Below are 57254 nucleotides of genomic sequence, written 5' to 3'. Positions count from 1 at the left end.
TCAGATAATAGTGCTAAACTATTTGTTACAAATCCGCCAATAACTTCAGCAACCATAAAGCTTGTTGTTAGTAAGAATGCAAGTAGTAACGCCTTTTTATTTTTAGAATGCCCGTGATCATGTGAATGTCCCATACTTATACTCCTTTAAGTGCCATATCTGTATGTTAGTATGAAACAAACTCCCCATCTTTATCCCGAATTGACCGCCCGTAAACCCCGCTTCCTCTGTATACACACTTCGCTACTTTTTAAACAATCCCTTTTTCTCAAATAAAAACAAGACTACTTCTTTTTTATTTTCATATTGTTTACTATTGAAAGAAATTTTAAGGAGGTTACGAAAATGAAACGTTTATTTCTCTGTATGGAGCGTGAACTTGTTGTAGTGAAAGAACAAGATGGTAACTACGAAACGACTTGTCACTTGCAAAATATGCAACCTACCTGTATTGCCGTTGATCCGTTCCAACAAAATCGTATATATTGCGGAACATTTGGACGAGGTTTATGGTTAAGCGACGATGGCGGAGATTCGTGGAGACCAATTGGGGATTCCTATCGCTACTTTGATTTCCCTAAAGAAGATGGTATTTTACACTCCTCTATCACTTCTATAACGATAAGCCCTAATGAACAAGTTAACGAATATGGAGTCGTTTATGTAGGGACTGAACCGAGCGCTTTATTCCGTTCAGAAAACGGTGGTGAAACGTGGACGGAACTTAAAAATATGAAATCATTATTATCTTCTTATACGTGGGCTTTCCCGCCTAGACCTTTTACCCATCACGTACGCTGGATCACAGTTGATCCAAACAATCCAAATACAATTCACGTTTCAATCGAAGCTGGTGCTGTTATTCAAAGTAACGATAAAGGGCATACATGGATTGATAAAAAATTCGGTGCTCCTATCGACGCCCATCAATTACTCATGCACCCCGAAGCCCCCAATCGCCTTTATGCATCATGTGGTGACGGATTTATGGGCGGACCTGATCGTGCCTATCTTGAAAGTTATAACAGTGGAAACAGCTGGATCTCATGTAGTGAAGGACTTGAGCATCATTATTTATACAGCATGGCTATCGATCCAGCTGATTGCGATACTGTTCTCGTTTCTGCTGCGCCAAGTGCCGATCTCGCTCATCACCGTATTCCTTATGAATCTTATATATATCGAAAAACGAAAGATACTCCTTTTGAGCAAGTACAGCAAGGACTACCGTCTGCAATCGGTACAGTCATTTCGATGTTTGCGACAAATCCAGCAGAACCACATACGTTTTACACTTTAAATAACAATGGCGTCTTTCAATCCAATGATAGCGGCGAATCGTGGGAACAACTAAACATTCCGTGGAAAGATGAGTATAAAACGCAGCATCCGCATGCTTTACTCATAACTAGTTTTTAACGAAAAAGAGACTGCCTAATGTTTTTAGGCAGTCTCTCTTTTATTTCTTTAAATCAATTACAATATCATCTAACACAATACCCTTATTGCCTCCCAGTTTTCGAGACACGAAACTCTCCTTTACTTGTCCTCCAACTATTGTTACCGAACCATAATTTTCAGGAGTGTGAATTCTTAAATTAACGTGAGGCGTTATTATTAGCTTGGTTGCATTCTCATTGAGTTGTTGGAATGTTTTACTCCAATTAAAATTATAAGAATCCTCACCTGAGCCTCCATTTCCTTCCCCAGAATACTGATTACCTAAATCATCCCTCACTTCTAAATCGATATCCACTCCATCCCATACACCCCTTATTTCTTGAGATACTTCTTGATTGTAGTATAAAATAAACGACATTGGTGTTATTTCCATTCTCTCCATATTTACTTTTACACCATCTTTTTCTGTACTACCTCTAATCAATTGCTCTTTATTTTCTATTCCTCTTAGATTAATATTAAAATTCCAATCCCCTTTTATCGTTTCTTCTGTTTCTAAAATGTCTATACTTTTTATACTCCATTCAATGTTCACTGTAGTTTCTTTACTACTAACTAGATCGCTGCTTGTTTTTATTAAACCTGTATATTTTCTATCAGCGACTTTAGTAATTTCATTGCTTCCTGATTGGGCACCTGCTCCTTTAATAGTTAAAAAATCCAATGTACTTGGATTTTTGCCTAAATCTCTGTTACTTTCTATAGAGTAGTTTATTGATACTGTCTTCCCATCGAAAATCGCATCATTTACCGTTATCTTAATTCCATTGCTTTCTTTTATCATATTTAGTACTATAGCGTATTGTTTATAATTATTATGAAGCTCCGCCGTCTTCTCTACGTCAGCTTTATAATTTTCATATAACCCTGTTCTACCATTATCTAAAAATCGGAATATGTCCCCTACTATTGGTAGTCCTCCAGCGTATGTAGGAAATCCGATGCCAAGCATGGCAACCGATACGCCGACTAAAATAGATGCTGCAGCAACACCTTTTTTCCAACTTTTCATCTTTTTCTTCGTACGTATCGACTGTTTTAAGTTACGCTTCACTTTTTCTTTTTCAATTTCAGAAGTCCCAATTTCCTCAAGTTCTTTTTCATCTATATCAATATCATTTAATAGTTCATAAATATCTTTCATATTGCACTACCTCCAAAACTAATATTCGTAGCATTTTGTTGTAGTTTCTTTTTCCCACGGTACACGCGATTATCGATCGCTGCCCGAGTTAACCCTAACTTGTCTCCTATTTCTTCTGTCTTCATACCGAGAAGATATTTCATAATGAATACTTTTTGATCTAACGGTTCCAATTGATTAATAAGATTCAATAATTCTTCCCTATCTTCCATAACGATTAATTCGTCTTCTGCCGATTTTTTGGTACTAATATGAAACTCATCTGAAATGATTTCTACTTTTTTATTCGCTTTTCGGTAATAATCAATTGCTTTAAACTTTGCAATTGCCGCAATCCATTTTTTAAAGTCACTCGGCTCTCCATGAAATTTATTTGCGTTATTCCAAATGGAAAGAAATATATCATTTATGCATTCCTCCATCAATCCATCATTTTGAACTGGAAGAAGAACTTTATGCGTGATCCCCTTTATGAGTGGTAAGTATGTATCAACAACAAATTCTAAGGCATCTTCTTTTTGCCGCTGTAATCTTTTTATAAAATTTTTCTCATTTGATTTCATGTAGCGATTCCCCTTATTTTTTTGTAAAAGCTTTTACACCCTATATAACGTCCTGAAAAATGTTTTCTCTCATCTTTTTTATTATTTTTTTATGTAATGGAATACTTTTCCTCAGCCATTGTCTCATATAACTTTGCATTTGAAGAAAATTTTCTCAAGTCTACAGTTTAATTCATGTAGTACACTATTTATGTAGTCATTCTTTAACTTAGTGTACATTTTATTTTGTTAATCTACTTTTAATTATTTTAAATTAGGAGATGAGATGTGTATGTGTGGAATTACAGGCTGGGTAGATTGGAAGAAGGACCTTTCCAATGAACATGTTGTTTTAGAAAAGATGGCGAATAGCATTGAGCATCGTGGTCCGGATGCTGAAGGATTTTGGTTTTCACCTAGAGCGGCTTTTGCACACCGGCGATTAATTGTAATTGATCCAGAAGGCGGGACACAACCAAAAACATTCCGTGCTGGTGATTATACGTATGCTCTTACTTATAATGGAGAAATTTATAATTTCCGTGAGCTGAGAGAGCAACTTCAAAAATGTGGACATGCATTTGAAACTCATTCAGATACAGAAGTGTTACTACATGCTTATTTAGAATGGAAAGAAGACTGCGTACAACATTTAAATGGAATTTTCGCTTTCGCCTTATGGGATGATCAGAAACAACAATTATTTTTAGCACGCGATCATTTAGGTGTAAAACCACTTTTTTATACAGAAAGAAATGACAGTATTATTTTCGGTTCTGAAATTAAAGCATTATTAGCGCATCCATCTGTCCCTGCTGAAATTGATGCGGATGGAATAAATGAAATATTTGGATTAGGGTTATTTCGAACTCCAGGATGTGGTGTGTTTAAGCATATTCAAGAAGTACGTGCTGGACATTCTATAACATTTACACGTGATAAAAAAGTAGTTACGAAGTATTGGAACTTAGAAAGTAAGATCCATACAGACTCTATAGAAGATACATCTTCTCATATTTTATCTATTTTACAAGATACAGTAAAAAGACAATTAATTGCCGATGTTCCACTCGTTTGTATGTTATCAGGCGGATTAGATTCTAGTGGTATTACTGCACTTGCGGGGAAAGAATTTGCAGAGGAACACAAAACACTTCACACATATTCAATCGACTTTTTAAATAGCGCGAAAGATTTCGAACTGACATTTGCTCGAACTGGTCTAGATGCTCCTTGGGTAAAACGTGTTTCTGAACATGTAGGGACGTCGCATCATGACATTATTGTGAATGCTGAAGAATTAGCAAATCACTTATTCGTTCCCCTTCATGCGAAAGACTTACCAAGTGCAGGCGAAATGGAAACTTCACTATATTTACTATTTTGCGAAATGAAAAAAGATGCAACTGTAGCTTTATCCGGGGAATCTGCCGATGAAGTATTCGGTGGGTATCCTTGGTTTCATCAAGAAGAACTATTATATGTAGATAAGTTTCCATGGTTAACAAACTGGAAAAACACATCTTCTCTATTATTAAACGACGTATCAAAGCAATGTAATCCTGAGCATTATATTCATACACGATTCCATGAAGCTGTTCTTGAAGTACCTACTCTTAAAGGGGAAAGTAAAAAATCCGCGAAACAACGCCAAATGTTTTATTTATTTTTAACGAGATTTCTCCCGTTCTTACTTGATCGTAAAGACCGTATGAGTATGGCTGTAGGATTTGAAGTTCGTGTACCGTTTTGCGATTATAGATTAGTTGAATATTTATGGAACGTTCCTTTCAACATAAAAAGTATTGATAATATTGAAAAAGGCATTTTACGTAGAGCACTAAAACCAGCTTTACCTGACGATATACGAAATAGAAGAAAAAGCGCTTATCCAACTTCACAAGACCCACACTACTTACAAACAATTCGTAATTTAACACTTGATATGTGTAGTAATAAAAACAATCCTATTTTCTCACTCATTAACCATTCCATTCTACTTTCAATTGCTGATCAAAGTAATAAAGAGATTAACACTTTTGAAGCGAGGAGTGCTATGGAGTATATGCTACAAGTAAATGAATGGTTGAAAACGTATCATATTCATATTGCTTAACAAAAAGGAGTTCAAGGACAACAAACCTTGAACTCCTTTTTGTTATTAATTAGCGCATTGTTTATTTTCAGTATCGATAGACCATCCGATAATCGTGGCACAATCTCTACCTTTCCACTGCAGTACATTTGTTAATACCGGCTCAATTTGTAAGCTATTTCCGTCGTGTAATATTTCTACTAAAGATTGATCATCATCAAACCTTCGTTTATCACACTCTAAAATACCGTCCGTTGCCATTACAATGTGATTCGTACCTTTTTCTAATCCCCTCACACCTGAAGTAAAACAAGGTGTATTTGCTGCGAAAATATTTTTCCTGCCAATATATTCGTAATTCTTCCGTTTATTTAATCGTCCTTTTCCATTCTTCGTTTGCTCAGAATGGAATAAGTATGCGAAACAATCACCAACTGATAGCCAATATAAGAACTCGCCTTTTCGCAAACAAATTAAACATGCAAGTTCTTCATCATTTTGATCACATTTTTCAATAAATAACTCATCTGTGAATAACGCTAATAAGTACATATGTGTATGATGAAAAGCTAAATGTATTGGGTATGAAAATAATTCTTTTAGTTTCTCTTTTCTTTCTGAAATTGCTTCTATTATATAATGGATATTTTTCGTTTTATGATGTGTATCAAAAATCATAACAAATTCAAATTGTAATTCAGGATCCCACCAAGCAAGCACCGCATCTCCTCTTTCATATGCATCACTTTCTTGGTTTCCACCGTATACGCCGACTGAAAGAGGACCACATTTTTCAACATGTATTTCATCTACATACATCTGTTCATGACTAATCCATTTAAATGTATTCACAGCTATCATCCTCTCTCTTGCTAAATGTATACCTTTACACATAGATTACCTTATATTTCAATAAAAATAAACTTTTTCAATATTTTTTATCCAAATAAAAGGATTTTATTTCTGCATTAACGAATATATCTTATTATACGATATAAAAATAGGGGGATTTATTATTATGAAAGACATCAATCAACATTGGGAGAGCATTTATTATCACTTACGATGTGAATATGAGGACAACCTTTCCCACCAGGCAATTCGTATTTTACAAATCGTTTCCCGTGAGAAAAATATAACAATTGGAAAAGTTGCTTCTGAGCTTAGTCTCTCTCATAACACAGCATCTGAACACGTAAAGCGCCTTATTCAAAAGGATTTCCTCCTTAAAGAGAGAAATAAACAAGATGAAAGGGTCGTAAATCTTACATTAACAACCGAAGGAATGGAAGTATTAGAAAAGCATACTTTACTAGATAAAGAAAAGATAAAAATATTAGAATCACAGTTATCAAAAGAAGAACAACAATTAATTGAAAAAGCCTTTTCTTTATTAGCGAAGGAGGCAAAATATGCATTTCCTCGTTAAAGTTATCGTTTCGGCACTTATTATCGGTATCATTACTGAAGTCGCTAAACATTATAGTACGATAGGCGGCTTTATCGCTGCCCTTCCTCTTGTAAGTTTACTTAGTCTATTTTGGATTTCTTTCGAAGGTGGTAACAAACAAGAATTGAGTCAATTTGCTTTAGGTGTATTATATGGATTTCCTGCATCAGCACTACTACTATTTATCGTCTATATTAGTTTAAAAAATTCATTTGCACTTAGTACATCTGTCCTACTCGGTATAGGTGCTTGGTGTATCGTTTTTGCTTGCCAAAAATTATTTCAAACTTAGGAGGAATTATTATTCATAAATTTGTAGAGATATTGGGACAAAATATAGAAGTATATATAAAAGGAAGTAGTAAACAAACTATAGTCATTCAAACTGGAATGACTTGCTCCTTTTATGATTGGCTTCCCATTATGAAAAAGCTTTCCGAGCACTTTACAGTCGTTTCATACCATCGCCCAGGTTACGGAAAAAGTGAGTTGGGAATGTATCCGCGTACTACGATACAAGTAGCAAAAGAACTACATATGTTACTAGACAAACTATATATTCATGAGCCAATCATTCTAATCGGTCATTCCTATGGAGGATTATGTGCACAACATTTTACGATGTTACATGAAGATAGGCTACAAGCACTTCTTTTAGTTGATTCTACTTCCATGAACTTACACCTATTAGACGAACTTCATTTACCGATTTCTGATCAAACTGATTCTGATGATATGTGGCTTCAAAAATATAATACGTACTCCAAAATGGATGTCGACACACTTTATAATGAACAAAAACCTATGCTCGTCAACAAACCAAAACATTATATAGAATTCTCCACATCACCCTCATTATATAAAGCGACGGTTTCTGAACTATCCAAGTGGAAAAACTGTGCTCGTTCAATAAAAGAGCTAGATATAATATTAGAAATACCATTAATCGTTATCGGTAGAGATCCTCATTATTCTATTACTCAAATGATTGAGGGCGGCATGCCAAAAGAGGAAGCAACACAACTTGAATCGACGTGGCAAAAACTAATTCGTGAACAATTTCACCTCTCTATAAACAGTCAATATATTCTAGCTGAACATGCTAGTCACGGAATAGAAAATGATCGACCAGATATTATCATTGAAGCTATTCACTCATTACACACAAAAAAAGGAAGCAACTAAAGCTGCTTCCTTACTTATCTATTCATAATCTTCTTCATCATCAATTTCTTCGTAATACGAATACCCATTGCTTACATATATAGGACCATTCGCAACATCAATACGTAGTACCCATGCCCATGGCACAGCTAAACGTTTATGTAATGCTCGCCAAAAGTTCATCGATTTTCTTTCATACTCCTGGAACTCCTGAAGTAACTCTTTATAGGAGGAACCGTCTAACTGAATATTTGCTTCTAACAAACGAGAATGGGCACAGTACTGTAACTCTAGCTCAGCAGCAATTTCCATTTCTTCTTCCGTTGCCATACCAATAATTGTTCCATCTGCTGGTGCAATTTCATATACGTTGTGAACTTCAATAAGCCCTTCTTTCTCTTTCTCAAACATGTAAACAGCCTCCTTTAACATATATTTTTTATGTTACAAAGTCATACTTCTACAATAACTTCTCTCTTTCCTCTTTTTTTGATAAACTTTTACAAAATATTTATCCGATGACCTGCTTCCTCTATTCTTTCAGCAGAAATGAAACGATTATTATCAAAAGTTAATTTGTACACGTCAGGCATTTGAATTGTTTTCCAAAACTGAAAATCATATTTCGAATCAAAATAATTCATAAGTAACACCATAATATTCCTATGAGTACCTATTACAATATTCTTCCCTTTATATTTTTCCAATATATTTTGCATGCATAATATAGCACGCTCTTGTGCTACATCATTTGATTCTCCGCCTTCATATGCAAAAGTCCAATCTTCCCACACATTCTCAATGGCATCATTAAAATCTTCTAGTGGCTCTGAACTTAATAACCTTTCCCGTAAATCTTCTTCTATTTGTATCGATACATTATATGTATTCGCAATTCCTTGTACAGTTTGAATTGCTCTTTTGTACGGGCTAGAGATCACAACATCAATATGTCCATCTTTTAAATAAGCGTGTTACATTTTCTGCATCACAGTGTCCCTTTTCAGATAAAGGCCGTTCACGTTCTTCTTTTGTATATGTTGAGTGGGCATGGCGAACGAAATATATTGTCGTCATTTTTCAACTTCCTTTCTTATTTTCAATCTATATTCAATGGCATAATTAGAAAATCCTGTATCATTTATAGAAAAGAGTGCTTTTTAAAAAGCACTCTTTTGTTTACATAATAAAATTATTTCATTATAATTTATTTCTAAATTCCTTACTTGTTATAAAATCTTGAATAAAATAATCTATGTTATTTCTAAGTTTTTGATATGCAACTTGATCATCTATATCGTTAAACATAATTACAACTTCCACCTTATTGCCGTTTTTATCCGTAGTATACAAACTTTTTGTCAATACGAATGCGGTAGAACCACCCTTTTGTCCAGCATATTCAAACTTACTATTTTTAACTGTTCCGTTAAAAACATTCTCAATTTCATCTTGCATTGATTTTGGAAAATAATTTCTACTATTTATTTTCCCCATTATACTCATATAATCTTTAGCGTTTGCACCCACTAATCGATCTGACCAAATTCGCTGAAATTCCATATCTACCTTTAATGGGATATCCCGTTTTTTCCATTCTTCTTCATCTTTCATCCATTCATGTATTTGTAACACATGTTTATTATACTCATCCTTTGACATGTTACGTATCGTTTCTAAAGATTGATTTTCTGGCTCATGAAGCTCTTTTTCTACATACCCTCTCATATATAGTGAAGCAGTATACGAAGAGAACTTGTCATGACTAGTAAGCTCTAACTCTTTTATACTTTCATTTACTCTTTCTATTCCAAGCTTTTCTAACAAATATGTTGTATTTGCATTCGAACTATAATGAATCATCCCTTTAGCGACTTCTTCCAAAGCGATTTGTCCATTTTTCACTAACTCTCTCGCTTTAGCATCTTCTAACCAGTTAGGATGCGCTCCACCATCAGTGTTTTTAACGTAATATTTTTCTAGCTCCTGCAATGAAATTTGTTCATCTCGACTTATTTTCCCTTCTGATACTTGCTTAGCAAATTCAACTGCTATTACGATTTTCGCCGTACTCGCCAATGGTAATTTTTTATTTGCATTTATAGAAGTTAATACTTCTCCATTTCTTTTAATAAATAATGAACATGTTTCATCGTCTTTATGTTCTTTTATGTACTTTAATACGTAATCAGGATCTTCTTTTGACAAATAGTACTTCATAATGACAAAGAAAGCTATAACAGCTACTAGAATCACTCCTGCAACAATTCCTATAATCTTAAATATGTTCACAATATACCCCCTCTAATAAAGTGAAACTATAATCAGTGGGGTTCTTCATCCCCCACTGATTATTAGTTAAACCAATCGGCGTTTACGGGCAGCCCGACTCTCACCTAACATCTTCGCTCCAGCCGACTTTTAAGGTGGGAGTTTTACTGCCCGTTAATGCCAGATACATTCCCTTCTATATAATTATTATAACGAATTTAATTACAAAATTATACAAAACAGAATAACTCTTCCTAAAAAAGAAAGAGTTACTCTATTTCACATGAAGTTATTTGTCCATTTAACGTAACGACTATATTTGAGTCGTCACTTTCTTTAACTTCTTTTAGCCGTTTGGAGTTAGGTGGACCAATTACAACCGACTCCTTAATTGGCGAAAGGTCCTTCTCTAATTTCTCTGCACTTACACCGTATGCAGCTTGAAATACTTCTGGTGGTGTTAATCTAAGTATGTCTGATCCTTCTGCTGTTTCAAACTGATCGTTATTGAAGAACAAATGTAATTGTACTTCTTCTGTTATGGCTGTGATCCAATGCCACCATCCCATTGGAATAAAGACTGTTTGCCCCGCTTTTACATGATAATTTTGCAATTGATTCGTTTCAGGATTTAAAATGGATGTAACTGCTTCTCCTGATACAACAACATCTAATTCCCATGCATTCGGATGCCAATGCGGTTCTCGCATATGTCCCTTCGTCATAAATAAATCAACAAATGCTCCTCCAATCATTGCTGGTAACTGCGTTGAAGTAACTTCATATGCAACGTTTTTCTCATCCCTTTTAAAAAAGACATTTTTTCTTGAATCAAAGAAAAGGTTTGGAGTTCCTGAGCTTTTCTTTAAATTTTTATTATCTGGAACATAACCTGACGTACTCATATCATCCCTCTTTTCCGCTCCTAACATTTTGTACTTAACGATGTATCGTATGGAAAAAATAGATGATATGTGCCTATTCAGCACATAATAAAAAAACATGCTTTCATTAGGAAAACATGTTTTGTGATATCCTTCACATTGTTTAGTTAAATAATAACTCTTTTACTTACCATGATGTAACATTAAATCACTAAGTTCTTCTTCAATGTGATTTAATTTCGCAACGCCTTCTTTCCATTTATGAATATACCGTGAAACTCCAACGAAAAATAAAACAATAATTGTAGAAAGAATAATACCATACACGATTGCTACAGTACTCATAGTTACACTTCCTTATAATTAGTAATGTGGTTATTAGTTATATTTTTATTATAAACCTTTTTCTTTTAAAATACTTCGATTTCAACTTTTTGTAACAAAATTGATTTTTCTAATATTTCGTTCGTAAAAATGGCATATTTTTCACAAATTATACAAAACTTCACCATATGTACTATTACCATATGAGTTATATTATTAAATAGAATAAAGGGGATGATATACTATGACGACTTGGTTTATTGTACTGTTAGTTGTATTTGGGGCATTTAAAATTATCGTTTCTAGCCTTCCTAACTCTGTTATTGAATCCATTATTAGCAAGTACGAAACACATCCACAACTTGAAGAAGAGAATGTGACTGTTACTATTAATGGGAAGAGCGTAGAAGACGAAAAAAAGTCTCAAATCATTCATGATTTTAATGAAGGTTTATTTTTAGATCGCTATTATGCACCACCACAAAATGAGAGCACTCCTTTAATTATTAATGCAAAACGTGGCAAAAAAGATTTTACATTTTATATTTATAGTCATGAAGAGCATGTTGATGTTGTAAAACAACATAAAAAGAAGGTAGTTGCTTATAGTTTACGCTCTAAAAATCTTCAAAATAGTGATATGTTCGTGTCAGCTGACTTAGCTTAATACTCATATATTAGAAAAAGGAATCCACGAAATATGGATTCCTTTTTTCTCATTTACTGAAAAATAAGCTCTGTCTTCAAACTATCTTTCGGTAACAACCATCCTTTTTTCTCTATACTCGCCATTAATAATTCTCTTTGTTTTGTCGCAATACTTTCCTCATTTGTTTTAAACGACACTTCTATTACGAAGTCATCTTCTATCTTCCCAGTATTACTTAATGGCCAAATTTCAATATTCGTTTTTATATTTTCAAATTCACCTGTATATCGTTTCATTAATACAGGACCGTAAATGTGAGAATCCCTTAACATTTCTTCTCCCCAATTCGTATACAACCATTTGTTCATTTTCCCTGGTAACTTTTCTATTAACATATTTTGAGAAGCTTGTTCATTTGGTAAATCAAGTACCCCATATCCTTTCGCACTGTAACTTTTCTTATTTGAAATACTTAACGTTTTCTTCCCAAATCCCCAATCTATTTCCGCCTCATAACTATCAGTTTTACTATCAAATCCTTCTTTTTTAGCTACTTCTAGTGCATCTTGAATTACACCATTTTGAATAGGATATCTTTTTTTATATGTTAGCTCAAAATCTTTACTAAATTCTTTCTTTCGAATTCTCGCAAACCAACCTTCGTTACTTAAACTTTTATTCGCCGTATCTAAAAATTGCACTTGTATTCTTTCATCATTTGTACCAGCTTGGAAATGTTCTAGTACCTCTTGCTTCATCTCTTTGTTATAACCTAATACTTGTTCTGGCTTTAATAATAACTTCACTTCAAAACTAGGTTTCATTGGACTAGCAGCAAACCCTTCCATCACGTTATAAAGGAAACAACAAAAGAAAATGCTTACGAATACAAATACTTTTTTCATATACCTATCCCCTTTACATTTTAAATGACTTCTATACGTTCCATTGCAAGTGAATATATATTTTCATATCCTGCTGTACTTAGCTTTTGTTGTAATCGATCCGTATCCTCTTTATGAGCGTGCACTAACAAAGTATGTTCCGGTAATAATATATTTAACATTGCCTTAACATCACCCATACTTTGATGAACTTTATACGGAACTCGATTCACCCTACATGTATTCCTTACATGCTCTTTCATAACTTTTTCTGCAAAACTCTCTTTCGCAATATGTCCTGTAAAAATAATGGTATTCCGTTCTTCATGCCGAAGTTGTTCATAGTATAACTGTGCGCGTTTCGTTTGCATATTCGCATCACTCATTACAACTATTCCGTAACTATTTTGTATACTAATGTCATGATCCATAACGATTATGTTTCTTTTTAAACTCTCCATAACCCATCGAAGTTCTTCATTATTTTTTATCCAATCTTTATATAGGAACATCTCTTCAAATCCAGCCAAAATTTCTTTATCTACTATAAGCGGAAATTCTTTATATCGTTCATATAAATACAATACTATATCTTGCGCCCTACCAAGTTGCGGCAGCGGTAGTAATGCTACTCCTTTATTTTTCATAACTCGTTCAATTTCTGCACATAGATCGTCTAATCTTTCATTTTGCGAAACATCATCAGTGTGGTAAGCGGCATCTACAATTGCAATTTTTATATTGCTTCGCAACTTCTCAGGTAAATTAGCTCGTAGTATATTAGATTCTGCGGAATAATCACCAGAATAAAATACGTATGTATTACACATATCCACTAAAAACCAAACCGCTCCTAATACATGCCCACTATACCCCCATTGAAACCGCAATGTAGGAGTAATCTGTATCCATTCATTTGGATTACTAATCTCATCAATACATACATAGTTTAAATCTTTTACATTTTGATCGTTATAAGGTACATTCCACCCTTGCGAAAGATTGTAGTTTCTCCATTTTTCAAAATAAGCTGGAAGTTGTTCCTTTGTATAACGAGTTGTCCAAATTTTTTTCTTATATCCATACTTCGCTAATAAAGGTAAACCCATCGTATGATCTTCATGAATATGCGATAAAAATACCGCCTCTAAAAATGGAACGACTTCTCTTTCTATTTTTGGATAACTATCTTCATACGATCGATTAATACCACAATCAAATACGATTTTTGTCTCTTTATTTTTTACAAAATAGCAGGAACGACCGTACTCTCCTGCTCCTCCCCATACTTCTACCCTCATCATGCGACCCCTTTTCTTTTTTGCTCCATATGTTGCAGAAGTAATAAGCATAGTGTTGTAAGTCCAACAGAAACAACTGCCATCGCCATTCCTATAGATACTTCCCCCTGTTCAAATTGAGCAAAAATAAACGTTGCTGACGTTTCTACTGATGGAGGTAATACGAGAAGCGATGCTACTAACTCTCGTATTGAAATCGTAAATGTCATCGCCCATCCAGCGAGAATGCCAGGAATAATAAGAGGCAATATTATTTTCCTAAAAATATAAATATAATTCCCGGAAAAAATACTTCCTGCCTGCACAAGAGAGTCATCAATTTGTCCGAGCGATGATTTTACATACTGCACTGTATAAGGTAAAAAAAGAACAACATACGTTACGATAACCATAACAGGTGTATTGTAAATGGACATAGGCATATATGGTGAATTCCAAAATAAAATAAGACCTACAACCATCACTATTCCTGGTACCATATTCGGTAACATACCGCACATATCAAGCCATTTTTCAGAAGACTTCTTCCCCTTTCGAATCATAAGTGCTAAAAAGACTCCAATCATTACAGCAACAACCGCTGTTACGAGCGAAAAAAGAAAACTGTTCCATAAAGCTTCTAATCCTGGAGAACCCATTGTAAACAATGCTTCATAATGACTTATTGTAAAGTTATTTACATGTAATCCACCGCCTCTTAATTTCGACAATGAAGCAATTAGTATAGAAAAGTATGGGATACCAATTGATACGATTAGCAAACTAATCACATAAACCCATGCTACAACGCGCGCAAATATAGACAAAGTATACCTTTTAGATTTCACACCTTTTCCACTAACCATTGCATATGAATACTTTCGATTCAATACATTTTGCATATACCAAATGAGCATACATGCACTAAGTAATAAAGAAGATAATGCTGTTGCACTACTAAAATCAATCGGCCAACTCGAAATAAATTTATGGATTTCTGATGTTAACACGTGGAATCCTATTCTACGCCCAAATGTAGCTGGTGTTCCAAATTCAGCAATCGTCTTTACGAAAATGAGTAAAGCACCCATGACATAGCTTGATACTAATAACGGCAATATTATTTTTCGTAAACGATAGAAAAAGCTCCCACCATGAACTGCTGCCGCTTCTTCTTTACTACTCCCAATCTGAAGTAACGTGTTTTTCAACATGAAATAAAGGAATGGGAATAAATGCAGACTCATAATTAAGACCATACCTCCTAAACTAAAAAACGATGATGAAATCGTCTTTAGCATCGGAAAAAATTGTTCAAAATAGCCCTTAGGTTGCATGAACAAAATCCATCCCATCGATCCGATATAAGGCGGGGTCATAAATGGAATCATAAAAACAATATCTAACTTACTATACTTTCCTACATCTGTTTTACTCATAATGAACGCCAATGGAAATGCAAACATTGTAGCTCCTATTACAACGAGTACACCTAGCAGCATCGAATTCAGAAAAATCCCAGCTAATCCGCCACTCTGCATGACTTCAAAAGGCTTTAAAAAATTCCAACTGCTATTTTCATATACACTAGAAAATAAAATGAGAAAAAGCGGAATGACGATTAACATCGCCACAAGTAACAACGCTACTGTCATTCCAACTTGTCTTACTGACACGAATCGATTTACCATGTAATCACCATCTTATTGAAATACTTTCTTAAATTGTTTTCCTATTGCATCTTGTTCTTTCTCAACTGTTTTCCAGTCAATATGTAATACTGGAATCTCTTCTACATTCGGTCTATTTTCAGCTTTTATATCTTTTCTACCTGGCAATAAATACGCTTTAGAAACTTGTTTTTGTACATCATCTGATAATAAATAATCAATAAACTCTTTTGCACCTTCTACATTTTTACTACCCTTCATAATGCCTGCTGCACGTGGACTAATAACTGTTCCGCTTTTTGGATATACGATATCAACCGGTTCACCCTTAGCTTTTGCACTGTACGTCATATAATCAACACCCGCAATTACCATATCTTTCGCACCTGTTACAACTGGGTCTAACGCTTCTTGGTTTGCCCCCGCTACTGTACCTTCATTTTTCTTAAGTTGTTCAAATAATTTCCATCCATCTTGTCCATTCTTTTTCACATATCCTGTTACAAAGTCTAAAGCTGAACCTGAAAGTGCTGGATCTGGAAGATTCACTTTTCCTTTCCATTCTCCTTTCGTTATATCGCTCCAATCTTCAGGTGCTGTTTTCACATTTTTTGTGTTGTACACAATTCCTAATGCGGAAGCACTATATCCGAAATAATGTCCTTTATCATCTGACCATTCAGAACGTAGCTTATCAGCTTGTTTCGCTTCTTTATAAGGTAACGTTTGACCATCTTTCTTTAGTCCTTCCATCGCTGGTAAAGAAGCGAGTACGACAACGTCAACGACTGGATTTTTCTTTTCAGCTTCCATTCTCGCTAAAATCTTACCTGTTGTTCCTTGAAACATTTCCACTTTTATACCGGTTTTCTTTTCAAAGTCCTTTTGAATTTTTTCTGCTAATCCTTTCGGTCCTGCACTATATACAACAATTTTCTTTTCATTAGAATTTTTATTTTTTGCATCTGCACTACCTGTCTTTGAACTACAACCTGTTACTACAGCTGAAAATAGTAAAGTACATACAAATAAAGACTTAAGCGAACTGAATTTCTTCATACGACTCTCCCCCTATATGATGAATACATTTTTTTGGTACATATAACGATACCGGTTTACCGACGCTTAGCTTACTATTGTGATAAGCTGTCCATACACCGAGTGTCCCCATGTTTACTTTCACTTCATAACGTTCTCCTACATATGTAACGTGCTGAATTTCACCTGTATACGTATCGCACACTTCATTTTTTGCCCAGTTCACGTGCTCTGGACGAACCATTTGTTTATTCTCTACAAGCCAATTTGCCTTACCAACAAACTTTGCAACAAATTCATGAGACGGCTTCACATAAATATCTTCTGGCGTTCCTTTTTGTAATACTTCTCCTTGTTTCATGACAATAATTTGATCTGACATTGACATAGCTTCCGTTTGATCATGCGTTACATACAATGCCGTTAAGCCAATAGAATGAACGATATCCATAAGCTCTAAGCGCATTTCTTCACGCAAAATTGCATCGAGTGCACTAAGCGGTTCATCAAACAAAATAAAATGAGGTTTTGTTACAATTGCTCTAGCAAATGCAACACGTTGCTGCTGTCCACCAGAAAGTTCGTGTGGATATCTTTTCTCCATACCTTGTAAACGAACTCGTTTTATCGCATCTTCTACCTTTTCTCGTAAATGATTCGTTTGCTTTGTAGCCCTTAATCCAAATGCAACATTTTCAAACACAGTCATATGCGGCCATAAAGCAAAATCTTGAAATACCATACCGATATTCCGTTCATGAGGAGATGTTTTTATTTTTTTCGCACCAGAATACATACACTTATCTCCAAAATATATTTCACCTTTATCCGGCTCTTCAAGCCCTGCAATCATTCTAAGTAAAGTCGTTTTTCCGCATCCAGAAGGTCCTAAAAGTGTGGTAAATTCCCCTTGTTTCATGACAATTTGCAGTGGTTTTAACGCCTGTGTTTGTCCAAATGTCTTTTCTAATCCGTGAATTTTAATATCCATTGTTTCACCTCTCTCCCCTCATTCTTAACCTGCTTTCATTCTATATGGAGGATTTATACTGAATGTTAATGTACTGTAAAGATTAAATTAAAAAACTTCTAATAAACTATTTATTTCTATAGATTTTTTCTATAGTTAAAATAAAAAAGGCGGGCAATTCATAATGAATATCTTAAAATTAGAAATTGTAGTGCTTATTAAGAAATACAAAAAGCTTACGATTGTTGCAGAAAAACTTGGCGTGAAACAACCTACTATTACATTTCATATAAAAAGCTTAGAAGAGGAACTCGGTGTGTCTTTATTTGAATTACGTTCCGGAAGGTATTTCTTAACAGAGGCTGGCGAGGCATTGCATCATTATGCTTGTAAAATAGATGCACTTATGAAAGAAGCTAGGCGGGTCACACAAGAGTTTAAAGATTTTCATAAAGGTGCTATAACAATCGGTGCTAGTTATGTACCAGCGACTTATCTTTTACCAGAAGTTGTTCACCAATTTCAATGCGAATTTCCTAATATAAAAATAACACTCATGGTAAAACCAGCTCCTGAAATTCGAATCATGCTACAAAATCATGAAATTGATCTCGGAGTAATTTCTGCTGCACCATTTGATGAACCACTTTTAAAACAAACGAATGTAATGCCTGATACACTTGTTCTCGCTTTTTCCAAAGAACATCATTTTGCTAAAAAGACAAATGTATCATTACAAGATATCGAAAAAGAACGTATATTATTGCATCGTAATCCATCTACAACGAGAGATTTACTTACACAATGGACACTAGCACATAACATCACATTCCAATCTGAAATTGAACTAGATTCATTAGAAACGATGAAACAAATTTTAAAATACGGGAATGGCGTCGCTTTTATTTCTAAACTTGCTATTGAACAAGAAATACAGCGAAATGAGCTATGCTATATACCAATTCCAAGATTTGAATTTCAGCGTAACATTTATACGATTCATCATGAGGACAGATGGAATTCTAAAATCATTTCTTTTTTACTACATAGCATCCTTTCTTTCGCAGCCAAAAATTAAAAGGCTGTCGTTATACACGACAGCCTCTTAAACTAAAACTCTATTTATTTTTCTTCGCCTCAATTTTTGCTTGTGCCTCTTCAGCCTTATCTAATGCTTCTGAAACTTTTTTCTCTTTTTCTTTCACTTCATCTATACTATCGACAGCTTTAATAAGTTTATCGATTCCTTCTTCTTCTACTTTTCTCCGCTTTGCCACTCTTTCATTTACTTTCTCTTCCACATCTTTTGCTTTTTGAAGCATATTCTCTGCATTTGATTTTACAGATTTTTCAAGTTCATCATCTTTTTTCTTTTGTAACACTTCATTTGCAATATCTTTCGCTTCTAAATACTTACCGTCTTTTAATGCTGTTGCTCCGTGATCCATTATCTCGGCAATTTCTTTATATGATTTCGCTTCATTTCCTGATTTCTCTTTTTCTGCTTTTTCGAACCACATTGTTGCATCACTATATTTTTCATCTTTCAATGATTGCATACCTGTTTCAATATACGTGTCATAATTGCTACATCCAGCCATTACAACTAACAGAAAAAGCATAACAAAACTTATTTTTTTCATGATGTTTTCTCCTTTTCTTTGTCTGCTCACTTTACTGTAACATACATGAAAAAGAGTTTCAAAAACTAAAATACTAATTTGGTCATTTTTTATCATTAAGTCAAATTTTCTTTTAGGCTGACACATCCACTTGCTTTTTTGCTACATGCTTCTTCACTCCAACTAAAACAACTAACAATAATCCTCCGCCTATTGTCATCATAACAATGCTAGTCGGTAACATATCTAATAATAATCCATATACAATCATACCAAGCGGTGCAATGGCAGTAGCAATTGTTTCAAGCAAACCGAAAACGCGGCCTAAATAACTTGGATCTGTCGTCTTTTGCAAATGTACTTGCATCGGGATATTTACAGCCATCATTGATATACCCGTTAAAATCATAAAAGCAATATAGTACATAAAACTTACTACTTTCGGAATGGTAACTAACAATGGGAAGACTGTACATAAACTTAAACCCGCAAATAAAAACAGCCCAATATAAACAGAGCGAAACGGATTATTCACTTCTTTACGTACTGATAATGCAATCGCACCAATTAGCATCCCGACTGCTAACATTCCCTCTACAACACCGAGTTGCTTCGAGGATAAATGCAGGTTTTGAATAATAATAAATGGTAGTGAAACGAACAGTGCACTTGCAAAAAAGTTTACCCATAGCCCTATTTTCATTAAACCATATATTTCATGCTGTCTTTTTATATATGAAAAACCTTCTTTTATACTCATCAAGAAATGCTCTTTACTTTCAACCATTTCTTTTTTATATAAATCAAATACGATAAATAATTGTACAATTACCGCTAAAAAGAATGTAATACTATTTAACAGAAAGAACGACTTAATTGAAAAGAAACCAAATACAACTCCGCCAATAATTGGTGCTAAAATATTCGATAATGATGCTGCAGTCTGGTTCAAAGCACTCGCTTTTTGAATACGCTCCTCATCTACTAAATTAGGAATAGACGAAGTTAATGCTACAGAATAAAAACTTGCACAAATTGATAATAATGCCGCTGATACATAAATAAACAGTAGTGATGGCCCAAAAGTAGTTGCAAGAATAAACATAATAAGCATCGTTAAACTACTTAATAAATCTGTGCCAATGACAAGCCATTTTCGATTGACGCGGTCAGCTACAGCACCTGCAATTGGGCCACAGATCATTCTTGGTATTGATCCGCAAATAAGAGTAGTTGCAAACCCCATTCCTGAACCAGTTGTCTTTAATACGTATAACCCCATTGCAAACGTATAAATACCCGCCCCTAACAAGGACGTCATTTTTCCAATCATCATTAAAATAATATTTCTCGTTGCAATCTTCATTTTCCAATCATGTTGACCTATACTTACATCCCCCATTATGACACTCTCCCCTTAAAAGTTAAATTGTGTTAAACTTATTATATAATCAACTTTCCAATTTTTACAATAAAAAGTTTAATTGTGTTTAACTTTTAAATTATAAAGGAGCATATAATGGCTACTCTCGGTGCAAAAATTAAAACGTTACGAAAAGAAAAAAAGCTTACTCAAACTGATTTAGCAGGTTCAGAACTGACAAAAAGTATGCTAAGCCAAATTGAAAACGGAAAAGCTACACCTTCCATGAAAACATTACAATATATTGCTGAAAAACTTGGATGCGAAACGAGTTTTTTACTAGAAGATGATGATGTGGAAACGATAGAACTCATTCAACAAATGGAACAACTAATAAAAGCAAATAAGTACGATGAAGTATATGAGATCTTACTACCTATCGTTCAAAAAGAGCTACCTCCTACTTTGAATACCGCTCGTTTATATAAACAATTTGTAACAGCTGCGGCTAAAATGAAAGATTACAATATTGAACATTACGTGGAAAAGGCTACTTCTATTTTTGAAAAATATACGTTATACCGGGAAAGTACGGAAACAAAATTAAAATTATCCTTTACGATATTCACACGTAAAAAGTATGCTGAATGTTTACAACTCATTGCTAGCATCCGAAATGACTATGAAGAGAAACATTTAGAAATGGATCTCATTATACATATCGAGTTATATTTATATGAGGCGATTATTTTTCTTGCATATGGTAATTACGAACAATGTGAAAGTGTCATTTTAGATGCACTTGCATTTTCAAAAAAACATCAAGTGTATTATAAAACAGATGAATTTTACCGTATTTTATCTTACCAAAAAGTCCTAACGGCTGATAAAGAACAATATTTACATTACATAAAAAAATCAGAGCAATTTGCCATTTTTACAGAAGATACTTTATCTGCAGCGGTTATTAATCTTTTAAAAGCTTACTACTACAACACAATTACTCATGAATATACTATTGCATTAGAACATGTAGAACAATTTCGAGAAAAACTAAAAGATGAGCGAATTTTTCAAGATGATGGATCGTATTATCTTGAAAAAGGAAAAGCTTTGTATGGTTTAAAACAATACGAAGAAGCTTTAAAAACATTACAACGTGCTATCATACCAGATTATATAAACCATCCACTTGATCACGCACGGCTTACAACAGCTGGGGCATATCGTGCTCTTTGTTATGTCAAACTTAATGATAAAAAAAGAGCTCTTGAAGAAGTAACAGAAGCATATGAAATCGTACAGTCCTATCCTGATTCCATCTTCACTTCATTTATTAAAGAAACATTACAAATAATACAAAAACTTTAAGAATGTCTCGAAATGGTATATTATTCCTCTTTTTTAGCAAAGATAATAATGATGGGAGGAATATAAATGAATATTCAACGTGCAAAAGAGCTTTCTGTGTCAGCGGAACATGCCAATGTCAGTTTTCAAGGCATGCCTGTTATGATTCAACACGTCGACGAAAGCAACGAAACCGCCCGCATATATGAAGTAAAAAATCCAGGTCGCGAATTAACTGTTCCAGTTAATAGCTTAGAGGAAATATAAGAAACGCCACTTCAATTTTTTGAAGTGGCGTTTTTCTTTCTTTAGATTATTTATTATAAATTTCTTCTATCTTCTATTTTACATGGGATGAAAAAATTAGAATTTTCTACTTCTTTTCTTTTTGTGACCTGCTAAAATACAAACTATGGATGAATTATTCGTACTATACATTAAGGAGGAAAGACAATGAAATCTGATTTAGAAAAAAACAAACCTTATTATGCAGTTATATTCACTTCTAATTTATCAAATGATGCAACAGATTATAGTACCGTTGCCGAAACAATGGAGGAACTTGCGAAACAGCAACCTGGATTTTTAGGTGTAGAAAGTGCACGAGATAATTCGGGCCTCGGCATTACAATCTCTTATTGGGAATCACTTGAAGCAATTGAAAATTGGAAAAAGAACGCCTTACATAAAGAAGCGAAAAAAAGAGGCCGTGAGCAATGGTATGAAAACTTCCACTTGCGTGTTTGCCTTGTAGAGAAAGAATACAAGTTTCAAAGAGAAATTTTGTAATGATGAAGAAAAAATTAGCTCTCGTTGTTTCACATGAAATATATGGTGTAAATGATCATATGCATCATGTAATTGACCACTTCACTTCATCTCAAATAGATGTATTCTGCCCGAATCTTCTAAAATTACAACAGGCATTTCATTATAATAATGAAGAAAAAGCATACCAATATTTTATGAACCACATTGGATTTGATGGTGGAAAAAAGCAAATTGAGGAACTCATTCATAGCCTTTCCAATCGTTACGCACATATTGGACTTATCGGCTTTAGCGTTGGAGCTACCATCTCATGGCTATGTAGTAACAATCCAAAACTAGATTTTATTATTGGATGTTACGGCTCTCGTATACGTGATTATGTTCACATGAAGCCTGCATGCGCTACATTACTGATTTTTCCTGAAAAAGAAATTAGTTTTTCAGTATCCTCCTTAACGAAAACATTACAGCAACAAGATAATCCTTTATTAGAAATAAAACAACTACAAGGTGAGCATGGATTTTTAAATCCATACACTGAAAAATATAACGAACACTCTACAAAACAAGTATACAATTTAATAGATTCATTTCTTATGAATGCACTCTTATAAAGGAGGTTCTAATGCCCCTTACATTACTCTTACTTATTTTCATAATCATTGCCTTTATATCAGCGCTAACTCTCATTTTTATAACAGTTAAAAATGAGAAATTTTTAAAACGTCCCTATTCACAATCCATTATCGTTTGTATTTTATTTTTGACAAATTGGGTACTATATGTAACAACTTTTTATTCGTTACTCCCCAAGAAAATGAGTGAGTTCATATTTTTACCCATTTGGTTTTTCCTTTGCATTTTAGGATTTATCGTCTTCTGGCGCGAATGGAGAAATAATCGTGTGTTCTCGATATGTATCGGTTTTCTTTCTTTTATTAGTTTTCTATTCGGAGTGTTGTTGTTAGTTCTTTCAGGAATGTAAAAGAAAAGGAAGAAAAGCACGACATCAACTTTTCTTCCTTCTATCTTTACCTTTAGACTTCACTGTCACTGATTCACAAGGTGTATAATAAATTTGAGGTGTCGCCTTATCAACAAACATCATAAACGTAATAAAGCCGATAATAAAGAAAATAAACAACGTTAACAATATTGCTCCTATCGTTAAAAGTATCATAACACCACCCCTATATATTTCTTATTATTACACCTTTCGCTATTATATAAGCCGAATCCTTTCTAGAAAAAGAAACGTAACAAAATAATCACAATCACTCCAGTTAATACGGTTCCTAATAGACTACGAGTATAGATTGCGACAAGAAATGTTGGAATTGCGGCGATAAGATAATCCCACTGCATCGTCTCATGCATAAATAATACTTGTGCTAAAAGTGCTGCTAATATCGCAATTGGTATGTAATTTAACCATTTTAAACCCCAGTCTGGAATTTGTATTTTACTAAATACGAGAAGAGGCAAAATACGCGGAACGAGTGTGACAGCTCCTGCCGCTAGTAATAGTAATAATACATCTAATCTCATTTCCATTTTTCAATCAGCACTCCAATCGTCGCAGCTAGTAATGTTGCAATAATAACTGCTATACTATCTGGCATAAATAAGTGTGAAACGTATTCGATAATAATCGCTACAATTGCTACACTGAGATGAATTGCTAGTTTCGGTTTACTACTTATTAGCTGAAGTACAAATAATCCGATAAACATCGCTGGTAATGCATAATCCATCCCGTACGTATGAGGGTCTGGTATCCACTCACCAAAAAGCCCCCCGATAACTGTAGCAAGAATCCAATTTAAATACGCTGTTACATTAAGGCCCATCATCCATTTCTCGCCTAAATATCCTTTTTGCGCTGCTTGTTGCACTGCAACGCCGAAAGTTTCATCTGTAATTTGCGAACCAATTATTACATTTTTAAAAAGAGGTATCTTCGTGAAGTAAGGCGCAAGTGCCGCACTCATTAATAAGTGACGTAAATTAACAAAGAACACGGTAAAAATAATTGCTGAAGCTGGGGCACCTGCTGCATACATCCCCGCTAATATAAACTGAGCAGAACCTGCGTAAATTAACGTGGACATAAAGGCGATTTCTATGACCGAAAAACCTGCTGTTTTCGCAATAACACCAGCTGCTATACCAATGCTCAAATATCCAAATACAGTTGGTAAACAATCCTTTACACCTTGCTGAAATGAATCATCGCTCTGCAGTGTCATATGTGCTTGAGCTTTATTCACCATTATCTCCCTCCATTTCTTCCATCGTGCGTTTGCCTGTTACGACATGAACTAAATCTATGTTTTCACGCCATAATGTATCTAATTTATCAGCTCCAAACTCCTTCGTAATCTCTTCCACCATAATATCGTGCCGAACATACTCTGTAGCGACGAGTACTAAAGCTGGATCATACGTTGTCACCGCCCATGAAGTGCTATCATTTGAAAAGTTAGCAATTAATACTTCTTCCCCATCACGCGCGATAACAGTTAAATGACCTCCCATTCTCTTTTCAACGACGTGAGGTGTCATATAATTATGATGAAATGTCGCTCCTATTTTTGTTTCTGGAGCACCAAATAAAATGGAAAAAATATGTACGCCTTCCTCTTCCTTTTGATGAATGAACGGCTCAATCTCGTGCACTTGATCTTCCCATACTGAAATCCATAGCTCTTCTTTTGCTCTATTAATTATATTGCATATTTCTTTCAAAACACGATCATTTGAGCGAATATGCGAAATTACATCAATTTGCCGCTCTTGTTCTAAACAATTTAATTTCTGGTCTAAAAATGCAAAGGACTTTTCAAAGTCTTTTCGCATTCGATCCATTAATTCCGTAGCTGGCACTGGTACATATTTCACTGGTTCAGAAGGAACGATATGCACCGCTCCTTTATCCATCAACTTGCCAAGTACTTCATAAATCATCGAACGAGGTACCCCTGTTTGTTTACTCACTTCGTATCCTGTTACTGGGGAATGTTTTAATAATCCAATGTACGCTTTGCATTCATATTGGGAAAAACCTAGCTTTTGTAACTCTTTTATTATTTCATCCATCGGTAACCCCTCACAATCTACATAGCTCTCATTTGAAAACGATGCATTCATTTTATATTAGTAGTTATTACTATACCTACTAATATAAAAAAAGAAGACCTATAAAGTCAATTGATAATTCTGAAATTTTAACAAAAAAGAAAAAGCCTTCTTATGAAAGGCATTTTCTACATAGTATTCTACTTATTTTAACAGCAAAGTATTTAATGAAGTCCCCTCTAAATGTTCACGCAAAGTTGAACCTGTATATTCTTCCCTAAATATACCCGCCTTCACAAATAACGGAATAACTTCACTAAAGAATAGATCCAATGATTTCTGAGGCCCACCTGGAATTGCAATAAATCCATCTAGTGCTCCTGCTTCAAATCTTTCCATAATTTGCTGGAATACATCTTGTGGTGTACCAATCGCAACCCAATGAGCAGAACAAACAACTTCTGGTCGTTCTAGTATTTGTTCAACAGTTGGTTCATTTTTAATGATGAAATTCCGTAATAATTCGGCATGTGTTTTACTACGTACAGTTTGCTCTCTACTTGGCAACATATCTTCCTTTATCTTACTTTCTAGTGGAATTCCTCTAGCATCTAATCCGAGTACCATTTCAAGTAAAGCCAATCTCTTCTCCATTGTGAGATGTTGATGAGCTTGCCTATGCATCTCTAGCGCTTCTTCATATGTATCACCGATAAAGAAATACAATCCAGGTAATACCCGTACATCATCTTGCTTTCGGCCATGCTTTTCTGCTCTTCTTCTTAAATTTTGACGAAGTTCGATTCCTGATTCTATATCTGGCATCGCGGCGAAAATCGCATCCGCAACAGAAGCAGCGAAATTCCGGCCAGCCTCTGAAGCACCCGCTTGAAATAATGGCATTTCTCCTGAAATATGCTGCGGAATATTAAGTGGCCCTTTCACCTCAAAGTATTCACCACTGTGCTCAATAGGCTTTACCATCTTTCTAATGACTTCAGTGTTATCTACTTTCAAAACTTCATAAGGATGGCTTCTCCAAAGTTTCCTTACTAACTCTGTACATTCTGCAGCTTTCGCATATCGTTCCTCAGATGGCGGCATCCCTGTCTTCACCAAAGTTTTCTGCACCATCAATGGATGTGACAATATTCCAACCTACTCGGCCATTACTAATCCAATTTAAAGATTGTAATTGCCTCGCAAGTATGTATGGTGGATAAAACGATGTGGAGGCAGTCGTAACCACTCCAATTTTTTCTGTTGCATACGCAATAGCAGTAAATAATAATGTCGGATCTAACATTACATTCCCCTTATTACGAGCGATTAAATCCGGGTGCGCCACTAAATAATCTGCTTTAAAAACAAAATCTAACTTAGCCTCTTCTGCCTGTAGTGCCAACTCTACTTGTTCATCTATCCCTGAATTAAACATACTCTCTTGTTCTTTCTTTCTAGAAATTAAACATAATCCAATGCAAAGTTTCTTTTTAGTAGACATAAATACACCTTCCCCTTCGTTTTTAATTCACCTAGTTAAACAATTGATACGACCATCACAACTTCCATTCTTATTAAACAACATAAAATGATAATGATTATCATTTTATGTTGTAACTGTAATAAAAGCAACCAAAAAAAGACTCCCCTTAACGGGAAGTCTCCTTTATCTCAATATTTCATTCGCTTCTTTTTCATAAATTTTATCAAATGAAGTCATAATACGCTGAGATGCTTGAATCATTTTTTGACTCGACATAAGATCTGCCATCTCTTTCGTCATATCTACATTTGAATTTTCTAGCATATGATTTTTTACTATTCCTGTTCCATTCGGTAAATTAGCAATATTTCCTTCTGCTAGTGTAAAGCTTTTGTTTTCACGCTGCACGAGACGAGCATTTGTTTCTGCATCTACTGTTTTTGTTTGCAACTGTGCAATTACGATTCTCTTAATATCTGGTTTTTGCAAAGTTCCCTCGTTAATTTCTCTATAAATTTCTCCATTATTAGATACGAAGAAATTCACATTTTCAGGAATACGAATACGTTCATTATTTACATCCATAACATATGCACCAGACGATGTTTGCAAATAACGATCACTATTTAATGTGAAGCTTCCATCTCTCGTTAAAAACGTTTCATCATTTTTAGATGTAACGAAAAATGATGATGTGCCTGCCGCACCGTCATCTAAAAAGAAATCTGTAGCACTATTTGTAATTTGTACATTTCCTTGTACTAAGTTCACATGCGTCGCAGCTGGTACTACAGCGTAATCGACCGAACCGATATTTGTCATAGCCCCATCTCCGCGGCGATATGTGTCTTGTACATCAAATACTTTAGAAGTCATATTTTCTGCTTTAAATCCTGTCGTTTGGGCATTTGCAACGTTATTCGAATGAACATTAATACGCTGCATGTAATTCATCATTCCCATAGAACCTATATAAAGACCGTTCATATTCCTTTGAATAAGGCAACCGCCTTATTCTTCACCTCTTTTCTTACGATGTTTGTAACATTTGTTTCGCTAAATGTTCAGCTGTAGCGATATGTATATGTTGCTTTACGTCTTGTCCGTCTGTCATTAATACAATTGGAGCTGATGAAACTGCTGGAATTTTCAACAATTCGCCACTACTTGCTGTTTCATCAAATTTCGTAAACACGATACCATCTATATGAATATCTTTAAAGTTCGTAATAATTTCAATCATATCTTTACTTTTCATAGAAGCTGATAACGTTAAACAAATATAATCTGGTTCTACTTGTCCCATCGTTTCAATCATTTCTTCTACTGTATCTGACGTACGATAATTTTTTCCGGCTGTATCAATTAAAATATAATCGACGCGTGCTTCTTCTTTAAAATACGTAAGTGCTCTTGTCATTGCCGCTTCATCACGCACAGCGATTACTTCTGATCCAATTGTCTTTACGTAATCTTGCAGTTGCTGTACTGTCCCAATGCGAGAGTGATCCGTCGTAATAAAGCCAACCGTTTTTTTCTTACCGTGAAATTGCCATGCCATTTTCGCAAGCGTCGTCGTTTTCCCAACGCCAGTTGGACCGATTAATGCAATTGTTTGTACTTCTTTTTCAAATACATTTTCAGTGTTGAAGTGAGATCTCATATCTTCTAATATATACCCGATTACTTCCTCTTCTGTAATCATCGTTGCATTTTCAAACTTCACTTTTAACTTTTCAGCATATGCATGAATGAAATATTGTTCTACATCGTTTTGTTCTAGCATCCGAATTACTTTTTGAATAATAAACGGTACAGATTCTTGATTTTCTTTCTTTGCAACTACTTCTTTTTTCTTCGCCGGAACGACTTGTTTCACAACTTTTTGCTTTTTCGTTACTTTCGTTTCTTCCGTCTGTTTCACCACGACGATTCCTTTTTCAAACAGCTTTAATAGTTTCTCTTTTTTTCTTGCCCATTCTTCACTATTTCCTGTTTGCATTGCCGCGTATGACATAGAAGTCGTTACGTTTTCTAAATTGTGCAGTACTGATTGAATTCCATTCGCCTTCACAATTTGTTCTGAAGGATCATTCACAACATCCATTAATTGTTCATGAAATTGTGCTGTTCCTTCATTCACTTCTTCCTGTTTATCCTCTGGAAAAGCAACTAACATTTCATAATCCTTTTTCCAAAAAAACGGGATATTTCGTTTTACACTTTCATCGACAACGTAATAATAATCTGTACCATATTGGTCAAATAACTTTCGATACAATTCATTTTTCGAAGCTGCTTTTATTCGCATTAACGCTTCTTTCTTTTCTGTACTTTCCATTACTTCACCCCCTACTATTCAATATAGGCAATTTGATCTACAACAATTTCTGGTGCTAATTCGCTAATACACAGTACTTGTGCTTCCACTTGATAACGTTCTAGCAGTCTTACAATCGCAAATCTGAAATCTTTTCTACGCGTTAATAACACTGGCTCTCTTCCCATTAAACGGGCTTGTTTAAAGACGCGCTGTACTTGCTCAATGACACGTGTTTCTAAATCTAAATCCCAGTTTAATAAGTAACCTTGATAGGAATTGTTCACAACATCCGCATCTAGCTCTATTGAATCAGAGAAAAGCGCCGCATAAATTTTCCCGTCCGGATTTTTCGCATTTTCACAAATAACTTTTGAAATACATTCACGGACGAATGCCGTTACACCATCAACATGATTTTGATACACTTCTTTTCCGTCAATAATACCTTCAATAATCGTTGGTAAATCACGGATTGAAATACCTTCTTTTAGAAGTTGTTTAATAACATTTTGAACGAGTGATAAATCGATTTCTTTCTTCTTAATCTCTTCTAATAAAACGCCATTATCATTTTCAAGCGAGTTAATTAAGTCTTTCACATGTTGACGCTGAATTAACTCATGAAGATTACGTCTAACGACAACATCTAAATGTGTAATTAATATACTAAGTGGCTCTAACACTTGATAGCCTTTCATTTGCGCATCTTGCACCATATGCTCTAAGATCCAATATCCATCTTCACCGAAGATTGGATCTTTCGCTGGTTCTGCATCTAGATCAGCCATTACGTTCGGTGTTTTTAGTGCTAATAAATAACCTGATTTTAAAACACCTTCAGCCGCCTTCGCACCTTTAATACGAATAATGTAACGACCACGTGGTCTAAAACTCGTATTATCTTTAAAGTTAATGCCAGGAACGTTAATACCAAGGTCAGTAATAATCGATTTCCTCATAAGAACAACTTTATCACGAGCTGTTTCCCCATTAATTTTCTGCTTTACAAGTGCCGCTAAATCTAAACCGAGTTCTACAATAATCGGATATTTATCTGTAAAGACTCCAAATGAATCTTCCACTTGTTGTAATTGCTCATCCTCGCCTTGAATCATTTCTAATTCTTTTTGGAGCTCGTCTTCTTTCTCTTTCTTTATTCGCTTTTTATTGCGAATTCCTAAGAAGATAATTGTTCCACCAACGAGAGCAAACGGTAGGAATGGTAGCGGAGTAAAAATACCCATTGCGATAAACAAACCACCGAGCGCATATACAACAACTTCATGCGCTAATAACTCTTTAAAGATTCCTTCTGTTACCGTATCCGGTGAACCATCAAATACACGCGTTACGATAATACCTGTTGAAATCGCAAGCATTAACGAACCGATTTGGTTTACGATTCCGTCACCGACAGTTAACTGTGTATAATGAAGAGCCGCATCTGCAAAGCTCATTCCTTGCTGCATCATTCCGACAATTAAACCGAAGATGATATTTACGAATAAAATGACAATCCCGAAAATAACGTCCCCTTTAATGAACTTCCCGGCACCATCCATCGCCCCGTAAAACTCTGTTTCCATATTTAATTTTTTTCGTTTTGCTTGTGCATCTTTTTCTGAAATAATACGCTGGTTTAAATCCGCATCGATAGACATTTGTTTCCCTGGTAAAGAATCAAGTGTAAAACGAGCTGCTACTTCAGCGGTACGAGATGCACCGTTTGCAACGATAAACTGGAAAATGATTAAAACTATAAAAATAACGATACCAATTAATAAGTTTCCGCCAATTACGAACTGACCGAACTCTTCAATAACATGACCCGCATTTCCGTCTGTTAAAATCGCTCGCGTCGTCGAAACGTTAATCGATACGCGGAAAATCCCGATTAATAACAACATCGTCGGAAATGACTTTAATTCATCCCACTCGTTAATACTTGTAGCTCGCATATAAATAAGTACTGACATACTTAGTAGAAAAACGATAACGATATCAAGTATAAATGGTGGAAGTGGAATTAAGAGCGCCACAACGAATGACGCTGCTAAAAAGATAGAAAAATAGGTTCTTGCAGAATCCATCTTAAACAAAGAGATCCCCTCCAAACGCGCTATTATACTTCAAGTTCATTCGTTTGAATTAAATAGCGCATAACTTCAATTACAGCTACGTATAAATCTTCTGGAATCGTCTCATCTTCCTCGACTTGATAATATAAAGACCGAGCGAGCGGACGGTTTTCCACCATCGGTATTTCTTGTTCACGGGCAAGCGTCCGTATATATAATGCGAGCTCATCTTCCCCTTTTGCAACGACAATTGGCGCCGCATCAACTTGTTTATTGTAACGAAGTACGACTGAAATATGCGTCGGGTTATTTACAATAAACGTTGCACCATCCATCTTTTTCGCAATAGTCCCTTGCAAGATGGCATGCATAAAGTTTTTTCGTTTCCCCTTTACTTGTGGGTCCCCTTCATTATCTTTATGCTCTTGTTTTACTTCTTCTTTTTTCATCTTAATATCTTGCTCGTACTCCCACTTTTGATAAATGAAATCAATAATAGAAAGAACGATTAAAATAATTAAAATAGCTAAAAAGATAAATTTAATTTGCCTAATAATTTCAGTAAGTGACGCAGTCCAGTTAAATCCAATCATACTCACGATCTTCTCTAAATTCTTTTTAAAAAGAACGTACGCAACGTAACCGATTAATCCCATATAAAACAGTGATTTCAAAATATCTACTAAACTTTTACGACTAAACAGTCTCGTAAAATAGTTTTTCGGATTAATACGTGATGCTTTCGGCTTTATGACTTTAGAAGAAAATAAGAAACCGACTTGAATCATATAATTGAATAAATGAAAAGCATATACGAGTATTAATATAGGAGCTGATACTTTTAGTAGCAAAATCCCCATTAAATAAAAATACTCGGTCGAATCTGTACTTTTTCCGATTTGATCAAACAGCACCGCTACAGAATTGGCAATCTCAAACCCTAGCCAATCTCCGAAAAAATAAACGACAACTGCTAATACGAGAATAGAAAATAAATTATTTAAATCTTTACTCCGGGCGATATTCCCTTCTTCACGCGATTTTTTACGCTTCTGCGGGGTGGCCTTTTCTGTTTTATTATCCTTTGCCATACGCGTCCCCCTACTTCGTTAAGAAAAAGTTAAATAGTGTCGTATACTCTTCCAGTAATACATCTGTCATATTTTTAAACACATAACCGAGCATTGGTACGCTCATTGCAATAAATAAAATACCACATGTAATTTTAATGACGAATGCATTCATAAAAATATTTAATTGCGGTGCATTTTTTGCGATTAAAATTAGGACGAAATTAATAATGAATAAGCTTCCCATAAGCGGTAAAGCAATTTCGACCGCTGATGTAATCGCAAATAATAACGTTGCGAGTAGACTATCTAAAAAACTAGTCGTCAACAATTTTGAAATCGCCTCTGTATATTGAAACGATTTTAAAATCGTGGCAACGAAATAGTTAATGCCGCCAAGTGAAATAAAAATAATGAGAAAAAATATATCGAAAATTGTTGATAGTAAAGTAGACTGCGACCCTGCGTTTACATCAAACAAACTTGCCTGTGATAAACCGATATCAAAGTCTAAAATATGTCCGGCCATTTTCGGAATGTTCCACAGCATTTCTACAATTTTTGCAAGGGATAATCCAATTACAATTTGCGTTGCTGCATAAGCTGCGACGTCCCAAACTGTCTTTATGTGAGAGACATCAACTTGATCGGCCACTGTAATCGAAAGACCAAGTCCAAATGTAACCTTTGCCATTGCAGGAATCGACCGTCCTGAAAAGAAAGGTAAAAAATATAAAAATGAAGTAATACGGCAAAACGCAAAAAACGTCGCCGCCCATAATTCCATATTCATTTCAGTTCACCTATCTTAGTACGAACGCAATAGCGATGGAATTTTATCAAATAAATCTAAAATAAGCGTCGTTAACTCTTGAAACATCCACGGACCTAAAATGATAATAACGAGTACAATACTCGCCATTTTCGGTAAAAACGTCAACGTTTGCTCTTGAATTTGCATCATCGCCATAATGACAGCGATGATAATAACGACAATCATACTTACACCGGCAACCGGCATTAAAATCATAACCCCTTTATAAAAAAAGGTTTGAAAAATATCTATAATTGGTGACGTATTCATTTATATGACTCCTATCACATAGCATCAAACGCTTCAGGCGACCGTTTTAAACATTATATCGACGATTTTTGTATATCCACCTAAATATACGAAAACGAGTATTTTAAACGGTAAACTTAAAATCATCGGCGGTACCATCATCATCCCGAGGTACATTAAAAGTGTACTAATAATCAAATCTATAAATACAAACGCTAAATAGATGAACATCCCCGTTAATAATCCTTTTTGAATTTGCGTTAACGTAAAGGATGGTACGAGCGTAAATAATGAAAGATCCTTCAAATCTTTCGGCAACTCTTCACCGCGTACTTTCAGCATCATTTTTAAATCATGCTTATATGTATGCTTCGCCATGTAATCTTTCATAATCGGAGCTGTCGTCTCCGCAGCTTGACTTACTGTTATTTGTTCTTTCGTCATCGGATCCCACACATCACTCTTTAACTGACCTAACACCGGTTGCATCGTAAATAGTGATAAAAACAAAGCAAGTCCAACAAGCACTTGGTTTGGTGGTAAGTTCATTACCCCAAGTCCTTGACGAGTTATTCCAAGAACGATCATAAAATAAGTAAAATGCGTAAATAAAAGAACGATAGAAGAAGATAATGATAGAAGGGTAACGAGTGCAAATAACTGTACACTTGAATTACTCGTAAACTCTTTTCCATTTTCGAAATTAATAAAACCGTTCGGGGCTGCATACGCTGGATTTACAAAAATAATTGAAAAAACGATAGAAAATACGAAAATAACGGCTAATAATGATAACTGTTTCTTTATTCTCATGATGGATCCTCTACTTTTTTCGTTTCACTCTTCACCGCGTCTTCTAGCGCTTGTTGAAACTGATTTCCTGTTCCTGTTAATTGCACAGACTGCACACCATTATTACTAATAACAGTGAATACTTGCTTGCCATCCACTTCAAATAAAAAGGCGCTCGTTTGATGATTTAAATATACACCGTCTTTTACTTGAATATGGCCATTTTCACCTTGCTTAAAAAACTGCTGTTTGCGCGTCTTTTTCGTCATATAATATGCACCGTAACCGAGTGCACCAAACAGTAAAACGACTTGAAATAAGGTCGTCATATACGACATATGACTCCTCCTCTACTCTTTATCTTGCATTTGACTTTGCGCCTTCATAAGCGCAGCTTGCTTCTTATCAGCTTCAATTTCAGAAATAATAATGCCGAACTTCTCGTCCATTACGATTGCTTCACCGATGCCGACCTTCATATTACTTAAATACACATCTACTTTATGTCCTAAGTTTTTCTCTACTTCAAGAACATCGCCAACTTTTAATTGCTTCACATCACCGAGCGTAATAGATGACTTCCCAAGCTTTACACCAAGTTCAATCGAAATATCTGAAACAGTATCTATATGTGCTTTACTCACTTCATTTCGTTTCCCTGCAAAATCTTCTAATCCCATTAAGGACACAGGAGATACTTCATGCTTCATATGGATCCTCCTACTCTACAAAACTTTTAAATAGGAGCGCCTTACGCGTTCCATCTTTCCCAATAAAACAATTAAATTTATGCTTTCCATCTACATAACCAAGTAATTCATCCGAAACTTTCGTATGAAGCGGAATAATATCGCCTTCTTCAATTTGTTCAATCTCACTCATTGTCATTTTCTGCTCACCAATCGCAACATGAACAGGTTTGTACACTTGATTTACTTTCACTTCCACTTCAGACGTATACTTTTTACGTTTATCTGAAGAATGTTCGACAATATTTTCAGACGTTAATTTATCCATAATTTCTTCAACAGATAAGAACGGAATCCCGATACGCACCGTTGTATTCCAAAAATCTGTTTTCATATTTACGTTCAGTAATGAAATTATATCGCTCGCTGTCGTAATCTTTAATGCATTCGGATCTGTTTCCGTCGTTACAAACTTCGGTTCAATCGCAACAACACTTTCAAATGATTGCTCTAAATTTTTACAAAGAAGCAAGAATATATTATCAAGCGTTAAAAACTCAAACGCCGTTAGCGGTCTGCGCATCGTAAAGTTACGCTTACTATCTCCGCCAAGCCAGCATTCATGAATATAAATAACAAATGCTAAATCAATCTCAATAACAATTTCTCCAAGCTCTGGTAAACCGAGATCAATTACGCAATATAAATAATAATCTTTCGGCATTTTCTCCACATACTCACTCGTAAATGGAACTTGCTCAACTGTTGAAGGCTCTAGCTCAATCGGAATACGCATACGCGCTGACAACGTCTGTGACGTCTGTTTTCCAAACGTAGAAGCAATCGCTTGCAAACTACGTAAATGCTCCACACCGAACTTCTCTGGTCTATTAAAATCATACTCTTGAAATTTCTCTTGCTTCCCTGCTTCTTGTGCAAAAGCTGGCATTTCCTCGCCTTCATTTACCGCCTTCAGCAGGGCATCAATTTGCTCTTGGCTTAATTTTTCGCCACTCATGACAATCCCCTTCCCTACCTTTTCAATTCAACGATTTCAACGTACATCTTCCCATTCTTCGTCAAAATCTTTCCGGTTCCAATCTCTTCATTCTCAAGCATAAGACGCACCGTATTTTTCGTTGAATTTTCAAGACGATACAATGTACCTTTCGTAATATGAAGCAGATCTTCAATTTTCTTTTTCGTATTTCCGATTTCAAAATAAATTGTTAACGGAATATCATCTTGTAATTTCAAATCTAGCCAACTCCCATATCATGTTCACGAAAATTTCATGTTCTCTCTATATATGAAATTTCTTATTTTGAAACGTCGATATTTAATATTTTTTTAATATATCCTTGCGTTTCTTTAAACGGTGGTACGCCTCCGTACTTTCTCACATTACCAGGACCAGCATTATAAGAAGCAAGCGCCAATACTAAGTCACCGTTATTTTTCTTTAAATAACCGCTTAACTCTTTCACGCCGCCCTCAATACTTTCAGCTGGTGAAAATGGATTTTTTATACCCATCTCTTTCACATTCGCTGGCATAAGCTGCATAAGCCCCATCGCACCTGCATGTGACACCGTTTTCGGATTAAAATCAGATTCTACTTCAATCATTTTTTGAATTAACGTTTTCGGAATTCCGTATGTACGACTTACGCGATCAATAATATCCTCATACTTCCCTTCATTGGAAGAACGTATTTTTTGAATATTATACTTCTTCGTTAATTCCCACGTATCAACAGCCTCATTTTTCGTTTCTGAGAAACGTCGTTCAAACTCTTTTTGCGCGACTTGCACTTCATCTGCTTTCTTCGTTTCAGCCTTTTCCTCAGGCTTACTCGCTTCCTCTACTTTATGAATAGATTGTTCCGGTTTAGTAACAACCGTTTCTATTTTCGTAGATTGTACCGGCTGACTCATCTCTTCTATATTTGCCGGCTGCGTAGTACCCCTCGTCTCCTTCGCAGGTTCACTCTGCAACTTCTCTTGAAAACGACTACTAACGAATGCTTGTGGACTACTTAGCTTTTGCTGAATTTGTCCTTTTTTATAGGCAAGCACTTCTTTTACTATATTTCCAACTACCATAATATCACCTTTTCGGTAAACAAAGATAATCTAATATTAGAGTTTTTTTTTAAAGTTTGCAATAATCCTTTTAATAATTATGTAATAAAAAAATGGATATATTGTTAAACTGTTATTTTTTTATATTTATTAATTCGAATTTTTAGTTGACACCCGCTATGACAGGGATTACAATAAATCTCGAAATTGATTTTTTCGCATATTACCGTTTTTCAATTTGCAGAAAAGTCAATATAAAAAAATGGGGGTTCTTAACATGAGAATTAATACAAACATTAACAGCATGCGTACGCAAGAGTACATGCGCCAAAACCAAGCTAAAATGAGTAACGCTATGGACCGTTTATCAAGCGGTAAACGTATCAACAACGCTTCTGACGATGCAGCAGGTCTTGCAATCGCAACTCGTATGCGTGCTCGTGAAAGTGGATTAGGAGTAGCCGCTAACAACACACAAGACGGTATTTCATTAATCCGTACAGCTGATTCAGCAATGAACTCAGTATCTAACATCTTACTTCGTATGCGTGACCTTGCAAACCAATCTGCAAATGGTACAAATACATCTGAGAACCAAGCAGCTCTAGATAAAGAATTCGGCGCATTAAAAGAGCAAATCAATTACATCTCTACTAACACTGAATTTAATGATAAAAAATTATTAGATGGTTCTAATGAAACTATTGCAATTCAAACATTAGATAACGCTGATGAAGGTAAGAAAATTGATATTAAATTAGCAAACGTTTCTACACAATCACTAAGTATTGATAAACTAACAATTGGTGGCGCATCACAAAAAACAATTGATGATGTTGCAGGCAAATTTACTGCACTTAATACAACAACTACTACTGACAAAGCTGATATTCAAAAAGAAGTTGATGCTGCTATGAAGGAATTCGATAAAGTTAAAGGATCTATGTCTGCAGCAGATGCTAAAGCCGTTACTGACAAATTAGCAGACTACAATAATGCCGCAGATACAGATGTAGCTAAAGCTGCTGCAGCTAAAGCCTTAGGCGGTGCGTTCGATAAAACAAAAGTAACTGTTGCTAATCCTAATGCTGCTGTCGCTGCAATTGACTCTGCACTAGAAAACATTGCATCTAACCGTGCAACTCTAGGTGCTACATTAAACCGTCTTGACTTTAACGTAAACAACCTGAAGAGCCAATCTTCTTCTATGGCTTCAGCAGCTTCTCAAATCGAAGACGCTGACATGGCGAAAGAAATGTCTGAAATGACTAAGTTCAAAATCTTGAACGAAGCTGGTATCAGCATGCTTTCTCAAGCAAACCAAACGCCACAAATGGTTTCTAAATTATTACAATAAGCCATTTGAGCTAGTTTCCTGAATAAACCTCTCTGCTTGCGGAGAGGTTTATTTTTCTATATAAATAAATTATTTGTAAAACGCTTCTTTTTTTAGATGGACGGGAGCATCCGCGATATGTAGAAGCGGTCAGTGCCTATTTTGATCCCCTCTTATGTTAAAAGAACAACAGCAAATGAGCATAAGCCTTTTTATCTATACATAGCCGTTTATTAGCTTTAGAACACTAACTAGGAGTGTCTATTATGCGTATTGGTACGAATGTTTTAAGTATGAATGCTAGGCAATCACTATATGAGAATGAAAAACGTATGAATATTGCGATGGAGCATTTGGCGACTGGTAAGAAGTTAAACCATGCTTCTGATAATCCAGCTAATGTTGCAATTGTGACTCGTATGCATGCACGAGCGAGTGGTATGCGTGTGGCGATTCGTAATAATGAGGATGCGCTATCAATGCTTCGGACAGCGGAAGCTGCTCTTCAAACTGTGACGAATATTTTACAGCGTATGCGTGATTTAGCTGTTCAATCTGCGAACGGTACAAATTCAAATAAAAACCGTGATTCACTAAATAAAGAGTTTCAATCTTTAACAGAGCAAATTAGCTATATTGGTGAGACAACTGAGTTTAATAATTTGCCCGTATTTGGCGACCAAAACCGTCCTGTTACATTAGACGATATCGGTCATACAGTAAATCTAACGAAACATATTCCCCCTTCCCCTACACAACATGACATCAAGATTTCAACAGAACAAGAAGCAAGAACGGCAATTCGTAAAATTGAAGAAGCCTTGCAAAATGTATCACTTCATCGTGCTGATCTTGGGGCTATGATAAATCGTTTACACTTTAATATTGAAAATTTAAATAGTCAAAGTATGGCCCTAACAGATGCTTCTTCTCGAATTGAAGACGCGGATATGGCGCAGGAAATGAGCGATTTTTTAAAGTTTAAATTATTAACTAAAGTTGCGCTCAGTATGGTTTCACAGGCTAATCAAATTCCGCAAATGGTTTCTAAATTACTACAATCTTAAAAATTTGTCTTCCCTCTTTGAAACGATTCCACACAAAACAAAAGGGAAATACATATAAACTATGTATCTCCCTTTTATTTTGTACCCAAATTTTATTACTGTGTTACAGTCATAACTTGTCCACTACGATCAACCATAATTTTCATTTTCCCGTCTTGTGCGTTATATAACCCTAATTTATGCAAATCTTGTTTACATTCTTTTACGAAGTAAGGCAATGTGCGAATTTGATCGATATCAGAGCTCGTAATGAAATGAATTAAATGATGCGTCATTTCTTTTATATCATGAACAAGCTCTTCCTTTTCTCGCTTTAGTCTTTCATTTTCAGCTCGTAATACATGCAATTCGCTTTCAAGACCACGTACATCCTTTTCATTTTCCGAACGCCCAGCAGCCATGCTTGAAAGCTTATAAATGCCTTCCATAAACTGATGGAGTTCATCTTCTTTTCTTTCACTACATTGACTAATTGTTTCAAAATTATCAACGATACCAGATATAACTGTTACAAGACTTTTTTCATTCTCTGTATTTTGAACTTCTTTTCTTACTTCTTGCTTGTTTTCTTTTTTCATTTCAACGATTTGTTCTTTTACGGGTGTATATTTTCGCTTTCGTCCTGGTTTTTGTTTTTCAATATTTTCAAACGGTATTTCACGTTTTTTCAATTTATAATACGTATTTTGCAATTGACTTTCTGTTTTCGGAAAAAGATTTAGTTCATTTTTACTAACGTATTTTGAAATATTTAAAATGTTTAAACCGTGACGTTGACAAAATTGATACACTTCATACAGTAACTCTAGCTCAGACTTCAGCCATGTAATTGTTGATTTTTCATAAGCTCGCATACCGCCATGTTTTTCTATATCTATTTGGAATAAAACCATTCTATTATATAAATCGACTAACTCTTCATACTCCACTCGGAATTGTTTCTCTATTTTTTTAAATTCCGTTTCTAATTTCATATCATTCATTTTATTATTTGACATGTTTTGTAAAAGTTTTAATACATTGATTGCTGTGTGGTGATACATAATCTGTGCCACTCCCCCTCATCCTTTCACAATTCTCATCTGACTCCCATGTCTTTTAAGAAATAGCAATTTTTACATATCCATATTATAACATTTCGAAATTGTCTGTCAAATAATTAACATACAAAAACGTATGGAAAGTGTAAAAAAGAAAGAGTATTTTTTAATTAATATGCAATTATACATATTAATTACATATAATTATATTATATGGTATTTTTAATATATTTTCACCGAAAAAGTTTGCGCTACCACGAAATATTACTAACATAAACCAAAATACGTTCTCTTATATTTTTAAACAAAAAAACGTTACTTATTAATTAAACCAATTGAAAATCTCGAAATAGAGACGATTCTTACAACCACAAATACTCCTTCTACCTGTACAGCGTATAGAATACTAAAAAGGAACTAGCCAGTACTACTATACATGGCTAGTTCCTTTTTCCCCACTAATAGAAGAAAGTTTCCAACCCTCAGTCGAAAGCTCTCTTCTCCTGCTTACTTGAAACCACTCCATATCTTTGGTCTTACATCGTACAGAGCTCTATTAGGCACTGACCGCTTCCAAACTTCGCTAGAGGTTCTATTCCAGCAAAAAAAACGCTTTTTAAAACTCTTTTACAACACTAACTTATCAACTAAACCAATTAACTCTTGAATATCTGGCTTACTTACTTGAGCATTTGCTCCTACAGCTTCACCTTTATGGAATAATTCATTTGTAATTAATGAAGAGAAAATAATGACCGGTAAACTATTCATTATTTCACCATCCTTAACCACTTTCGTTAAATGATGTCCATCCATTTTTGGCATTTCAATATCAGTAATTAGCAAGTGAATGTGTTCAAACATTTTTTCCCCTTGCTCTTTCGCTAATTTTTCAATTTGTGCTAATGCTTCCGCACCATTGCTGAAGAAGTTCATTTTCGTATATCCAGCTGATGATAAAGTTTCTTCTAGTATTTGGCGAAGCATTGCTGAATCTTCTGCAATATAAATAACTTTTTCAGCACGATCTGTTTTTTGTTCTAAGCCTGAAAGTGATTTATTGTCATAACCAGTACCGCTAATTTCACATACAATTTTTTCATAGTCTAATAGTAAAATAATTTTCCCATCTAGTTTTACAATGCCAGATGTCGTTTCTTCTAGTCCCATTGATAAGGAAGCTGGTTCATCAATTTGTTCCCATGAAATACGTTGAATACGATGTACTTCGTCAACGCGGAAAATAACTTTCATTTGGTTTAATTCTGAGATGATGAATTTCGTTTGATCAAGTGGCTTTGTTGATTTTAAATTAAGAGCCGTTGCTAAGTTAATAACAGGTAAAATTTCACCACGTACTTGAACAACACCTTCAACTGCATGATGAGATTCTGGCACAGTTGTAACAGGGAATGGATTAATGATTTCACGTACTTTCATTACATTGATACTAAATAGATTTTCACCAACAGTATATGTGACAATCTCTAATTCATTTGTTCCACTTTCTAATAAAATACTTTGTGCTTGTGACATAAAGGTGTCGCTCCCCTTCCATTAATTCCGTATATTTAATTATTAAGCTTTATAAAAGAGAAAAAGTCAACTACCTATATGAAAAATATAGATAGTCGAACAATTTATTTACGCTTAATCTTGTATAAATGAAGCAAGTGCCTCTAATAACACTTCTTGTGCCCCTACAATTTCTGTCGGCATTGCTTCCCATTTTTTTGAAAGTTCCGTTTCTACTCTCATTCTTAACTCTTGATTCATTTCTTCGAGTACATATTGTTTCGTCGCTATATCAACATCAAGTAACGCGAGTGCATATAGTTCTGGATCGTTTATTTTTTTAAATAATTGTTTTAATATAGCCGGCGCTATATGTTTTAATTTTTCAATATGAATTTCCTTATCCGAAAATAGTAGCTCGTATTGAATAAACGCAACATTTTCTTTAATTACTTTAAAATAGCAATTATTTTTTTTATCATTCACAAAATAACCGTTCGGATCTGCGATAATACTCTCTACTTTACGAATTAGATCTGGCAAACTACTCGCCGCCATTACAGTCCGCTGCTCAACCTCACTTGGCGAAATGAATGTAACGCGATACTTATTCTGCGCCATCCTCCTCACCTCTCCTTTTATAAAAATGTATCCCCACAAACTATCCAAAAGGCACTGGTTTGCTATGAGACAATTATCTTATCTCCAACCAACCATCACAGTACCTCTCCATAGCACTACTCTTACAACTACAAGCCCCTCAGAACCATAGTTGTTATCCATACTATACTACAATTCGCTTATCTCTTATTAAACTACCTTGGTAACACTTCATACCGCTGTTTCCACAACGTTCGAGCACCCTTATAAGCACTTAAACCCTACCACATCTCTCAAACCATTAAAAGGGCTTTTAAGAGCTTTTAAGTAACTCGATATTATTGAACCAAAACGCAATTTGCTGATCCGTTATCCCTGATAACGTAACAAAAAACTCACGGCACTTCATCTCGTCCTTAAACAGTTGATACTTCCAAACTCCATCACTACCAACACTTACGAAATAAAACTCATGAATACGGCCAATGATGGCTTCCTTTTCACCAAATGAATACGGAGGCACTTGCTTAATTTCAAATTGATCCGGTAAATATACATGCTCTTCTCGTTCCACTTTTAGCACTTGCTCGGCAAGTTCACGTTTATTTTCGAAAAAAGGCAATTGTAAAACTCGCTCTTGTCTTGTCATACGAATAAAAAACCCTTTCTACTACATTACAAGTTTTCTTTATAATATATTATCGAATTAAGTTTACAACTTCATTTAATACTTCATCTGACACTTTAATTACTTTCGCATTTCCTTGGAATCCACGTTGATACAGCATTAAGTCAACGAACTCAACAGATAAATCTACGTTGGCCCCTTCTTGCGCGCCACCACGTACTTTACCTGCACCGTTTTGACCAGATGCACCAAGTGCTAAAATACCTGTTGTATTCGTCGCTGTATAGTTACCATTACCTGTTTTCATTAGACCGCCTTCGTTCGGGAACATCGCAACAGCTAATTGGCCAGCAGATTTCATACTTCCATCAGAATATTTTACCATTACATATCCACCGTCAGCAATGAAGCAATCTTTAACCGTCGCTGCTGCTCTACCATCTACGTCTGTTACTGATAATGTTTTATCTGTTGGATGGTTTGTTAAATGACTTAAGTCTAAATTTATAGAGCCGCCATCAAATGGAATATTGGCTCTTTGCTCTTTCGGATTAGGATTTCCAACAGCATCAAATGTCATATTACCACCTGCACCTTGAACATCCTTAAACTCTGTTTCTTTTTTCGAGTCATTACGCATCTGTACTTTATATGTATAATTATGTTCGCTCGTTTGTTTAAACTCTACACGCATTGTCCATGTATTCCCCGCATTATCATATACAGGTAAATCTTGTGTAATTTGTTTTTCACCAGTTGGAATATTCCCTTTAATTGTCCCTTTCGATGTTCGAATACCACCAATTGCTGTTCCCATTGGAATTTGCAACGGTCCTGGGATTCCAGATAAATCAACTTCACCAGTTGCTTCATTTGCAGGATATGCAAATACATATTGACCTTCAGTATTCGTAATATAGTAATCTGAGGATATCCCAAACGTACCTTTACGAGTAAATTCCATATTTCCGCCTTTTGAATCACCTACAACGAAGAAACCATTACCTTCCATTGCTGCTTGTGTTTTACCACCAGTTAACGTAATTGTACCATCACTATAATCTGTAACCGTACCACTCATTTTCACACCGTTACCAATACTTTTCGGATTCGTTCCTGCGTATTTACCGTCACCTTTTGCACCAATCGAATTGTTATATAGTAAATCATCAAACATTGCTTTTTGTTTTTTATAACCAACTGTTTGTGCATTAGCAATATTATTTGAAGTTACACTTAATGCATTTTGTGTTGCATTCATTCCTGTAATACTTGTATATAACGCTTTAATCATAACGTATGGACACTCCTCATGAATTTGTAGTTTTTACTTCTTCAGTTGTTTTTTGCTCTTCTTTCTTGACATCCTCTGGATTCGTTTCTCCAATCGGTTTATCAGACACTCTCTCAACGAAACGAAGAGATACGACTTTATTATTAATAATGAGCTGTACATCATTATTCTCTGCAAGGCGAACCGTCTCTACTTGACCAGTTACTTTGTTTCCGTCGCCGTCAACACCTCTTACGTACTTCCCTAAAAACTTCATACCGCCATCAAGCGCTGTCGAATACATCGTCGTTCTTAAAGAGTCAACTGCTTTTGTCATATTTTGCACTTGCTCCATAAGAGATAACTGCGCTGTCTGGTTCATCATTTGATTCATATCCATTGCATTAAATGGATCTTGATGTTGGAAACTTGATAAAAACAATTTTAGGAAGTCATCTTTCCCCATTACCCCAGGAGTCTTTTGTGCTCCTGCTGAAACTCCGTTTGTTTGTTGAACTGGCGATTGTACACCATTCACAGATGCGTTTTTTGCTTGCGCTCCTGCTTGTAACGGAATATGATTTGTACTCGTTGTATTTAACCCAACTGTTGGCACGCTTTATTCCTCCAATAATCCCGCAAATTCTTTTGATTGTTGTTTCTCATGTTGCGTACTTGCTAATTTCTGCTTTTGTCTTTGTTCTTGTTCTCGCTGTTCTTTACGGTTTTCATCTTTATCCGAATAGCTAATTTGAATATTAATTTCTTTTTCTTTTAGCTTTAGCCTCAATTCATCAAAAATGATTTCAACACGTTTTTTTGCATCGTGTTTTTCCATTTCTACATGCACATCAATTTGGTCGCCATGCTTTTTCATAAATACAGTTAACGTTCCAAATTTTTCTGGATTTAGCTGGAATAAAACACGTTCTTGTTTCACTACAAATTTTTGCAATGCTTCTACTTGCGCTTCCATTTTCTTTCCTAAGTCAGGTAATGTAACCTTCTCAGCGCCACTATTTGATTTTCCGATTTGATCAGTACTCGTCGCTTTATTTAATAACTCCGCACCCGTGGAACTCGAATCACTTAACGAATCGACTTCTGGCAACTCTACCTTCACATCATCGCTCTCTGATTTCAGAAGATCTACATCTTTAGACTCTTCTTGTTTTTTTGCAATATTACAAGTTTCTGTCTCTACAACTTTCAAAGCCTGCATCATTTGCTCTGGCATCTTCACTTTGTCTAACACCATTTGCATTGTATCTTCTAAACATATAGCATTTTTAATATTCATATTTGAAAGGAGCTCTTGTAATTGTTGTAATTCACCTGCGGGTAATTCGTTAAGTTTTATATTTCCATATTCTTTATACAGCTCTTGTATTTTTTGTATGTATTGATATAACAATTCTGGTTGCACACGTAATTGCTCAATTGCAACCATTTGCTCAGATACAGCTAATAACAACTGTTCTGTCTCTTTTTTTTCTTCTTTCTTTACACTTGGTTCTTCTTTCGTTACCGATGGTTTAGAAAGATTATATTCTTTTTTCTCTTCTTTTGGTGCTTCTTCTCGTTTCGTTTTCTCCGTTTTCGGCTGCTGTTTATTTTCCATTCTCAACGTACGATCAAATGAAGAATTTTCATTTTTCGATTGTATTTCTAGCCCTTTTTCTTTTTGCGGAGGTAAACTTTGTTGCACCGGTAATACAGACTGTATCACTACATTCACCTCATCCATTCATACACATTTTTAAATCAAGAAGCATTTTTTCTTCTAGCTTTTCTTGCACTTTTGCAAGCTTCTTACAATCTTCTTGATACATTTCATCAATGACACGTTCTTTTTCTTTTACTTGCTCTAAAAGGCTTTCATTTTTTTGAATAAAACCTTCTGTTTTTTTAATTTTTCGATTCCATTCTTCTATTCTTTCAGGTGAAAACGTATGTGAAGAAAGCATGCCAGCCATAATACGTTGACCAGTTTGTACGACTTTGCTACGTGATTTCACAACGTATAAATCATATTCTTTTTTTTGTTCTATTTTTCTTTTTTCAGCTGTTAGTTCGTACACTTCTTTTAAAATATGTTCTTTTTCTTGATTTATTTGCAATTTTATCGTGTCGTACTGCTGTTTATCCACCTGTTTTCATAGCCCCTTCCTATTATAACGCTCTCTTTTTCTATTATATAGTTTTTTTCCAAAAAAATCTGTGAAATATTAAAAAACAAAAAAATAAGACCCCTTTAGTAGAGGCCTTATACTATATGGTGTATCGCTTGAACGATATCATCAAATTGGAAACTATCCGATCGACCTTGCTTTAAAAACGTATTTATATCTTCTACTTTATTTTTACATTCAAAAATATAAGCATTTTCTTCATTTTCTTGAATCGTCCCTAATTTAAAGTACAATTCATTTTCTTTATAAATAGATAAGATTTTTCTCATTTCATTTGCAAGTTGCCAATGGTTAGGCGACACAATTTCTTCCATAATCCTACTTACTGAATCTAACACTGAAATGGCAGGATAATGACTAAGCGTAGCAAGCTCACGCTTTAATACAATATGTCCATCTAAAATACCACGTGCTAAATCTGGTACAGGACCGTTTAAATCGTCTCCATCAACGAGTACGGTATAAATACCTGTTATAGATCCTTTTTGTGTTTTACCAGATCGCTCTAACAACTTCTTCATATAACTTTCCATTAACAGTGTTTTACCACCAATCGGTAACTCTTTCACTGCAATATCAACACTTCGGCGCGCATCAGCAAAACGAGTAACTGAATCCATCATGAGTAGTACGTTATTGCCTTGATCACGGAAATATTCAGCAATGGATGTGGCAAGCTTTGCCGCGCGAAGTTGCATCAGATGGCTTTCATCTGACGTCGCTACAACAACAACGCTTTTCCTCATACCTTCCTCACCTAATTCTTTTCGAATAAAGTCTTTTACTTCTCGGCCACGTTCTCCTACTAAACTAATAACGTTAATATCAGCTTTTGCATTTTTTGCAATCATTCCAAGTAAAGTAGATTTACCAACACCTGATCCAGCGAAAATACCAATCTTTTGACCGATACCAATTGTTAGCATAGAATCAATTGATTTTATTCCCGTTTCAAATACATCAGTAATCTCTTCACGCTCAAATGCATGAATAGGGGGGGCATCTAATTTTATTTTCTGTAGTGGAATGTTTTCAGCGTTCTCATTTAACACTTCACCATTCGCACTTAACACCTTTCCAAGTAAATGATCACCACGAGGTACAACAACATCTTCTGCAATTAATGTAACTGAATCCCCGTAACATACTTTTTCTGTCTGTCCAAATGGGAGTAACATATTATTCTCTTTTTCAATCGCAATTACTTCACATAAAACATTATGTTCTCCAACGAAACAAACATCACCAATTTTTGCTTTCGGTCCTTTCGCTACGAAAAACTGTTCTTGTACACTATGAACTTTACCAATTTTCGTATAAAACGGTGTGTCGATAAACGTATTCCACTTATTCTGTTCATTTATGAGCTTGTTGTTCATACATTTTGCTCCTCAAACAACTTCTCTTCTTCCCATTTCTGACGAAGCTTCGCAAATATAGGTGCAAATTTAAATTCAAAAAACTCTTTCTCTTCCTCCAAAACAAATTCACCGAACTGCAGGGAGAAATCATATTTCCATTCTACTAATTGTAGTAACCAATACTCTTTCGTATTTTCCTTCTCTTCTTGAATACGTTCAAACGTTTCTGGATGTACTGTTATTATTAATTTTTCAAATGAAGTAGGCAACGTTTGAACGATGCCAGTTAAAATTGGTAACACATCAAGTAATCGCGAATCTACCGCTTGGTTTACGATTTTTTCTGCTAGATGAAAAGATTGATCCCACAATAACTCTGTCCATTCGTATGCTGTTTCCTGTTGTTCTTTTTGAAACTGCATACGTGCTACTTCCATCTGTTCCATTTGTTCATGAATATGCATTTGAAATTGTTCTTTATCTTGTACTAGCTGCTGACGCTCTCGTTCTAGCATTTGCTGCCCTTGTCTTAACTGATTCATTTCCATATGTAATGATTCTTGCTGGGCGCGAAGCTCTGCATGATCAGCTTGTAATTCTTCCTCTTCTATTTGGACTGAAGCTGGTTTTGGAAATTGTAATTCATACGTTTCTTCAGAAAAAGAAACAGAATTCTTCGGAATTCTGTTTTTAAATAAGGACATCCCCTTCACCTCTTTGAACGATAATTCTTCCTTCTTTTTCTAGCTTTTTAACTGTACCTGTAATCGTTTGCTGCGCTTTTTCAGCATCCGTCATCTTAAGCGGTCCTAAGCCATCTAATTCTTCTAGAATCATCTCTTTACGGTTTGAAGACATACATGTAAATAATTTCTCTTTAATTTCTTCTTTTGCAATTTTAAGTGCTTTCGCAAGAACACCGTTATCTGAAATTTCTTCCAATACACGGCGAAGCGCAAGATCTTCAAGACCAAGTAAATCTTCAAAGACAAACATATTTTCTTTAATTTTCTCAGATAACTCATAATCGACTTCATCCAGCTTTTGAAAGACTGTTTTTTCAACACCTCGTGAAACATTATTTAAAATGTTCACGATCGTTTTCAAGCCATCTGTTTTATTAATTGCACTAAATGCCATATTATTTAATTTCGCTTTTAACAACTCACCAATTTGATTAATTAATTCACCATCAACTTGTTCTAGTTTTGCAATACCCATTACAGTCTCTACTCGTTTATGATCTGGCAATCTCTCAATTAATTGAGAAGCAAGTTGCGGTTTAATGTAAGAAGCAATTATCGCAATCGTCTGTGGTGATTCATCATTGAGCACTGTAAGAAGTGGTTCTAAATCTGTAAGTGAATTTAAGAACTCAAACGGATTATCTTTGTTATACCAAAGATCTTCCAATAATTTTTCCAGCTCGTCTTCGGGCATGTTTTTAAATATGCGACGAATGTACTCTTTATCTGGAGTGACTAAGTTTAATTCTTTTACATTTAATTCATATAAGAACTCCCCTAGCACATTTTCTAACGTTTCTGGTTTATATACACGAAACTTCGCAATTTCACGAAGTAATACTTCTTTTTCCTCAGCTGTCATATATTCAATGACTTTTGCTGCCACCCCTTCGTCTAATGTACGAATGAGGATGGCAGCTTTTTCTTTGGAGGAGATTTCATCTAACATCGTTGTTCCTCCCTTACTGTCCGTTTAACCATTTTTTAATTACTTTTGCAGTACCTTCTACATGTTCTTTCGTAGCTTCCTGCACTTGATCATCTAACGTTGGTTCTTTCGGTCCTTCTGGTTCCGGTGTTGGCTCTGGCACTATTTTTTCTTCAGGAATTTCCAGAATACTTTCATTACTTGCGGCAATTTCCTCTTCGGCTAAGTATTCTTCATATTCCTCTTCTTCTCTCTTTTTCTTACGTCTTGCTAAGAAGAACCATACTAGACCAATTAGTGCTAACAAGCCAGCTGTAATTCCACCGAATAACCACCAGTTCATACCACTTTTTTCCGGCTCTTTCTCTTTTTCAACTTTCGGCTGGTCGAACTGAACAGTTACAACGTTAACTTGACCGTTTGTAAAGTTTCCATTCGGATCAACTTGAAGCCCAGCTGCTGTGCCAATCGCTTCTTTGAAAGTCGTCATATCAATTTTTCGTTTTACTAACGTATCATTATCTACCCATACAACAACATTTGTTTTCGTTAATTCTGGATGTTTCTTAATTGTTTCAACTGTTTTATCTATTTCATAGTTTTCAATTTTGTTACCATTTTTATTATCATAGACAACTTTACCGTTTTGATTATTGTTCGTACCGTAGTTTGGCACGTCACCGTTCGCTGTAATACCAGCACCTTGCTTCGTATCTGCTCCTTCTTGTGCAGTAGAGCTTTCCTCTTGCTCTTGTTTACTACGAAGCACACCTTTATCACCATATTTTTCTGATTGACGTGTAACCTCATCGTAGTTTACAGAAACTTTCGTATTCACTTTATATTCATTTGACTTAAACATCGTCATTAACGTTGCGTCAATATCTTGCTTTAATTTACCTTCAATTTGATGCTGCATCTCTACTTCTTTTTCATAAGAAGAGGAACTGTTAGAGTGCGCTTCATCTGCTCCTTTTGAGATGATACCTTTTTTACTATCAATAACACTTACTTCTTCTGCTTTCACGCCAGGAACTGCCGCACTAATCATTTGCTGTATACCAGCAACTTGATCAGCTGTTAATAATTGTCCACGCTTCACACCAACAGTAATCGCCGCTGTTCCCTTTGCTTTTTCTTCATCAAAAATTGTTTCTTTTTCAGGTAATGTAATTTGAACATTTGCCGTTTCAACCGTCGCAAAATTTCGTACAATATCTTGCTCCAATTGTTTTTTCGTACCGACAATTTGCTTCATTTTTTTATCTTGCTCACTTGACCCGAGCGAGCTTTCTAATAATATTTCCTCGCCGCTCTTAGAATTAAACGGTAAGCCCATTCCATTCATTTCTTTTCGAACCCATGGAGCATCATTCTTTTGCACACGAATTGAACCATCGGCCGCTAATTGGTAATCGACACCTAACTTCGATAATTCTGCTGTAATCTCTTGCTTATCTGCATCATTTAAATTTTGATATACAACAACATATTTATCTGGCAAGGTGAAGTATAAAAGTGCTCCTGTTACAACCGCTAAAAGCGCAGCACCGATTACTAACTTATGCCACGTTTTTAACGATTGGATAACATTTTTTATCTTTTCCATTTAAACACACCCGTCCACTTTCCTAAATTTGCATATTAATTAGTGACTTATAATTTTCAATAAGATTATCACGTACGAGAGCAGCCGTTTTCATTTGAGATTCAGCTTTTTTTTGCTGAATTAAAACGTCATGTGTTTCTCCTACCCCTTTTGTTAATAAATCATATACTGCTGTTTGCGCATTATTTTGCGTTTGATTCATATCTTCCAATAAATCAATAAACTTTTTTCCCGGAGCTACAGAAGTTTCCGAAGTTTTCGGTGCACCAATTGACTGAATTGCTCCAAATGGCTGTGTATGTAACATTGGTTGAATTTTCATATCCCTATCTTCCCCCTTATCCTCGTCCAATTTCTAAATCTTTATCGAGCATTTTTTTGTTCGCATTTAATACACTTGTATTTGCTTCATACATTTTTTGAGCAACCATAACATTCGTCATTTCAGCAGTTACATCAATATTTGGATAACGTACATATCCTTCTTCATTTGCATGCGGATGCGTCGGATCATACACTAAGTTTTCCGTTTTGTCTGCTTCAATACTTTTTATTTTCACTCCGTTAGTAGGAGCCCCGTCTAACATACTTGCAAAACTATTATTTGATTCTAGCACCACACTACGACGCTCATATAAATCTGCCCCCGGAGCGGCTGTCGTATTCGCATTTACAATATTGTTTGAAGTAACTTCCATCCACTTTCTCGCTGTCGTTAGTCCTGAGCCACTTGCATTCATTGCCTGAAACATCGTTGTCTCTCCTTCTACCTTTAACGTCCACGTGCCGCTTGGTTAATTGCGTATTGTGTATTAATTGCATTAATTGAAATACCGTATAACTGATTTGCTTTCATTAAATCTAGCATTTCTGTCGTTACATCCACACTATTTCCATCTTGATTCTTTTGCATTGATTTCGTTTGAATCTTTGCATACGTATTTTTCATATTTACTGTCGGTAAGTGCATTTCATTCGTTTGATATAAATCTGGATTGCTCTTTAAATCAGCCGCATTGTTCTTATATAACGCACTGCTCTTACTCATCTGCTCAGCAAATGTTACATCTTGTGCTTTATAGCCAGGTGTATTCGCATTTGCAATATTACTAGAAACAGTATTTCGTTTCGTTACTAAATAGTTCATATAATGGCTTACATCACTCACTAAATCTGGCATATTCCACACCCTTCCTTTTCTACCTTAATGATCCACTGATGGAAGTTTCACTTCATTATTTATTTTATTATATGTATTTATTAAAATATTAACTATTATGTACCCTTACATATTTTATTCCATTTTTCCATTGTTGTCTTTAGAAAAATACAAAAATATAAAAAAGAATACAAAAAACTGTATACAGACAGTGATCCGTGAACTATTTTCATATATGAACTACACATTAAAGTTCATTTTTATATTATTTAGATTACTACTATTTTTTCATTACAGTCATAAAATGAAACCTCAATCAGCGGAACTATTTACTTAAACAAAGGAATGGATCCCCTTTAAAAAGGGGAAATCCATTTGTAAACTGTATTATTAATATTTACCGTAAAATGAATTAGCTTTCATTCGTCCATCATTTGTCATAATCATTTCTTCCAAAATCTTTTGCTTATCTCGAATATGCTGCGCTGCCTTAATAATGAATGGACTTACTTCTGCTGCAACTTGCGCACGCGTTTCTTCATCCAATGTCATCATCCAGCGATTTAACATCTCACTCTTCTCAGCAAACTCTCCATCTGACACTTGCAATTCACCGATTTCATTAAAACAGCCGACAAACGTCCGATAAATATCATTGTTCATTTTCAAGTGCTCCGCGGTAACCGTCTATTAAATCTTGTAACACTTTCACAATCGCATCCATGTCTTTTGCTTCACGCGTTACTTTCATCGTCTGAATTTGAATACTAATCCAATCGTATAAACCATAAAGACTATCATATAAGTCTTTCGTAATTTCAGGGTTCAATTGAAGCTTTAATTCTTCAAAAATACGTTCTAACTTTTCAAGAAGCGCGTCTCCTTCTTGTAGTTTAAAAGTATGTAAAAGCTCTTCTAAATTACGAAACTCTACAATACATCTTTCATAGATAAAAATTGTATTTTTAATCGGATTACTCGTCATAATATCATTTTGCATATAACGTTGCCATGCTTGCATACCATCACTTCCTTAACTTTCATTAATCATCACTTTTTTGTTTTGTCATTGCTTTAATTGTTTTGAGCTGGCTATCAAGCGCCGCTAATGTACTTTCTAATTTTTGATACTTCTTCACAATTTCATCTTGCTTTTGCAAGTTTTGCGTCTCGATATCTTTAATCTTTTTATCTAAATCACTTACACGTGAGTCAATATTTTTTACTCTCTCACCGACTACACCTTTATCACCAAATAGTTTATCAAGTGGCTCTTCCATCATTTTTCCTAAACCGTTAGAACTAAAGAAAAATTGCTTCGCTGCATCAGGTTTTTCTTTTAATGCTTGTGTTAATTTTTCATCATTAACTTCCATCGTTCCATCTTGCTTTAATTGAATACCAAATGTGAATAAATAATTACCATCTTGAGAAAATGTTACGACATTGTTCATCGCTTGACGTACACTTTGCATAATGGCTTGACCTTGGAAAGCCCCACCTTTTCCTGCAAAGATATCTACCGTACTAACAGCTTTATTATAATCCGCAACCATCTTCTTAATAACATTCGATGCATCTGTTACGTTTGAGTCATTTACTGTAAATTTTAGGTCTATACCTTTTGTTTTTGGATCTGGTGTTGTGCCAGCATCTGGTGTCCCTTCCACTTTTGGCTCAGTTACCTTTAATAATTCAATTTTCACGCCTGGAAGAGCCTCAATTGTATTGGTAAAGCTTTCAGCTGTGATACCATTAATACTATATTTAGCATTTTGCGCTTCATTGATTACATTAAGCGCTACTCCATCCGCATTAGCTAAACCAATATCTTGAAATAGTGTAGATGTGTTCCCCTCAAACTTAATTACTCCATCTGTTCCTTCTTTTTTCGAGGTCATGAAAATTTTATTTCCAAGTGTATAAGCTGATACGCCATAATCTCCATCATTAATCTTATTAATTAAATCTTTATATGTCATATCAGTTGTTACTTTTAATTCTTTACCGCCTAGTTTTAATGTTTCATCTTTAGGAAGCTTTGCATTTATATCTGTAATGTCATTTGAAGCTATTTGATGACGCTGCGCTAGCTGTGTAATTGTCATATTAAAAGTTCCTGCAATCGCACCACCATCAGCTTTTACATTTATATAACCGTCTTGTGTTGTCGTTACTTTTTTTTCATTCCCTTTAAAAGCCGCTAAGTTTTTAAATGTTTGTGTGAAAGAACTAAATTCTGATTTTAAACTTGTATATAATAATTTATCATTTGTAAGGTCGTTCTTTTCTTTCGTATACGGTGTTTTCCTCATATCTAACGCATTCATTTCTAATTCGACGAAGTTTGAAGTATCGATCATATTATTTCCGAGATTCCAAATTTGTTGTCTACCACCAATACCTGTCATCGTTGTTCCTGCCATTTTTCTCACTCCTTATAGATTACATGTAGTCTAAAATACTCGTTTTACTCATCGTGCTAACTGCTTTAAGCGTCGCTTCATACGTCGCATTTATATACGCTAAGTCAGAAATTGCTACCGCTAAATCGACATCCTCAATTTCTTTACGATTTTCTTGAAGCGCTAAATTTTGCTCGCTTAAAATTGTTTTAAATGTTTCCATTGTGTTCATTGTTGAACCAACTTCAGTTGTACGGTTAATGATGCCATCTAAGTTTTTCTTATTTTCTCCTAATAACGGTTGTAACGCTTTTTGGTCACCTTTTTGCATCGCTTCGCTCATCTGTTTTAACGTTTTTATAACCGGAGATAATAATGCTTCTCCGTTACGAAACGCTTTTAATTCATAACCGTCATTTAGTTGCCAATTTACATCATTTTTTCCACCTTGGTATGTACCATCTTCTGTAAATGGTTGCTTCTCCGCACTATCACCACCGAAAATATAACGACCTTGCTCTTTCGTATTCGCTAAATATACAACTTGTTTTAAAATTTGATCAATCTCTGCACCGATGGCTTTCAATTCTTTTTCACCATTTGGCTCATTTAATGCCTGCACCGTTAATTGATCTGCTCTCGTTAAAGATTTAAAAATACCTTGTAAAGTATTCTCAGTTTGTGTTAATACATTTTTCGAATCGGCTAAATCTTTTTGCATTTGTTCCATATTTGCCAATGAATGTTGAATTGCAAATGATTTACTTGCTGCAAGTGGGTCTTCACTCATAAGAAGGTTTTTCTTCCCCGAAGTTACTTGATTTCGATGATATTGCTGTTGCACGTTCAAATCCATTAACTGATTCTTTGCCCAGCTTGCATTTTGAAATGTAGATACTCTCATCTCTCTCTTCTCCTTTATCTATATTTGAATTGGTGTTAAGAAGAATCCACAGCTTCCTATCGCTATCCTCTTAACTCACTTAACCTACAACCATTTTATATTTCTAGTCTTACATCGATTGGGCCAATGATAGGCATTGAACGCCTCTACCATCCGTAGGTCCTCTTTCTAACCATAAAAAAGAGGGGATTTCTTTTCTAATTCACATTATCTAATAATCGAAAATAGACTATCAAACACTTCATTCATCGTAGTAATCGCTTTAGAGTTCGCCACGAAATATTTTTGGAAGGCCATTAAATTTACCATTTCCTCTTCCATATTTACCCCTTCGACGCTCATCTTCTCTTGCTGAATACCTTCTAATAAGTCTCCATGAATTTTTTGATAAGCATTCACTGCACTTTTATCAGAAGCTACACCTACTATGAATTGGTCTAATGCTTGTTTATTAGAAAGGCCTTCTTTATAATCGCCATCTGTAATTGCTGCTAGTTTATTTGCTGTTTCAGCAGATATTTTCATTTTCGAAATGTCTTTTGCAAATTCTGGATTTAATTTCATATCTTTCGCATAATCGCCAACGAAGAAATCTTTTCCCATCACTGTATTCACTTGATTTTTCACTGAACTCATTAAACCTTCAAGGTTTTTTTTATATTCAACAATCTTCGCTTTCGTATCAATCGCTGATTTTATTGCTCCGCTAGTTACAGAGATTTCTGAACCGTAAATCTCAACTGACATTGGGTCTTTTTCTTTATTTAATTGAAGGGGATATGTATCTTGTCCACTTACTGTTAAAACACCATTCATTCTAACGCTTGCAATATTAGGATTCATAGATTCATAAGATACTTCTATATTGGCATACTTAGACATCTCTGTAACGATGC

General features: G+C 35.0%; 66 protein-coding genes and 2 pseudogenes (2 of these 68 cut by a window edge). 14 read left to right on the top strand and 54 right to left on the bottom strand.

What is annotated here, in order from left to right:
• Positions 1-134 carry the 5' end (the start) of a cation diffusion facilitator family transporter gene (locus tag G9F74_RS19125; RefSeq protein WP_016108133.1) on the bottom strand. The gene continues 766 nt to the left of window position 1, outside the view, so 134 of the gene's 900 nt are visible here — the first part of the coding sequence; the start codon lies at positions 132-134; its stop codon lies off the left edge, out of view.
• 211 nt (positions 135-345) lie between these two features.
• Between G9F74_RS19125 and G9F74_RS19120 the strand changes: the two genes are divergently transcribed.
• On the top strand, positions 346-1419 hold the full coding sequence (locus G9F74_RS19120) for a WD40/YVTN/BNR-like repeat-containing protein (protein ID WP_000825308.1): 1074 nt from the start codon (positions 346-348) through the stop codon (positions 1417-1419).
• Positions 1420-1459: 40 nt separating this feature from the next.
• Here the strand turns inward: G9F74_RS19120 and G9F74_RS19115 are convergent, their stop codons facing one another.
• Both G9F74_RS19115 and G9F74_RS19110 read right to left on the bottom strand, forming a co-directional pair.
• Positions 1460-2605 carry a DUF4179 domain-containing protein gene (locus G9F74_RS19115; protein ID WP_000653164.1) on the bottom strand — a complete coding sequence of 382 codons (1146 nt, stop codon included), beginning with the start codon at positions 2603-2605 and terminating at the stop codon, positions 1460-1462.
• Complete coding sequence (locus G9F74_RS19110) at positions 2602-3168, bottom strand: sigma-70 family RNA polymerase sigma factor (protein ID WP_000840025.1); 567 nt, start codon at positions 3166-3168, stop codon at positions 2602-2604. The genes G9F74_RS19115 and G9F74_RS19110 overlap by 4 nt, the downstream gene beginning before the upstream one ends.
• A gap of 271 nt (positions 3169-3439) precedes the next feature.
• On the opposite strand from G9F74_RS19110, the gene asnB reads away from it, so the two are divergent.
• The gene (gene asnB / locus G9F74_RS19105; RefSeq protein WP_033668480.1) at positions 3440-5263 is read left to right on the top strand and encodes an asparagine synthase (glutamine-hydrolyzing); all 1824 of its coding nucleotides are present in this window, start codon (positions 3440-3442) and stop codon (positions 5261-5263) included.
• A gap of 45 nt (positions 5264-5308) precedes the next feature.
• Here asnB and G9F74_RS19100 read toward each other — a convergent pair whose 3' ends face one another.
• Positions 5309-6136 carry a PP2C family serine/threonine-protein phosphatase gene (locus tag G9F74_RS19100; RefSeq protein WP_002047737.1) on the bottom strand — a complete coding sequence of 276 codons (828 nt, stop codon included), beginning with the start codon at positions 6134-6136 and terminating at the stop codon, positions 5309-5311.
• A gap of 124 nt (positions 6137-6260) precedes the next feature.
• Here G9F74_RS19100 and G9F74_RS19095 point away from each other — a divergent pair, with 124 nt between their 5' ends.
• Genes G9F74_RS19095 through G9F74_RS19085 form a run of 3 tightly spaced genes read left to right on the top strand, consistent with a single transcriptional unit; the run spans position 6261 to position 7877 of the window.
• Entirely contained in the window at positions 6261-6671 is a 411-nt protein-coding gene (locus G9F74_RS19095) for a MarR family winged helix-turn-helix transcriptional regulator (protein ID WP_000651923.1), read from the top strand.
• Positions 6655-6984, top strand: coding sequence for a DUF3147 family protein (locus G9F74_RS19090; protein ID WP_000545617.1), 330 nt, complete (start codon positions 6655-6657; stop codon positions 6982-6984). Before G9F74_RS19095 ends, G9F74_RS19090 begins: the two co-directional genes overlap by 17 nt.
• Positions 6945-7877, top strand: coding sequence for an alpha/beta fold hydrolase (locus G9F74_RS19085; RefSeq protein WP_016108131.1), 933 nt, complete (start codon positions 6945-6947; stop codon positions 7875-7877). The genes G9F74_RS19090 and G9F74_RS19085 overlap by 40 nt, the downstream gene beginning before the upstream one ends.
• Positions 7878-7895: 18 nt before the next feature.
• On the opposite strand, the gene G9F74_RS19080 is transcribed toward G9F74_RS19085, so the two are convergent.
• The 6 genes and pseudogenes from G9F74_RS19080 to G9F74_RS19055 form a co-directional block, all read right to left on the bottom strand.
• Positions 7896-8267: a hypothetical protein gene (locus tag G9F74_RS19080; protein WP_000461765.1), complete on the bottom strand. Its 372-nt coding sequence runs from the start codon at positions 8265-8267 to the stop codon at positions 7896-7898.
• A gap of 89 nt (positions 8268-8356) precedes the next feature.
• A pseudogene (locus G9F74_RS19075) lies at positions 8357-8933 on the bottom strand (histidine phosphatase family protein).
• Positions 8934-9056: 123 nt separating this feature from the next.
• Positions 9057-10148 (bottom strand): serine hydrolase, encoded by a 1092-nt coding sequence (locus G9F74_RS19070; RefSeq protein WP_001019993.1) that lies wholly within the window; start codon positions 10146-10148, stop codon positions 9057-9059.
• A gap of 248 nt (positions 10149-10396) precedes the next feature.
• Positions 10397-11032, bottom strand: coding sequence for a cupin domain-containing protein (locus G9F74_RS19065; protein WP_000107763.1), 636 nt, complete (start codon positions 11030-11032; stop codon positions 10397-10399).
• A 162-nt stretch (positions 11033-11194) separates the two neighbouring features.
• Positions 11195-11356, bottom strand: a complete 162-nt coding sequence (locus tag G9F74_RS19060) for a hypothetical protein (RefSeq protein WP_000108701.1) — start codon at positions 11354-11356, stop codon at positions 11195-11197.
• A 65-nt stretch (positions 11357-11421) separates the two neighbouring features.
• Positions 11422-11538, bottom strand: coding sequence for a hypothetical protein (locus G9F74_RS19055; RefSeq protein WP_002011946.1), 117 nt, complete (start codon positions 11536-11538; stop codon positions 11422-11424).
• A 41-nt stretch (positions 11539-11579) separates the two neighbouring features.
• Here G9F74_RS19055 and G9F74_RS19050 point away from each other — a divergent pair, with 41 nt between their 5' ends.
• The gene (locus G9F74_RS19050; protein WP_016108128.1) at positions 11580-12002 is read left to right on the top strand and encodes a YfmQ family protein; all 423 of its coding nucleotides are present in this window, start codon (positions 11580-11582) and stop codon (positions 12000-12002) included.
• 53 nt (positions 12003-12055) lie between these two features.
• Here the strand turns inward: G9F74_RS19050 and G9F74_RS19045 are convergent, their stop codons facing one another.
• The 5 genes from G9F74_RS19045 to G9F74_RS19025 are packed head-to-tail and all read right to left on the bottom strand — an operon-like array spanning position 12056 to position 17847.
• Complete coding sequence (locus G9F74_RS19045; protein WP_000755332.1) at positions 12056-12889, bottom strand: hypothetical protein; 834 nt, start codon at positions 12887-12889, stop codon at positions 12056-12058.
• A 20-nt stretch (positions 12890-12909) separates the two neighbouring features.
• Complete coding sequence (locus G9F74_RS19040; RefSeq protein ID WP_033668479.1) at positions 12910-14172, bottom strand: MBL fold metallo-hydrolase; 1263 nt, start codon at positions 14170-14172, stop codon at positions 12910-12912.
• On the bottom strand, positions 14169-15839 hold the full coding sequence (locus tag G9F74_RS19035; RefSeq protein WP_016108126.1) for an ABC transporter permease: 1671 nt from the start codon (positions 15837-15839) through the stop codon (positions 14169-14171). The genes G9F74_RS19040 and G9F74_RS19035 overlap by 4 nt, the downstream gene beginning before the upstream one ends.
• A gap of 12 nt (positions 15840-15851) precedes the next feature.
• A complete protein-coding gene (locus G9F74_RS19030; RefSeq protein ID WP_000714709.1) occupies positions 15852-16877 on the bottom strand; it encodes an ABC transporter substrate-binding protein in 1026 nt (341 codons plus the stop codon).
• Positions 16855-17847 (bottom strand): ABC transporter ATP-binding protein, encoded by a 993-nt coding sequence (locus G9F74_RS19025; RefSeq protein WP_000351785.1) that lies wholly within the window; start codon positions 17845-17847, stop codon positions 16855-16857. The genes G9F74_RS19030 and G9F74_RS19025 overlap by 23 nt, the downstream gene beginning before the upstream one ends.
• Before the next feature lie 163 nt (positions 17848-18010).
• Between G9F74_RS19025 and G9F74_RS19020 the strand changes: the two genes are divergently transcribed.
• Positions 18011-18904, top strand: coding sequence for a LysR family transcriptional regulator (locus tag G9F74_RS19020; protein WP_001023487.1), 894 nt, complete (start codon positions 18011-18013; stop codon positions 18902-18904).
• 40 nt (positions 18905-18944) lie between these two features.
• Here the strand turns inward: G9F74_RS19020 and G9F74_RS19015 are convergent, their stop codons facing one another.
• Positions 18945-19469: a COG3014 family protein gene (locus tag G9F74_RS19015; RefSeq protein ID WP_000723951.1), complete on the bottom strand. Its 525-nt coding sequence runs from the start codon at positions 19467-19469 to the stop codon at positions 18945-18947.
• Positions 19470-19581: 112 nt separating this feature from the next.
• Positions 19582-20850, bottom strand: a complete 1269-nt coding sequence (locus tag G9F74_RS19010) for an MFS transporter (protein WP_000503120.1) — start codon at positions 20848-20850, stop codon at positions 19582-19584.
• 117 nt (positions 20851-20967) lie between these two features.
• Between G9F74_RS19010 and G9F74_RS19005 the strand changes: the two genes are divergently transcribed.
• The 5 genes from G9F74_RS19005 to G9F74_RS18985 all read left to right on the top strand — a co-directional run bounded on the left by G9F74_RS19005 (position 20968) and on the right by G9F74_RS18985 (position 23917).
• Entirely contained in the window at positions 20968-22182 is a 1215-nt protein-coding gene (locus G9F74_RS19005; protein ID WP_000212333.1) for a helix-turn-helix domain-containing protein, read from the top strand.
• Positions 22183-22248: 66 nt separating this feature from the next.
• A complete protein-coding gene (locus G9F74_RS19000) occupies positions 22249-22428 on the top strand; it encodes an H-type small acid-soluble spore protein (RefSeq protein ID WP_001025738.1) in 180 nt (59 codons plus the stop codon).
• Between the two features lie 186 nt (positions 22429-22614).
• On the top strand, positions 22615-22950 hold the full coding sequence (locus G9F74_RS18995) for an antibiotic biosynthesis monooxygenase family protein (protein WP_016108125.1): 336 nt from the start codon (positions 22615-22617) through the stop codon (positions 22948-22950).
• Positions 22951-22952: 2 nt separating this feature from the next.
• Complete coding sequence (locus G9F74_RS18990) at positions 22953-23546, top strand: dienelactone hydrolase family protein (protein WP_033657381.1); 594 nt, start codon at positions 22953-22955, stop codon at positions 23544-23546.
• An 11-nt stretch (positions 23547-23557) separates the two neighbouring features.
• Positions 23558-23917, top strand: coding sequence for a hypothetical protein (locus G9F74_RS18985; protein WP_001131598.1), 360 nt, complete (start codon positions 23558-23560; stop codon positions 23915-23917).
• 24 nt (positions 23918-23941) lie between these two features.
• On the opposite strand, the gene G9F74_RS18980 is transcribed toward G9F74_RS18985, so the two are convergent.
• The 17 genes and pseudogenes from G9F74_RS18980 to G9F74_RS18900 all read right to left on the bottom strand — a co-directional run bounded on the left by G9F74_RS18980 (position 23942) and on the right by G9F74_RS18900 (position 37616).
• The gene (locus G9F74_RS18980; RefSeq protein WP_000602233.1) at positions 23942-24112 is read right to left on the bottom strand and encodes a DUF3951 domain-containing protein; all 171 of its coding nucleotides are present in this window, start codon (positions 24110-24112) and stop codon (positions 23942-23944) included.
• Positions 24113-24174: 62 nt separating this feature from the next.
• The gene (locus G9F74_RS18975; RefSeq protein ID WP_000425939.1) at positions 24175-24486 is read right to left on the bottom strand and encodes an AzlD domain-containing protein; all 312 of its coding nucleotides are present in this window, start codon (positions 24484-24486) and stop codon (positions 24175-24177) included.
• On the bottom strand, positions 24477-25205 hold the full coding sequence (locus G9F74_RS18970; protein ID WP_016108124.1) for an AzlC family ABC transporter permease: 729 nt from the start codon (positions 25203-25205) through the stop codon (positions 24477-24479). Before G9F74_RS18970 ends, G9F74_RS18975 begins: the two co-directional genes overlap by 10 nt.
• Positions 25195-26031, bottom strand: coding sequence for a TrmB family transcriptional regulator (locus G9F74_RS18965; RefSeq protein WP_000343347.1), 837 nt, complete (start codon positions 26029-26031; stop codon positions 25195-25197). The genes G9F74_RS18970 and G9F74_RS18965 overlap by 11 nt, the downstream gene beginning before the upstream one ends.
• 183 nt (positions 26032-26214) lie before the next feature.
• Positions 26215-27514, bottom strand: a pseudogene (locus G9F74_RS18960) (NtaA/DmoA family FMN-dependent monooxygenase).
• Positions 27515-27679: 165 nt separating this feature from the next.
• Positions 27680-28483 (bottom strand): flagellar basal-body rod protein FlgG, encoded by an 804-nt coding sequence (locus G9F74_RS18955; protein ID WP_001013924.1) that lies wholly within the window; start codon positions 28481-28483, stop codon positions 27680-27682.
• A 43-nt stretch (positions 28484-28526) separates the two neighbouring features.
• Positions 28527-29837, bottom strand: coding sequence for a flagellar biosynthesis GTPase FlhF (gene flhF / locus G9F74_RS18950; RefSeq protein WP_000446160.1), 1311 nt, complete (start codon positions 29835-29837; stop codon positions 28527-28529).
• 14 nt (positions 29838-29851) lie between these two features.
• Positions 29852-31918 carry a flagellar biosynthesis protein FlhA gene (gene flhA / locus G9F74_RS18945; RefSeq protein WP_000475625.1) on the bottom strand — a complete coding sequence of 689 codons (2067 nt, stop codon included), beginning with the start codon at positions 31916-31918 and terminating at the stop codon, positions 29852-29854.
• 23 nt (positions 31919-31941) lie between these two features.
• The gene (gene flhB, locus G9F74_RS18940) at positions 31942-32988 is read right to left on the bottom strand and encodes a flagellar type III secretion system protein FlhB (RefSeq protein WP_001030095.1); all 1047 of its coding nucleotides are present in this window, start codon (positions 32986-32988) and stop codon (positions 31942-31944) included.
• A 10-nt stretch (positions 32989-32998) separates the two neighbouring features.
• Positions 32999-33760: a flagellar biosynthetic protein FliR gene (locus G9F74_RS18935; RefSeq protein ID WP_001055699.1), complete on the bottom strand. Its 762-nt coding sequence runs from the start codon at positions 33758-33760 to the stop codon at positions 32999-33001.
• Between the two features lie 15 nt (positions 33761-33775).
• On the bottom strand, positions 33776-34051 hold the full coding sequence (locus tag G9F74_RS18930; protein ID WP_001098085.1) for a flagellar biosynthetic protein FliQ: 276 nt from the start codon (positions 34049-34051) through the stop codon (positions 33776-33778).
• 33 nt (positions 34052-34084) lie between these two features.
• A complete protein-coding gene (locus G9F74_RS18925; RefSeq protein WP_001220583.1) occupies positions 34085-34843 on the bottom strand; it encodes a flagellar type III secretion system pore protein FliP in 759 nt (252 codons plus the stop codon).
• The gene (locus G9F74_RS18920; protein WP_000121176.1) at positions 34840-35160 is read right to left on the bottom strand and encodes a hypothetical protein; all 321 of its coding nucleotides are present in this window, start codon (positions 35158-35160) and stop codon (positions 34840-34842) included. Before G9F74_RS18920 ends, G9F74_RS18925 begins: the two co-directional genes overlap by 4 nt.
• A 12-nt stretch (positions 35161-35172) precedes the next feature.
• Positions 35173-35532, bottom strand: a complete 360-nt coding sequence (fliN, locus tag G9F74_RS18915) for a flagellar motor switch protein FliN (RefSeq protein ID WP_000680016.1) — start codon at positions 35530-35532, stop codon at positions 35173-35175.
• A gap of 10 nt (positions 35533-35542) precedes the next feature.
• Positions 35543-36529 carry a flagellar motor switch protein FliM gene (gene fliM / locus G9F74_RS18910; protein ID WP_000012360.1) on the bottom strand — a complete coding sequence of 329 codons (987 nt, stop codon included), beginning with the start codon at positions 36527-36529 and terminating at the stop codon, positions 35543-35545.
• Between the two features lie 14 nt (positions 36530-36543).
• Positions 36544-36768 carry a flagellar motor switch protein FliN gene (locus G9F74_RS18905; protein WP_000775712.1) on the bottom strand — a complete coding sequence of 75 codons (225 nt, stop codon included), beginning with the start codon at positions 36766-36768 and terminating at the stop codon, positions 36544-36546.
• Between the two features lie 62 nt (positions 36769-36830).
• Complete coding sequence (locus G9F74_RS18900) at positions 36831-37616, bottom strand: lytic transglycosylase domain-containing protein (protein ID WP_016108121.1); 786 nt, start codon at positions 37614-37616, stop codon at positions 36831-36833.
• 256 nt (positions 37617-37872) lie between these two features.
• Between G9F74_RS18900 and G9F74_RS18895 the strand changes: the two genes are divergently transcribed.
• Together G9F74_RS18895 and G9F74_RS18890 are read left to right on the top strand one after the other, a co-directional pair.
• Positions 37873-38952 (top strand): flagellin N-terminal helical domain-containing protein, encoded by a 1080-nt coding sequence (locus G9F74_RS18895; protein ID WP_001222344.1) that lies wholly within the window; start codon positions 37873-37875, stop codon positions 38950-38952.
• A 245-nt stretch (positions 38953-39197) separates the two neighbouring features.
• Positions 39198-39998 carry a flagellin N-terminal helical domain-containing protein gene (locus tag G9F74_RS18890; RefSeq protein ID WP_016108120.1) on the top strand — a complete coding sequence of 267 codons (801 nt, stop codon included), beginning with the start codon at positions 39198-39200 and terminating at the stop codon, positions 39996-39998.
• A gap of 95 nt (positions 39999-40093) precedes the next feature.
• Here G9F74_RS18890 and G9F74_RS18885 read toward each other — a convergent pair whose 3' ends face one another.
• The 20 genes from G9F74_RS18885 to flgK all read right to left on the bottom strand — a co-directional run.
• Positions 40094-41041: a DNA-binding domain-containing protein gene (locus tag G9F74_RS18885; RefSeq protein ID WP_000274704.1), complete on the bottom strand. Its 948-nt coding sequence runs from the start codon at positions 41039-41041 to the stop codon at positions 40094-40096.
• A 624-nt stretch (positions 41042-41665) separates the two neighbouring features.
• Positions 41666-42574 (bottom strand): chemotaxis protein, encoded by a 909-nt coding sequence (locus G9F74_RS18880; RefSeq protein WP_016108119.1) that lies wholly within the window; start codon positions 42572-42574, stop codon positions 41666-41668.
• A gap of 114 nt (positions 42575-42688) precedes the next feature.
• Positions 42689-43174, bottom strand: coding sequence for a hypothetical protein (locus G9F74_RS18875; protein WP_000068315.1), 486 nt, complete (start codon positions 43172-43174; stop codon positions 42689-42691).
• 292 nt (positions 43175-43466) lie between these two features.
• Positions 43467-43802 carry a DUF3964 family protein gene (locus tag G9F74_RS18870; protein ID WP_016108118.1) on the bottom strand — a complete coding sequence of 112 codons (336 nt, stop codon included), beginning with the start codon at positions 43800-43802 and terminating at the stop codon, positions 43467-43469.
• A 49-nt stretch (positions 43803-43851) separates the two neighbouring features.
• On the bottom strand, positions 43852-45075 hold the full coding sequence (locus G9F74_RS18865) for a flagellar hook protein FlgE (RefSeq protein WP_000588325.1): 1224 nt from the start codon (positions 45073-45075) through the stop codon (positions 43852-43854).
• Between the two features lie 16 nt (positions 45076-45091).
• Entirely contained in the window at positions 45092-45670 is a 579-nt protein-coding gene (locus G9F74_RS18860) for a flagellar hook assembly protein FlgD (protein ID WP_001143458.1), read from the bottom strand.
• Positions 45671-45673: 3 nt separating this feature from the next.
• A complete protein-coding gene (locus tag G9F74_RS18855) occupies positions 45674-46783 on the bottom strand; it encodes a flagellar hook-length control protein FliK (protein ID WP_000616448.1) in 1110 nt (369 codons plus the stop codon).
• Between the two features lie 10 nt (positions 46784-46793).
• Positions 46794-47204: a hypothetical protein gene (locus tag G9F74_RS18850; protein ID WP_000360857.1), complete on the bottom strand. Its 411-nt coding sequence runs from the start codon at positions 47202-47204 to the stop codon at positions 46794-46796.
• 116 nt (positions 47205-47320) lie between these two features.
• Positions 47321-48625, bottom strand: coding sequence for a flagellar protein export ATPase FliI (gene fliI, locus G9F74_RS18845; RefSeq protein ID WP_001060540.1), 1305 nt, complete (start codon positions 48623-48625; stop codon positions 47321-47323).
• Positions 48622-49311 carry a FliH/SctL family protein gene (locus G9F74_RS18840; RefSeq protein WP_000051701.1) on the bottom strand — a complete coding sequence of 230 codons (690 nt, stop codon included), beginning with the start codon at positions 49309-49311 and terminating at the stop codon, positions 48622-48624. The genes fliI and G9F74_RS18840 overlap by 4 nt, the downstream gene beginning before the upstream one ends.
• Positions 49298-50302 carry a flagellar motor switch protein FliG gene (fliG, locus tag G9F74_RS18835; RefSeq protein WP_000883355.1) on the bottom strand — a complete coding sequence of 335 codons (1005 nt, stop codon included), beginning with the start codon at positions 50300-50302 and terminating at the stop codon, positions 49298-49300. Before fliG ends, G9F74_RS18840 begins: the two co-directional genes overlap by 14 nt.
• 13 nt (positions 50303-50315) lie before the next feature.
• Positions 50316-51890 carry a flagellar M-ring protein FliF C-terminal domain-containing protein gene (locus tag G9F74_RS18830; RefSeq protein WP_000411360.1) on the bottom strand — a complete coding sequence of 525 codons (1575 nt, stop codon included), beginning with the start codon at positions 51888-51890 and terminating at the stop codon, positions 50316-50318.
• Between the two features lie 22 nt (positions 51891-51912).
• Positions 51913-52212, bottom strand: a complete 300-nt coding sequence (fliE, locus tag G9F74_RS18825; RefSeq protein ID WP_000701668.1) for a flagellar hook-basal body complex protein FliE — start codon at positions 52210-52212, stop codon at positions 51913-51915.
• 16 nt (positions 52213-52228) lie between these two features.
• Positions 52229-52642 carry a flagellar basal body rod protein FlgC gene (flgC, locus tag G9F74_RS18820; RefSeq protein WP_000484909.1) on the bottom strand — a complete coding sequence of 138 codons (414 nt, stop codon included), beginning with the start codon at positions 52640-52642 and terminating at the stop codon, positions 52229-52231.
• Positions 52643-52662: 20 nt separating this feature from the next.
• A complete protein-coding gene (gene flgB, locus G9F74_RS18815) occupies positions 52663-53070 on the bottom strand; it encodes a flagellar basal body rod protein FlgB (protein ID WP_001113112.1) in 408 nt (135 codons plus the stop codon).
• A 369-nt stretch (positions 53071-53439) separates the two neighbouring features.
• Positions 53440-53712 carry a hypothetical protein gene (locus tag G9F74_RS18810; protein WP_001058081.1) on the bottom strand — a complete coding sequence of 91 codons (273 nt, stop codon included), beginning with the start codon at positions 53710-53712 and terminating at the stop codon, positions 53440-53442.
• Positions 53702-54070, bottom strand: coding sequence for a flagellar export chaperone FliS (locus G9F74_RS18805; RefSeq protein WP_001149518.1), 369 nt, complete (start codon positions 54068-54070; stop codon positions 53702-53704). The genes G9F74_RS18810 and G9F74_RS18805 overlap by 11 nt, the downstream gene beginning before the upstream one ends.
• Positions 54071-54092: 22 nt before the next feature.
• Entirely contained in the window at positions 54093-55475 is a 1383-nt protein-coding gene (locus G9F74_RS18800; RefSeq protein ID WP_000929294.1) for a flagellar hook-associated protein 2, read from the bottom strand.
• A 19-nt stretch (positions 55476-55494) separates the two neighbouring features.
• Positions 55495-56358, bottom strand: coding sequence for a flagellar hook-associated protein 3 (locus G9F74_RS18795; RefSeq protein ID WP_001266434.1), 864 nt, complete (start codon positions 56356-56358; stop codon positions 55495-55497).
• 207 nt (positions 56359-56565) lie between these two features.
• A protein-coding gene (flgK, locus tag G9F74_RS18790) for a flagellar hook-associated protein FlgK (protein ID WP_001239720.1) crosses the window boundary here: on the bottom strand, positions 56566-57254 show its 3' portion. 610 nt of this gene lie beyond the right edge of the window; the window shows 689 of its 1299 coding nt (coding positions 611-1299); the start codon falls outside the window, past its right edge; its stop codon occupies positions 56566-56568.

The sequence above is a fragment of the Bacillus sp. EKM202B genome, assembly GCF_011066025.1.
GTDB classification, from domain to species: domain Bacteria; phylum Bacillota; class Bacilli; order Bacillales; family Bacillaceae_G; genus Bacillus_A; species Bacillus_A toyonensis.
Note: the sequence above shows the minus strand (reverse complement) of the source record. Positions and strands in the feature narration are given on the sequence as shown.

What these genes read in the sequence shown, in the direction of transcription:
- G9F74_RS18935 (WP_001055699.1), bottom strand. Translation starts at nt 33,760, where the DNA reads ATGAATATGGAATTATGGGCGGCGACGTTTTTTGCGTTTTGCCGTATT.
- G9F74_RS19010 (WP_000503120.1), bottom strand. Translation starts at nt 20,850, where the DNA reads ATGGGGGATGTAAGTATAGGTCAACATGATTGGAAAATGAAGATTGCA.
- G9F74_RS18880 (WP_016108119.1), bottom strand. Translation starts at nt 42,574, where the DNA reads ATGTCACAAGCACAAAGTATTTTATTAGAAAGTGGAACAAATGAATTA.
- G9F74_RS18970 (WP_016108124.1), bottom strand. Translation starts at nt 25,205, where the DNA reads ATGGTGAATAAAGCTCAAGCACATATGACACTGCAGAGCGATGATTCA.
- fliG (WP_000883355.1), bottom strand. Translation starts at nt 50,302, where the DNA reads ATGTTAGATGAAATCTCCTCCAAAGAAAAAGCTGCCATCCTCATTCGT.
- G9F74_RS19035 (WP_016108126.1), bottom strand. Translation starts at nt 15,839, where the DNA reads ATGGTAAATCGATTCGTGTCAGTAAGACAAGTTGGAATGACAGTAGCG.
- fliE (WP_000701668.1), bottom strand. Translation starts at nt 52,212, where the DNA reads ATGAAAATTCAACCAATGTTACATACACAGCCATTTGGAGCAATTCAG.
- G9F74_RS18930 (WP_001098085.1), bottom strand. Translation starts at nt 34,051, where the DNA reads ATGAATACGTCACCAATTATAGATATTTTTCAAACCTTTTTTTATAAA.
- G9F74_RS19060 (WP_000108701.1), bottom strand. Translation starts at nt 11,356, where the DNA reads ATGAGTACTGTAGCAATCGTGTATGGTATTATTCTTTCTACAATTATT.
- G9F74_RS19080 (WP_000461765.1), bottom strand. Translation starts at nt 8,267, where the DNA reads ATGTTTGAGAAAGAGAAAGAAGGGCTTATTGAAGTTCACAACGTATAT.
- G9F74_RS18865 (WP_000588325.1), bottom strand. Translation starts at nt 45,075, where the DNA reads ATGATTAAAGCGTTATATACAAGTATTACAGGAATGAATGCAACACAA.
- G9F74_RS18870 (WP_016108118.1), bottom strand. Translation starts at nt 43,802, where the DNA reads ATGACAAGACAAGAGCGAGTTTTACAATTGCCTTTTTTCGAAAATAAA.
- G9F74_RS19055 (WP_002011946.1), bottom strand. Translation starts at nt 11,538, where the DNA reads ATGGTAATAGTACATATGGTGAAGTTTTGTATAATTTGTGAAAAATAT.
- G9F74_RS19005 (WP_000212333.1), top strand. Translation starts at nt 20,968, where the DNA reads ATGGCTACTCTCGGTGCAAAAATTAAAACGTTACGAAAAGAAAAAAAG.
- flgB (WP_001113112.1), bottom strand. Translation starts at nt 53,070, where the DNA reads ATGCCAGATTTAGTGAGTGATGTAAGCCATTATATGAACTATTTAGTA.
- fliN (WP_000680016.1), bottom strand. Translation starts at nt 35,532, where the DNA reads ATGAAGCATGAAGTATCTCCTGTGTCCTTAATGGGATTAGAAGATTTT.
- G9F74_RS19050 (WP_016108128.1), top strand. Translation starts at nt 11,580, where the DNA reads ATGACGACTTGGTTTATTGTACTGTTAGTTGTATTTGGGGCATTTAAA.
- G9F74_RS18810 (WP_001058081.1), bottom strand. Translation starts at nt 53,712, where the DNA reads ATGAACAATGATATTTATCGGACGTTTGTCGGCTGTTTTAATGAAATC.
- G9F74_RS18965 (WP_000343347.1), bottom strand. Translation starts at nt 26,031, where the DNA reads ATGGATGAAATAATAAAAGAGTTACAAAAGCTAGGTTTTTCCCAATAT.
- G9F74_RS19015 (WP_000723951.1), bottom strand. Translation starts at nt 19,469, where the DNA reads ATGAAAAAAATAAGTTTTGTTATGCTTTTTCTGTTAGTTGTAATGGCT.
- G9F74_RS18840 (WP_000051701.1), bottom strand. Translation starts at nt 49,311, where the DNA reads ATGTCCTTATTTAAAAACAGAATTCCGAAGAATTCTGTTTCTTTTTCT.
- G9F74_RS18890 (WP_016108120.1), top strand. Translation starts at nt 39,198, where the DNA reads ATGCGTATTGGTACGAATGTTTTAAGTATGAATGCTAGGCAATCACTA.
- G9F74_RS18920 (WP_000121176.1), bottom strand. Translation starts at nt 35,160, where the DNA reads ATGTCGTATATGACGACCTTATTTCAAGTCGTTTTACTGTTTGGTGCA.
- G9F74_RS18830 (WP_000411360.1), bottom strand. Translation starts at nt 51,890, where the DNA reads ATGGAAAAGATAAAAAATGTTATCCAATCGTTAAAAACGTGGCATAAG.
- G9F74_RS18875 (WP_000068315.1), bottom strand. Translation starts at nt 43,174, where the DNA reads ATGGCGCAGAATAAGTATCGCGTTACATTCATTTCGCCAAGTGAGGTT.
- G9F74_RS18805 (WP_001149518.1), bottom strand. Translation starts at nt 54,070, where the DNA reads ATGCAAGCATGGCAACGTTATATGCAAAATGATATTATGACGAGTAAT.
- G9F74_RS19020 (WP_001023487.1), top strand. Translation starts at nt 18,011, where the DNA reads ATGAATATCTTAAAATTAGAAATTGTAGTGCTTATTAAGAAATACAAA.
- G9F74_RS18955 (WP_001013924.1), bottom strand. Translation starts at nt 28,483, where the DNA reads ATGAACGGTCTTTATATAGGTTCTATGGGAATGATGAATTACATGCAG.
- G9F74_RS18895 (WP_001222344.1), top strand. Translation starts at nt 37,873, where the DNA reads ATGAGAATTAATACAAACATTAACAGCATGCGTACGCAAGAGTACATG.
- fliM (WP_000012360.1), bottom strand. Translation starts at nt 36,529, where the DNA reads ATGAGTGGCGAAAAATTAAGCCAAGAGCAAATTGATGCCCTGCTGAAG.
- G9F74_RS19120 (WP_000825308.1), top strand. Translation starts at nt 346, where the DNA reads ATGAAACGTTTATTTCTCTGTATGGAGCGTGAACTTGTTGTAGTGAAA.
- G9F74_RS18985 (WP_001131598.1), top strand. Translation starts at nt 23,558, where the DNA reads ATGCCCCTTACATTACTCTTACTTATTTTCATAATCATTGCCTTTATA.
- G9F74_RS18975 (WP_000425939.1), bottom strand. Translation starts at nt 24,486, where the DNA reads ATGGAAATGAGATTAGATGTATTATTACTATTACTAGCGGCAGGAGCT.
- G9F74_RS19000 (WP_001025738.1), top strand. Translation starts at nt 22,249, where the DNA reads ATGAATATTCAACGTGCAAAAGAGCTTTCTGTGTCAGCGGAACATGCC.
- flhB (WP_001030095.1), bottom strand. Translation starts at nt 32,988, where the DNA reads ATGGCAAAGGATAATAAAACAGAAAAGGCCACCCCGCAGAAGCGTAAA.
- G9F74_RS18885 (WP_000274704.1), bottom strand. Translation starts at nt 41,041, where the DNA reads ATGTATCACCACACAGCAATCAATGTATTAAAACTTTTACAAAACATG.
- G9F74_RS19040 (WP_033668479.1), bottom strand. Translation starts at nt 14,172, where the DNA reads ATGATGAGGGTAGAAGTATGGGGAGGAGCAGGAGAGTACGGTCGTTCC.
- G9F74_RS19110 (WP_000840025.1), bottom strand. Translation starts at nt 3,168, where the DNA reads ATGAAATCAAATGAGAAAAATTTTATAAAAAGATTACAGCGGCAAAAA.
- asnB (WP_033668480.1), top strand. Translation starts at nt 3,440, where the DNA reads ATGTGTGGAATTACAGGCTGGGTAGATTGGAAGAAGGACCTTTCCAAT.
- G9F74_RS18795 (WP_001266434.1), bottom strand. Translation starts at nt 56,358, where the DNA reads ATGAGAGTATCTACATTTCAAAATGCAAGCTGGGCAAAGAATCAGTTA.
- G9F74_RS18900 (WP_016108121.1), bottom strand. Translation starts at nt 37,616, where the DNA reads ATGGTAGTTGGAAATATAGTAAAAGAAGTGCTTGCCTATAAAAAAGGA.
- G9F74_RS19065 (WP_000107763.1), bottom strand. Translation starts at nt 11,032, where the DNA reads ATGAGTACGTCAGGTTATGTTCCAGATAATAAAAATTTAAAGAAAAGC.
- G9F74_RS19095 (WP_000651923.1), top strand. Translation starts at nt 6,261, where the DNA reads ATGAAAGACATCAATCAACATTGGGAGAGCATTTATTATCACTTACGA.
- G9F74_RS19025 (WP_000351785.1), bottom strand. Translation starts at nt 17,847, where the DNA reads ATGGATATTAAAATTCACGGATTAGAAAAGACATTTGGACAAACACAG.
- G9F74_RS18980 (WP_000602233.1), bottom strand. Translation starts at nt 24,112, where the DNA reads ATGATACTTTTAACGATAGGAGCAATATTGTTAACGTTGTTTATTTTC.
- G9F74_RS18990 (WP_033657381.1), top strand. Translation starts at nt 22,953, where the DNA reads ATGAAGAAAAAATTAGCTCTCGTTGTTTCACATGAAATATATGGTGTA.
- fliI (WP_001060540.1), bottom strand. Translation starts at nt 48,625, where the DNA reads ATGAACAACAAGCTCATAAATGAACAGAATAAGTGGAATACGTTTATC.
- flgC (WP_000484909.1), bottom strand. Translation starts at nt 52,642, where the DNA reads ATGTTTCAGGCAATGAATGCAAGTGGCTCAGGACTAACGACAGCGAGA.
- G9F74_RS19090 (WP_000545617.1), top strand. Translation starts at nt 6,655, where the DNA reads ATGCATTTCCTCGTTAAAGTTATCGTTTCGGCACTTATTATCGGTATC.
- G9F74_RS18800 (WP_000929294.1), bottom strand. Translation starts at nt 55,475, where the DNA reads ATGGCAGGAACAACGATGACAGGTATTGGTGGTAGACAACAAATTTGG.
- G9F74_RS19115 (WP_000653164.1), bottom strand. Translation starts at nt 2,605, where the DNA reads ATGAAAGATATTTATGAACTATTAAATGATATTGATATAGATGAAAAA.
- G9F74_RS18925 (WP_001220583.1), bottom strand. Translation starts at nt 34,843, where the DNA reads ATGAGAATAAAGAAACAGTTATCATTATTAGCCGTTATTTTCGTATTT.
- G9F74_RS19045 (WP_000755332.1), bottom strand. Translation starts at nt 12,889, where the DNA reads ATGAAAAAAGTATTTGTATTCGTAAGCATTTTCTTTTGTTGTTTCCTT.
- G9F74_RS19030 (WP_000714709.1), bottom strand. Translation starts at nt 16,877, where the DNA reads ATGAAGAAATTCAGTTCGCTTAAGTCTTTATTTGTATGTACTTTACTA.
- G9F74_RS19100 (WP_002047737.1), bottom strand. Translation starts at nt 6,136, where the DNA reads ATGTGTAAAGGTATACATTTAGCAAGAGAGAGGATGATAGCTGTGAAT.
- G9F74_RS18995 (WP_016108125.1), top strand. Translation starts at nt 22,615, where the DNA reads ATGAAATCTGATTTAGAAAAAAACAAACCTTATTATGCAGTTATATTC.
- flhF (WP_000446160.1), bottom strand. Translation starts at nt 29,837, where the DNA reads ATGGAAAGTACAGAAAAGAAAGAAGCGTTAATGCGAATAAAAGCAGCT.